At 64.8% G+C, this 53,979-nt stretch carries 51 protein-coding genes; 36 read left to right on the plus strand and 15 right to left on the minus strand.

What is annotated here, in order from left to right; genetic code table 11:
• Window positions 1–127: 127 nt before the first annotated feature.
• Both H8A92_RS17140 and H8A92_RS17145 read right to left on the minus strand, forming a co-directional pair.
• Window positions 128–1,564, minus strand: coding sequence for a glutamine synthetase family protein (locus H8A92_RS17140; RefSeq protein WP_229196872.1), 1,437 nt, complete (start codon window positions 1,562–1,564; stop codon window positions 128–130).
• Window positions 1,565–1,687: 123 nt separating this feature from the next.
• Window positions 1,688–3,046 carry an aromatic ring-hydroxylating dioxygenase subunit alpha gene (locus H8A92_RS17145; RefSeq protein WP_229196873.1) on the minus strand — a complete coding sequence of 453 codons (1,359 nt, stop codon included), beginning with the start codon at window positions 3,044–3,046 and terminating at the stop codon, window positions 1,688–1,690.
• 118 nt (window positions 3,047–3,164) lie between these two features.
• Between H8A92_RS17145 and H8A92_RS17150 the strand changes: the two genes are divergently transcribed.
• Window positions 3,165–3,950 carry an IclR family transcriptional regulator domain-containing protein gene (locus H8A92_RS17150; protein ID WP_229196874.1) on the plus strand — a complete coding sequence of 262 codons (786 nt, stop codon included), beginning with the start codon at window positions 3,165–3,167 and terminating at the stop codon, window positions 3,948–3,950.
• Between the two features lie 140 nt (window positions 3,951–4,090).
• Here H8A92_RS17150 and H8A92_RS17155 read toward each other — a convergent pair whose 3' ends face one another.
• Window positions 4,091–5,122, minus strand: coding sequence for a helix-turn-helix transcriptional regulator (locus H8A92_RS17155; RefSeq protein WP_338026547.1), 1,032 nt, complete (start codon window positions 5,120–5,122; stop codon window positions 4,091–4,093).
• Window positions 5,123–5,176: 54 nt separating this feature from the next.
• Between H8A92_RS17155 and H8A92_RS17160 the strand changes: the two genes are divergently transcribed.
• The 4 genes from H8A92_RS17160 (at window position 5,177) to boxB (ending at window position 11,162) form a co-directional block, all read left to right on the plus strand.
• On the plus strand, window positions 5,177–6,709 hold the full coding sequence (locus tag H8A92_RS17160) for a benzoate-CoA ligase family protein (RefSeq protein WP_229196875.1): 1,533 nt from the start codon (window positions 5,177–5,179) through the stop codon (window positions 6,707–6,709).
• 144 nt (window positions 6,710–6,853) lie between these two features.
• Window positions 6,854–7,663, plus strand: a complete 810-nt coding sequence (locus tag H8A92_RS17165) for an alpha/beta fold hydrolase (RefSeq protein WP_229196876.1) — start codon at window positions 6,854–6,856, stop codon at window positions 7,661–7,663.
• Window positions 7,664–7,839: 176 nt separating this feature from the next.
• The gene (boxC, locus tag H8A92_RS17170) at window positions 7,840–9,528 is read left to right on the plus strand and encodes a 2,3-epoxybenzoyl-CoA dihydrolase (protein ID WP_229196877.1); all 1,689 of its coding nucleotides are present in this window, start codon (window positions 7,840–7,842) and stop codon (window positions 9,526–9,528) included.
• A 182-nt stretch (window positions 9,529–9,710) separates the two neighbouring features.
• Window positions 9,711–11,162, plus strand: coding sequence for a benzoyl-CoA 2,3-epoxidase subunit BoxB (gene boxB / locus H8A92_RS17175; RefSeq protein WP_229196878.1), 1,452 nt, complete (start codon window positions 9,711–9,713; stop codon window positions 11,160–11,162).
• 323 nt (window positions 11,163–11,485) lie between these two features.
• On the opposite strand, the gene H8A92_RS17180 is transcribed toward boxB, so the two are convergent.
• Both H8A92_RS17180 and H8A92_RS17185 read right to left on the minus strand, forming a co-directional pair.
• Window positions 11,486–12,286 (minus strand): SDR family NAD(P)-dependent oxidoreductase, encoded by an 801-nt coding sequence (locus H8A92_RS17180; protein WP_229196879.1) that lies wholly within the window; start codon window positions 12,284–12,286, stop codon window positions 11,486–11,488.
• Between the two features lie 129 nt (window positions 12,287–12,415).
• Window positions 12,416–13,474, minus strand: a complete 1,059-nt coding sequence (locus H8A92_RS17185) for a polysaccharide deacetylase family protein (protein WP_229196880.1) — start codon at window positions 13,472–13,474, stop codon at window positions 12,416–12,418.
• A gap of 169 nt (window positions 13,475–13,643) precedes the next feature.
• Between H8A92_RS17185 and H8A92_RS17190 the strand changes: the two genes are divergently transcribed.
• The 13 genes from H8A92_RS17190 (at window position 13,644) to phoB (ending at window position 25,719) form a co-directional block, all read left to right on the plus strand.
• Window positions 13,644–15,038 carry an OmpA family protein gene (locus H8A92_RS17190; protein WP_229196881.1) on the plus strand — a complete coding sequence of 465 codons (1,395 nt, stop codon included), beginning with the start codon at window positions 13,644–13,646 and terminating at the stop codon, window positions 15,036–15,038.
• Window positions 15,039–15,040: 2 nt separating this feature from the next.
• Window positions 15,041–15,337 carry a hypothetical protein gene (locus H8A92_RS17195; protein WP_229196882.1) on the plus strand — a complete coding sequence of 99 codons (297 nt, stop codon included), beginning with the start codon at window positions 15,041–15,043 and terminating at the stop codon, window positions 15,335–15,337.
• 105 nt (window positions 15,338–15,442) lie between these two features.
• On the plus strand, window positions 15,443–16,033 hold the full coding sequence (locus tag H8A92_RS17200) for a TetR/AcrR family transcriptional regulator (protein WP_229196883.1): 591 nt from the start codon (window positions 15,443–15,445) through the stop codon (window positions 16,031–16,033).
• Window positions 16,030–16,938: a haloalkane dehalogenase gene (locus H8A92_RS17205; protein WP_229196884.1), complete on the plus strand. Its 909-nt coding sequence runs from the start codon at window positions 16,030–16,032 to the stop codon at window positions 16,936–16,938. The genes H8A92_RS17200 and H8A92_RS17205 overlap by 4 nt, the downstream gene beginning before the upstream one ends.
• A 19-nt stretch (window positions 16,939–16,957) precedes the next feature.
• The gene (locus H8A92_RS17210) at window positions 16,958–17,185 is read left to right on the plus strand and encodes a SelT/SelW/SelH family protein (protein ID WP_229196885.1); all 228 of its coding nucleotides are present in this window, start codon (window positions 16,958–16,960) and stop codon (window positions 17,183–17,185) included.
• A gap of 351 nt (window positions 17,186–17,536) precedes the next feature.
• Entirely contained in the window at window positions 17,537–18,592 is a 1,056-nt protein-coding gene (locus H8A92_RS17215; RefSeq protein ID WP_229196886.1) for a lysylphosphatidylglycerol synthase domain-containing protein, read from the plus strand.
• 84 nt (window positions 18,593–18,676) lie between these two features.
• On the plus strand, window positions 18,677–19,990 hold the full coding sequence (locus H8A92_RS17220; protein ID WP_229196887.1) for an ATP-binding protein: 1,314 nt from the start codon (window positions 18,677–18,679) through the stop codon (window positions 19,988–19,990).
• Between the two features lie 136 nt (window positions 19,991–20,126).
• A complete protein-coding gene (gene pstS / locus H8A92_RS17225; RefSeq protein WP_229196888.1) occupies window positions 20,127–21,137 on the plus strand; it encodes a phosphate ABC transporter substrate-binding protein PstS in 1,011 nt (336 codons plus the stop codon).
• 241 nt (window positions 21,138–21,378) lie between these two features.
• Complete coding sequence (pstC, locus tag H8A92_RS17230; protein ID WP_229196911.1) at window positions 21,379–22,368, plus strand: phosphate ABC transporter permease subunit PstC; 990 nt, start codon at window positions 21,379–21,381, stop codon at window positions 22,366–22,368.
• A gap of 4 nt (window positions 22,369–22,372) precedes the next feature.
• Window positions 22,373–23,218, plus strand: a complete 846-nt coding sequence (gene pstA, locus H8A92_RS17235) for a phosphate ABC transporter permease PstA (protein WP_229196889.1) — start codon at window positions 22,373–22,375, stop codon at window positions 23,216–23,218.
• Window positions 23,215–24,033 carry a phosphate ABC transporter ATP-binding protein PstB gene (gene pstB / locus H8A92_RS17240; protein ID WP_229196890.1) on the plus strand — a complete coding sequence of 273 codons (819 nt, stop codon included), beginning with the start codon at window positions 23,215–23,217 and terminating at the stop codon, window positions 24,031–24,033. Before pstA ends, pstB begins: the two co-directional genes overlap by 4 nt.
• A 130-nt stretch (window positions 24,034–24,163) precedes the next feature.
• Window positions 24,164–24,880: a phosphate signaling complex protein PhoU gene (phoU, locus tag H8A92_RS17245; RefSeq protein ID WP_050403109.1), complete on the plus strand. Its 717-nt coding sequence runs from the start codon at window positions 24,164–24,166 to the stop codon at window positions 24,878–24,880.
• A 128-nt stretch (window positions 24,881–25,008) separates the two neighbouring features.
• Window positions 25,009–25,719 carry a phosphate regulon transcriptional regulator PhoB gene (phoB, locus tag H8A92_RS17250; RefSeq protein ID WP_016844067.1) on the plus strand — a complete coding sequence of 237 codons (711 nt, stop codon included), beginning with the start codon at window positions 25,009–25,011 and terminating at the stop codon, window positions 25,717–25,719.
• Between the two features lie 384 nt (window positions 25,720–26,103).
• On the opposite strand, the gene H8A92_RS17255 is transcribed toward phoB, so the two are convergent.
• The gene (locus H8A92_RS17255) at window positions 26,104–26,616 is read right to left on the minus strand and encodes a GcrA family cell cycle regulator (RefSeq protein ID WP_163153111.1); all 513 of its coding nucleotides are present in this window, start codon (window positions 26,614–26,616) and stop codon (window positions 26,104–26,106) included.
• Between the two features lie 259 nt (window positions 26,617–26,875).
• Window positions 26,876–27,115 (minus strand): hypothetical protein, encoded by a 240-nt coding sequence (locus H8A92_RS17260; protein WP_229196891.1) that lies wholly within the window; start codon window positions 27,113–27,115, stop codon window positions 26,876–26,878.
• On the opposite strand from H8A92_RS17260, the gene H8A92_RS17265 reads away from it, so the two are divergent.
• The 3 genes from H8A92_RS17265 to H8A92_RS17275 all read left to right on the plus strand — a co-directional run bounded on the left by H8A92_RS17265 (window position 27,114) and on the right by H8A92_RS17275 (window position 30,458).
• The gene (locus tag H8A92_RS17265) at window positions 27,114–28,322 is read left to right on the plus strand and encodes an aspartate aminotransferase family protein (RefSeq protein WP_229196892.1); all 1,209 of its coding nucleotides are present in this window, start codon (window positions 27,114–27,116) and stop codon (window positions 28,320–28,322) included. The two genes, H8A92_RS17260 and H8A92_RS17265, sit on opposite strands and share 2 nt — an antisense overlap.
• On the plus strand, window positions 28,322–29,248 hold the full coding sequence (gene argF, locus H8A92_RS17270) for an ornithine carbamoyltransferase (protein WP_229196893.1): 927 nt from the start codon (window positions 28,322–28,324) through the stop codon (window positions 29,246–29,248). Before H8A92_RS17265 ends, argF begins: the two co-directional genes overlap by 1 nt.
• Before the next feature lie 208 nt (window positions 29,249–29,456).
• Window positions 29,457–30,458, plus strand: coding sequence for an Hsp33 family molecular chaperone (locus H8A92_RS17275; protein WP_229196894.1), 1,002 nt, complete (start codon window positions 29,457–29,459; stop codon window positions 30,456–30,458).
• Between the two features lie 136 nt (window positions 30,459–30,594).
• Here the strand turns inward: H8A92_RS17275 and apaG are convergent, their stop codons facing one another.
• Window positions 30,595–30,993 (minus strand): Co2+/Mg2+ efflux protein ApaG, encoded by a 399-nt coding sequence (gene apaG, locus H8A92_RS17280; protein ID WP_163153106.1) that lies wholly within the window; start codon window positions 30,991–30,993, stop codon window positions 30,595–30,597.
• 356 nt (window positions 30,994–31,349) lie between these two features.
• Between apaG and H8A92_RS17285 the strand changes: the two genes are divergently transcribed.
• The 5 genes from H8A92_RS17285 (at window position 31,350) to H8A92_RS17305 (ending at window position 38,675) form a co-directional block, all read left to right on the plus strand.
• The gene (locus H8A92_RS17285) at window positions 31,350–32,621 is read left to right on the plus strand and encodes an OpgC domain-containing protein (protein WP_229196895.1); all 1,272 of its coding nucleotides are present in this window, start codon (window positions 31,350–31,352) and stop codon (window positions 32,619–32,621) included.
• Window positions 32,618–33,391, plus strand: a complete 774-nt coding sequence (locus H8A92_RS17290) for an SGNH/GDSL hydrolase family protein (RefSeq protein ID WP_229196896.1) — start codon at window positions 32,618–32,620, stop codon at window positions 33,389–33,391. The genes H8A92_RS17285 and H8A92_RS17290 overlap by 4 nt, the downstream gene beginning before the upstream one ends.
• A 14-nt stretch (window positions 33,392–33,405) precedes the next feature.
• Window positions 33,406–34,413: an SGNH/GDSL hydrolase family protein gene (locus H8A92_RS17295; RefSeq protein WP_229196897.1), complete on the plus strand. Its 1,008-nt coding sequence runs from the start codon at window positions 33,406–33,408 to the stop codon at window positions 34,411–34,413.
• Window positions 34,414–34,664: 251 nt separating this feature from the next.
• On the plus strand, window positions 34,665–36,167 hold the full coding sequence (gene glpK, locus H8A92_RS17300) for a glycerol kinase GlpK (RefSeq protein ID WP_229196898.1): 1,503 nt from the start codon (window positions 34,665–34,667) through the stop codon (window positions 36,165–36,167).
• 63 nt (window positions 36,168–36,230) lie between these two features.
• On the plus strand, window positions 36,231–38,675 hold the full coding sequence (locus tag H8A92_RS17305; RefSeq protein WP_229196899.1) for a penicillin acylase family protein: 2,445 nt from the start codon (window positions 36,231–36,233) through the stop codon (window positions 38,673–38,675).
• Here H8A92_RS17305 and H8A92_RS17310 read toward each other — a convergent pair.
• Window positions 38,656–39,132 carry a hypothetical protein gene (locus tag H8A92_RS17310; RefSeq protein ID WP_229196900.1) on the minus strand — a complete coding sequence of 159 codons (477 nt, stop codon included), beginning with the start codon at window positions 39,130–39,132 and terminating at the stop codon, window positions 38,656–38,658. The genes H8A92_RS17305 and H8A92_RS17310 overlap by 20 nt on opposite strands.
• 150 nt (window positions 39,133–39,282) lie before the next feature.
• On the opposite strand from H8A92_RS17310, the gene H8A92_RS17315 reads away from it, so the two are divergent.
• From H8A92_RS17315 to H8A92_RS17340, 6 genes are all read left to right on the plus strand, one after another.
• A complete protein-coding gene (locus tag H8A92_RS17315; protein ID WP_229196901.1) occupies window positions 39,283–39,876 on the plus strand; it encodes a GNAT family N-acetyltransferase in 594 nt (197 codons plus the stop codon).
• A gap of 330 nt (window positions 39,877–40,206) precedes the next feature.
• Complete coding sequence (locus H8A92_RS17320) at window positions 40,207–40,833, plus strand: glutathione S-transferase family protein (RefSeq protein WP_229196902.1); 627 nt, start codon at window positions 40,207–40,209, stop codon at window positions 40,831–40,833.
• 1,059 nt (window positions 40,834–41,892) lie between these two features.
• Window positions 41,893–43,308 carry a threonine synthase gene (gene thrC / locus H8A92_RS17325; protein WP_229196903.1) on the plus strand — a complete coding sequence of 472 codons (1,416 nt, stop codon included), beginning with the start codon at window positions 41,893–41,895 and terminating at the stop codon, window positions 43,306–43,308.
• On the plus strand, window positions 43,309–44,598 hold the full coding sequence (locus H8A92_RS17330) for a M16 family metallopeptidase (RefSeq protein WP_229196904.1): 1,290 nt from the start codon (window positions 43,309–43,311) through the stop codon (window positions 44,596–44,598).
• Window positions 44,599–44,763: 165 nt separating this feature from the next.
• On the plus strand, window positions 44,764–45,351 hold the full coding sequence (locus H8A92_RS17335) for a GNAT family N-acetyltransferase (protein ID WP_029079870.1): 588 nt from the start codon (window positions 44,764–44,766) through the stop codon (window positions 45,349–45,351).
• Between the two features lie 130 nt (window positions 45,352–45,481).
• Window positions 45,482–46,135 carry a hypothetical protein gene (locus H8A92_RS17340; protein ID WP_229196905.1) on the plus strand — a complete coding sequence of 218 codons (654 nt, stop codon included), beginning with the start codon at window positions 45,482–45,484 and terminating at the stop codon, window positions 46,133–46,135.
• Between the two features lie 154 nt (window positions 46,136–46,289).
• Here H8A92_RS17340 and H8A92_RS17345 read toward each other — a convergent pair whose 3' ends face one another.
• The 5 genes from H8A92_RS17345 to H8A92_RS17365 all read right to left on the minus strand — a co-directional run bounded on the left by H8A92_RS17345 (window position 46,290) and on the right by H8A92_RS17365 (window position 48,939).
• Entirely contained in the window at window positions 46,290–46,775 is a 486-nt protein-coding gene (locus H8A92_RS17345; RefSeq protein ID WP_229182362.1) for a F0F1 ATP synthase subunit B family protein, read from the minus strand.
• A gap of 3 nt (window positions 46,776–46,778) precedes the next feature.
• On the minus strand, window positions 46,779–47,345 hold the full coding sequence (locus tag H8A92_RS17350) for a F0F1 ATP synthase subunit B (protein ID WP_229182363.1): 567 nt from the start codon (window positions 47,343–47,345) through the stop codon (window positions 46,779–46,781).
• Between the two features lie 114 nt (window positions 47,346–47,459).
• Window positions 47,460–47,690 (minus strand): F0F1 ATP synthase subunit C, encoded by a 231-nt coding sequence (locus tag H8A92_RS17355; protein ID WP_016847054.1) that lies wholly within the window; start codon window positions 47,688–47,690, stop codon window positions 47,460–47,462.
• Window positions 47,691–47,745: 55 nt separating this feature from the next.
• Complete coding sequence (locus H8A92_RS17360) at window positions 47,746–48,495, minus strand: F0F1 ATP synthase subunit A (RefSeq protein WP_163153093.1); 750 nt, start codon at window positions 48,493–48,495, stop codon at window positions 47,746–47,748.
• Window positions 48,496–48,567: 72 nt separating this feature from the next.
• A complete protein-coding gene (locus H8A92_RS17365; protein ID WP_163153092.1) occupies window positions 48,568–48,939 on the minus strand; it encodes an AtpZ/AtpI family protein in 372 nt (123 codons plus the stop codon).
• Between the two features lie 274 nt (window positions 48,940–49,213).
• On the opposite strand from H8A92_RS17365, the gene H8A92_RS17370 reads away from it, so the two are divergent.
• From H8A92_RS17370 to H8A92_RS17380, 3 genes are read left to right on the plus strand one after another with little or no spacing between them, the layout of a single operon-like run.
• Complete coding sequence (locus H8A92_RS17370) at window positions 49,214–49,837, plus strand: 2-hydroxychromene-2-carboxylate isomerase (RefSeq protein WP_229196906.1); 624 nt, start codon at window positions 49,214–49,216, stop codon at window positions 49,835–49,837.
• Between the two features lie 32 nt (window positions 49,838–49,869).
• Complete coding sequence (locus H8A92_RS17375) at window positions 49,870–50,379, plus strand: hypothetical protein (RefSeq protein WP_229196907.1); 510 nt, start codon at window positions 49,870–49,872, stop codon at window positions 50,377–50,379.
• 54 nt (window positions 50,380–50,433) lie between these two features.
• Window positions 50,434–50,907 carry a secondary thiamine-phosphate synthase enzyme YjbQ gene (locus H8A92_RS17380; RefSeq protein WP_229196908.1) on the plus strand — a complete coding sequence of 158 codons (474 nt, stop codon included), beginning with the start codon at window positions 50,434–50,436 and terminating at the stop codon, window positions 50,905–50,907.
• Window positions 50,908–50,987: 80 nt separating this feature from the next.
• On the opposite strand, the gene H8A92_RS17385 is transcribed toward H8A92_RS17380, so the two are convergent.
• Window positions 50,988–52,652 (minus strand): MFS transporter, encoded by a 1,665-nt coding sequence (locus tag H8A92_RS17385; RefSeq protein ID WP_229196909.1) that lies wholly within the window; start codon window positions 52,650–52,652, stop codon window positions 50,988–50,990.
• Between the two features lie 315 nt (window positions 52,653–52,967).
• On the opposite strand from H8A92_RS17385, the gene H8A92_RS17390 reads away from it, so the two are divergent.
• On the plus strand, window positions 52,968–53,642 hold the full coding sequence (locus H8A92_RS17390) for a response regulator (protein WP_229196910.1): 675 nt from the start codon (window positions 52,968–52,970) through the stop codon (window positions 53,640–53,642).
• The last annotated feature ends 337 nt before the right edge of the window (window positions 53,643–53,979 follow it).

Below are 53,979 nucleotides of genomic sequence, written 5' to 3' on the forward strand. Positions count from 1 at the left end.
GTCCCGGCCTTCGCCGGGACCCATAACCCAAATGCTGCTTGTTGCGCGATGTTGGAACGACGTTCCCGTTCACAATATCCGCCGCGGCGTATGGGTCCCGGCCTTCGCCGGGACGACGAAAAGGCAATCAAAACATCTCGAAATATTCGCGGTGCTCCCAGTCCGACACCTCGGCCTGGAAGCGCTCGATCTCCGCGTTCTTGATGAAGACGTAGTAGTCGACGAACTCGGCCCCCAGCGCCTGACGGAAGAACGGGTCGTCGTTGAGCGCGAACACCGCTTCGCGCAGCGATTTCGGCAGCAGCGCGGCCTTGGTCTCGTAGGGCGTGTCGGCGGACGGGCCGGGATCGAGCTTGCGATCGACGCCGTCGAGGCCGGAGAGAATTTGCGAAGCCATGTAGAGATAGGGATTGGCGGCGGGCTCGCCGATCCGGTTCTCCAGCCGCGTCGCCGGATCGCCCGCGCCGCCGAGCACCCGGATCATCACGCCGCGGTTGTCGCGGCCCCAGATCGCGCGATCCGGCGCCAGCGAATAGGAACGGTAGCGTTTGTAGCCGTTGATGGTCGGCGTCGTGAACACGGTCGAGGCCCGCGCGTGCTCGATCAGGCCGGCGAGCCAGGCGCGTCCGAGCGGGCTCAACGGCTCGCCAGTCTCCTTCGCCATGAACACGTTCTCGCCGCCCGTGCGCGACACCAGCGACTGATGCAGGTGCCAGCCCGAGGCGAAGATGTTCGGCAGTTTCGGCCGGCACATGAAGGTCGCGTGATAGCTGTGGCGGCGCGCGATCTGCTTCACCGCCGAACGGAACAGCACCATGATGTCGGCCGGCGCAAGCCCTGTGGTCGGTGCGAAGGTGAACTCGCACTGGCTCGGGCCGAACTCGACCTCGACCGTGCGCAAGGGCAGGCCGAGCGCGATGATGTCGCGGCGGATGATCTCGAGCGCCGGCTCCATCTGGTCGTAGCGCTGTTCGGTGAGGTACTGATAGCCGTGCGACAGCAGGCTGACCGACGGCGGCCGTCCGGGCTGGCCGGCATCCTCCGGCGCCATGTGCGCGTCGTCGAGCTTGAACAGATGGAATTCGACCTCGAGGCCGGCGACGAAATCGTAGCCGCGGCTGCCGAGTTGATCGAGCACCTTGCGATAGAGGTTGCGGGTCGCGAACGGCACGGGTCGGCCGTCGCTGAAATAGAGATCGCAGAGCAGCCAGCCGGTGTTCGGCGCCCAAGGCAGCACGCGGAACGTGGTGGGGTCGGCGACCATCAGCACGTCGGCCGCGCCCTCCATCTCCTTCATGCCGAAGCCGCCGCCTGATGTGAACACCGGAAACACCGTCTTGTGCGAGGTGTCCTTGGCGAGCATCGTGGTGGTGATCGAGCAGCCGCCCTCCAGCGAGCGCACGGCCTCGCTCGCGATCAGCGTCTTGCCGCGCAGGATGCCGTGCTGGTCAGGGAAGGAGAGACGGATGACTTCGAGGTTCTTCTCCTCGACGATGCGGCGGAGGCGGTTCGCGGCCTCCTTCTGCTCGTCAGACCACAGACCGTGACGCTCGACGAAACTCAAGGTGTCACCTCTCCAAAGGCGTCATTGCGAGCGAAGCGAAGCAATCCATCGAGCCGCATGTGCGGATGTATGGATTGCTTCGTTGCTTCGCTCCTCGCAATGACGGCAGGTGTTGAGTACATACTACTCCGCCGCCGTCAGATGATGCACCTTGCCGGCGATCTCGCGCGGCACGGGAGCAGCCCAGGGTGCGCCGCGGCGGCGCTTGACGTCGACCTCCATCCAGTAGAGCTCCCAGCCCAGCGTCGGCCCGATGCCGTCCATCGTGGCCGGGCCCTGGATGCTGCGCGCGGAGGCTTCGTCGAGGAACAGCATCGGCTTTTCGCCACTGCCGACCTTCTCGATCTCCTGCCGCAGCAGACGGCGATACTGCACGATCGCCTTGTCGCTCTGGCCGAGATGCTCGTTGGTGCGGTCCTGGATCGCCCCCATCGATTCCACCGCCCACTGGTCGTGGACGTTGATATCGGTGCCCATGCCGGTATAGGTCTCGGTCGCCTGCTCGTGCGGATCGAAGCCGTAATCGTTGCTGCGGTTCTTGCGCGACTTGTAGTCCGGCAGCGTATAGAGCTCGAGCCGCTGGTCGCGCATCTTCTGCTTGTCGACCGGTGCGGCGTAGCTGGTGAAGATCGCGTACCAGTAGCAGTTCTCGTCATCGACCGGCACGTGCCACTGCGTGATCGTCATCTCGGTCGACATCGGAATCACGAAGCCGTGCGGGAACAGCTGGTTGGTGACGCGCACATGGGTGCGCTCATCGTCGAGCTCGCGCAGCGCGATCAGCCGCAGGCCGTATTCGGTGTGCTCGACATTGATGATCGGGCGATCATATTCGCGCAGGATCTTGGTCATCGGCATGTCGCTGCCGGCGGAGGCACCGCGGAATTGCTTGCCGTAGGCAGCTGACGTGTCCTCATCCTCGAAGAAGCGATGCAGGAAGGAGGCGTGCGCCGGATCGATGCCGACTTCGAGCGCCTGCAGCCAGTTGCAGTTCATGTGACCCTTGAACGCGAACGTGTGGCTGCCGGGAGCGACGAAGCAGTCGAGCTCCGGAAATGCCGGCGGGGTGCCTTCGCCGAGATAAGCCCAAAGGATGCCGCTCTTCTCGACGACGGGATAAGAGCGCTGCTTGATGCCCTTGCACAGCTGCGAACCGGCAGGCTCCGCCGGCGTCTCGATGCACTGGCCTGATGTGTCGAATAGCCAGCCATGGAAGGCACAGCGCAGCCCGCCATTTTCGAGCCGGCCGAAGGCGAGGTCGGCGCCGCGATGCGCGCAGTGGCGATCGATCAGGCCGTAGCTGCCGTCCTCGCCGCGAAACAGCACCAGGTTTTCGCCGAGCAGCCGCACCGGCCGCACCGGGCGCGGCCCTTCCAGTTCGTCGACCAGCGCCGCCGGCTGCCAGTACATCCGCATCAGTCTGCCGCAGGGGTCCTTGCGGCTGGTGCGGGTGATCAGATCGTTCGCTTCCTGGCTCATCATGGCGGCGTCTCCCGAATTTGGATTTGTTCGCCTATTGAACGAATGTGCGAATTATGCCATGTTTAGATTGGACAGCAAGCGCAATTTTCGAACCGTTCAAACCGCAAATCCCATGCCCATGCCCAAGCTTAAGCGGACCGACCAGGACGAGCGCGCCACCGATTTCGTCGAGGCGCTCGATCGCGGCCTGCGCCTGTTGCAGGTGTTCGGCACCGTTACCGGCCCTGCGACCTTGAGCGATCTGGCGCGCGCCGCCGATCTGCCGCGCGCCACCGCGCGCCGCATCCTGTTCACGCTGGCGCATGGCGGTTTCGTTGCGACCGACGGCAAGCTGTTCACGCTGACCCCGCATGTGCTGACGCTCGCGGGCTCGTTCCTGCAATCCAACCAGGTGGTGACGGTGCTGCAGCCGGTGCTCGATCGCATCGCGACCGCGGCACAGGAGATCGCCTCGCTCGCGCTGCTCGACGGCGACGATGTCGTGTTCGTCGCGCGTTCGAGTCCGACGCGGGTGTTCTCCGCAGGCCTCGACATCGGCTACCGGCTGCCGGCGTTCTGCACCTCGGTCGGCCGCGCGATGCTCGGCCGGCTCGATGATGCCGAGCTCGCGGTGCGGCTCAAGGCGATGCGCCGCGAGCCGGTGACGCTGCAAACCGTCACCGATCCGAAGAAACTGCTCGCCACCATCATCGCCGATCGCGCGCAGGGCTACTCACTGGTCGACCGCGAGGCCGAGCCGCATTTCCGCTCGATCTCGGTGCCGGTGCACCGCTACGACGGCACCATCGTCGCCGCCATCAACATGGGCGCGCATGTCGATCGCGTGCCGATGCAGGAATTGATCGATCGTTTCCTGCCGCTACTGCGCGAAGGGGCCGAGGATGTGAAGAGCAGGCTCTTGTAATTTCGTCATTGCGAGGAGCTCGCGACAAAATTGCAAAGCAATTTTGCGCTGAAGCGACGAAGCAATCCATGCATCGGCACACGCGGAAGGATGGATTGCTTCGCTTCGCTCGCAATGACGGGGTGGTCTGTGCTATAAGACTACAGCGCCACGCTGCGCAGCCCGAAGCTGCGCGCCTCGTTCTGCAGCACCGGCCGCACCGAGTCGATCAACCGCGCGGCGGCAGCATCGACCGAGAGCCCGGCGGTGTCGACCACCGCGGATGCGCGGGCGTAAAGCGGTTCGCGGCTGACCAGGATGTTGCGCAATTCCGCCATCGCCGAGCGGTCGTCGGCCATCGGGCGCAGGTCGCCCTGGCGGCGGACACGGGCCATGTGCTCTTCCGGCTCGGCCTTCAGCCAGATCGTGTAGAACGACGACAGGATCAAATCGAAGGTCAGCGCCTCGGAGACGATGCCGCCGCCGGTCGCCAGCACCATCAATTCCTTGCGCGCCAGAAGCTGCGTCAGCGCGGCCTGCTCCATGCGGCGAAAGCCTTCCTGGCCGTACAGCGCGATGATCTCGGCAACCGAGAGGCCGTTCTGCGCCTCGATCTCCTTGTTGAGCTCGACGAAGCTCCAGCCGATCTTCTTCGCCAGCATGCGGCCGAGCGTGGTCTTGCCGGCGCCGCGGAGGCCGATCAGCGCAATGCCGGAGAACGAGGCGCGGCGTGGCGCCAGCGGGCTGCTGCCGGCGAGCATGTCCTTGGCCTGTGCGATCTGGTTCGGCGAAGCTTTCCGCAGGAGATCGCGGATCACGGCCCAGTCCGGCACGGGCTCGTTCGAGGGGATCAGGTCTTCGAGGTGCGCGCCCATCGCGCCTGCGACACGGCGCAGCAGCACGATCGAGACATTGCCTTTGCCGCTCTCGAGCTGGGCGATGTAGCGTTCGGAAATGCCGGAGACCTTGGCGAGCACCTTGCGCGACATGCCGCGCAGGGCGCGCATGGTGCGCACACGCTGGCCGAGCTGTTCGAGGAAGTCGGTCTCCGGATCGTTGGCTGCGGTCATGATCCCCGTGCGACGCGCGGTCCTGACTGAATCAGGTCCGATGGTCTGGGAAACATAGTGCCGATAAGGATTGACAGCAAGCCAGCCTAGTGGCTTTGTATGAATTATAATTCTTAAATTCACAGGAGAGGGAAGCGTGGCGCGTCTGGGTCCCAAGCAAGGTCCGGGGAGCGGGGCATGACTTACAACGCAGTCTCCTGGCTGCTCGACCGCAACGTCGATCAAGGCCGCGGCGGCAAGGTCGTGTTCGACGATACCGTGTCGCAAATCACCTATGGCCAGTTGCAGCAGCAGACCCGGCGCGTCGGCAACATGCTGCGCCGTCTCGGCGTCCGCCGCGAGGAGCGGGTCGCCATGATCATGCTGGACACGGTCGATTTCCCGATCGTGTTCCTCGGCGCGATCCGCGCCGGCGTGGTGCCGGTGCCGCTCAACACGCTGCTGACCGCGGAGCAATACGCCTACATCCTCGGTGATTGCCGCGCGCGGGTGCTGTTCGTCTCCGAGGCGCTGCTGCCGGTGGTGAAGGACATCATCGCGCGCATGCCCGACCTCGAGCATGTCGTGATCTCCGGCAAGAACGCGCACGGCCACAAGAGGCTGTCCGACGAGATCGCGCGCGAGAGCGACGTGTTCGCGACCGCGCCGACGCATGCCGACGAGCCGGCGTTCTGGCTCTATTCGTCGGGCTCGACCGGCATGCCGAAGGGCGTGCGCCATCTGCATTCCAATCTCGCCGCGACGGCGGAGACCTATGCTAGCCAGGTGCTCGGCATCCGCGAGGATGATGTCGGCCTGTCGGCGGCAAAGCTGTTCTTCGCCTATGGGCTCGGCAATGCGCTGACCTTCCCGATGTCGGTCGGCGCCACCACGATTCTGAATTCGGAACGTCCGACGCCGGCGGTGATGTTCGCGCTGATGAACAAATATCATCCCAGCATCTTCTTCGGCGTGCCGACGCTGTTCGCAGCGATGCTGAACGACGAGGCGACGAAGGCGCAGTCCGGCGGCAATCGCCTGCGGGTCTGCACCTCGGCCGGCGAGGCGCTGCCGGAATCGGTCGGCAATGCCTGGCGCGCGCGGTTCGGCGTCGACATCCTCGACGGCGTCGGCTCGACCGAGCTGCTGCACATCTTCCTGTCGAACGCGCCCGGCGACATCAAATACGGCTCGTCCGGCCGTCCGGTGCCCGGCTACAAGGTGCGGCTGGTCAACGAGGCCGGTGCCGAGGTCGCGGACGGCGAGGTCGGTGAACTGCTGGTCGATGCGCCCTCGGCCGGCGAGAGCTACTGGAATCAGCGCGCCAAGAGCCGCGCCACCTTCGAGGGCGCCTGGACCCGCACCGGCGACAAGTACACGCGCGATGCCGACGGCCGCTACACCTTCTGCGGCCGCGCCGACGACATGTTCAAGGTTTCCGGCATCTGGGTGTCGCCGTTCGAGGTCGAGAGCGCGCTGATCACGCATCCCGCGGTGCTCGAAGCCGCCGTCGTGCCGGAGGCCGATCCGGAAGGACTGCTCAAGCCGAAGGCCTATGTGGTGCTGCGCCCCGAGAGCTCGGCCGAAGGTTTGCACGAGGCGTTGAAGGAGCACGTCAAGCAGAAGATCGGCCCGTGGAAATATCCGCGCTGGATCGACGTGGTCGACAATCTGCCGAAGACGGCGACCGGCAAGATCCAGCGGTTCAAATTGCGTGACGGCTCGCAATAGCGCCGTCGTCCCGGCGAAAGCCGGGACCCATACGCCGCGGCCTTTGTTCTAAGAGATACTGTTCGACGGCTTTTGCGCAACAACTGAAGCCTGTGGGTATGGGTCCCGGCTTTCGCCGGGACGACGAGTGAGGACGGTGCGACCATGACGAACTTGAATCCCACAGGCTTCCTCGCCATCGACGGCGCCGATCTCGAATACCGCATGATCGGGCCGTCGCCCGAGACGGCGCCGACGCTCGTGATGCTGCATGAAGGCCTCGGCTGCGCCGGGCTGTGGGGCGATTTCCCCGAGAAGCTGCAGGCCGCGACCGGCGCCGGCGTGTTCGCCTATTCGCGCGCGGGCTATGGCGCCTCGTCGCCGGCAAAACTGCCGCGGCCGGTCGACTACATGCATCGCGAGGCGCTCGACGTGCTGCCGAAGCTGCTCGACCGGATCGGCTTCCGCCGCGGTCTTTTGGTCGGTCATTCCGACGGCGCGTCGATCGCGGCGATCTATGCCGGCGCGCATCAGGATCATCGCCTGCAAGGTCTCGCGCTGCTCGCGCCGCATTTCATCGTCGAGGACATCTCGGTGCAGTCGATCGCCGAGATCAAGACGGCGTATGAGACCACCAATCTCAGGGAGAAGCTGGCGCGCTGGCACAAGGATGTCGACAACGCCTTCCGCGGCTGGAACGACGCCTGGCTCGATCCGGCATTCCGCGACTGGGATATCTCTGACTATCTAGCCTATATCCGCGTGCCCGTGCTGATCGTGCAGGGCGCCGACGATCAATACGGCACGATGCGCCAGGTCGAGATCGCCCAGGACGAATGCTACTGCCCGGTCGACGTCGCCGCGATCGCCGGCGCCGGCCACTCGCCGCACCGCGAGGCATCAGCGGTGACGCTGGAGGCAGTCACCGAATTCGCGAGGGCAGCGCTGCGCGACGACCCGGCGCTGGCCGCCTGACATTTCCTGCCGGTACCAGGTCATTGGCCCGGCAAGCGATTTTCCCGAACATGAAGCAAAGTGCATGTTTTTGCATTTTGAACTGGACCAGATCGAAAACATGCATTATTGTGCATGAATACGTCGACGACGAACCTTCAAGCGAACAACAGCAAGACAACAGATAAGGGTGGCCCATGGCTGGTGACGATCGCGTCCTTGCAGGCGGGGCGAAGTACATCGACTTCCAGACCGATCCGTCGCGCTACCGGCACTGGAAGATCGACATCGCGGGTGACGTCGCGACGCTGACCATGGACGTCGACGAGAACGCCGGCCTGTTCGAGGGCTATCAGCTCAAGCTCAATTCCTACGACCTCGGCGTCGACATCGAGCTGGCGGACGCCGTGCAGCGGCTGCGCTTCGAGCATCCCGAGGTGAAGGTCGTGGTGATGCGCTCGGGCAAGAACCGGGTGTTCTGCGCCGGCGCCAACATCCGCATGCTCGCGGGCTCGACCCACGCCCACAAGGTGAACTTCTGCAAGTTCACCAACGAGACCCGCAACGGCCTGGAGGATTCCAGCGAGAATTCCGGCCAGAGCTTCATCACCGTCGTCAACGGCACCGCGGCCGGCGGCGGCTATGAGCTGGCGCTCGCGACCGATCACATCATGATGGCCGATGACGGCGCCGCCGCCGTCGCGCTGCCGGAAGTGCCGCTGCTTGCGGTGCTGCCGGGCACCGGTGGACTCACCCGCGTCGTAGACAAGCGCAAGGTGCGTCGCGACCATGCCGATTTCTTCTGCACCATCGAGGAAGGCATCAAGGGCAAGCGCGCCGTCTCCTGGCGCCTGGTCGACGAGATCGCGCCGAACTCCAAGCTCGAAGGCAAGCTTGCCGAGCGGGTCAAGGAATTCGCCGCCAAGTCGAAGCGCAACGGCGAAGGCAAGGGCATCGCGCTGACGCCGCTCGTGCGTACCATCGACGACAGTGCGATCCGCTACGGCTTCGTCAGCGTCGACATCGACCGCGCCGCGCGTATCGCCACCATCTCGATCAAGGCGCCGGAAACCACGGCGCCGGCCGACATCGACGGCATGATCGGGGAGGGCGCTGCGTTCTGGCCGCTCCAAGTTGCGCGAGAGCTCGACGATGCGATCCTGCATCTGCGCATCAACGAGCTCGAGATCGCGATGCTGGTGTTCAAGAGCCACGGCGACCGCGCCAATGTCGTGTCCTATGACGCGTTCCTGGAGGCCAACAAGGCGTACTGGCTGGTCAACGAGGTCAGGCATTACTGGAAGCGCGTGCTCAAGCGCATCGACGTCACCTCGCGCACGCTGGTGACGCTGGTCGAGCCCGGCTCCTGCTTCGTCGGCACGCTGGCCGAACTCGTGTTCGCCGCCGACCGCTCCTACATGCTGATCGGCCAGAAGCAGGGCGACAACCGCCCGCCGCCGGCGATCGAGCTGACCGCGATGAATTTCGGGCCCTATCCGATGAGCCACGGCCTGACCCGGCTGCAGTCGCGCTTCCAGGCCGACCCGTCGGATCTCGAGCGCGCGCACGCCTCGATCGGCAAGGCGCTCGACGCCGAGGAGGCCGAGGAGCTCGGTCTCGTCACCTTCGCGCTCGACGACATCGACTGGGACGACGAGGTCCGCGTGTTCTTCGAGGAACGCACCTCGTTCTCGCCGGACGGCCTCACCGGCATGGAAGCCAATCTGCGCTTCGTCGGTCCCGAGACCATGGAATCGAAGATCTTCTCGCGCCTCACCGCGTGGCAGAACTGGATCTTCCAGCGGCCCAATGCGGTCGGTGAGGACGGCGCGTTGCGCCGCTACGGCACCGGCCAGAAGGCGCAATTCGATATGACGAGGGTTTAAGTTTGACACCACCGTCATCCTGAGGTGCGAGCCTTGCGGCGCAATTGCGCCGCTGGGCGAGCCTCGAAGGATGATTGGAGGCAAGAACGCCGAACAGCATCCTTCGAGACGCGCTACGCGCTCCTCAGGATGACGGTTGAGCAACACGCGATAGGCACGAAACGACACCAAGGAGCGCGGCCATGAACATGAACATCATGAACGTCGATTACTCGACCAAGATTCCAAACAACGTGAATCTCGCCGAGGACCGCCAGGTGCTCAAGGCCCTGGAAGGCTGGCATCCCGGTTACATGGACTGGTGGAAGGACATGGGGCCGGACGGCTTCCAGGAATCGCTGGTCTATCTGCGCACCGCCTATTCGGTCGATCCGCGCGGTTGGGCCAAGTTCGACTACGTGCGGATGCCGGAATATCGCTGGGGCATCTTGCTCGCACCGCAGGAAGAGAACCGTGTCATTCCGTTCGGCGAGGATTACGGCAAGCCGGCTTGGCAGGAAGTCCCCGGCGAGCATCGCGCGATGCTGCGCCGCCTGATCGTGATCCAGGGCGACACCGAGCCCGCCTCGGTCGAGCAGCAGCGCCATCTCGGCAAGACCGCGCCGTCGCTCTACGACATGCGCAATTTGTTCCAGGTCAATGTCGAGGAAGGCCGCCACCTCTGGGCGATGGTCTACCTCCTGCAGAAATATTTCGGCCGCGACGGCCGCGAGGAGGCCGATGATTTGTTGCGCCGCCGCTCGGGTGACGCGGATTCTCCGCGCATGCTCGGCGCGTTCAACGAGGCGACGCCGGACTGGCTGTCGTTCTTCATGTTCACCTACTTCACCGACCGCGACGGCAAGATGCAGCTGCACTCGCTGGCGCAGTCGGGCTTCGATCCGCTGTCGCGCACCTGCCGCTTCATGCTGACCGAGGAAGCGCACCACATGTTCGTCGGCGAAACCGGCATCACCCGCGTCGTGCAGCGCACCTGCGATGCGATGAACGAAGCCGGCATCACCGATCCGAACGACGTCGCCAGGGTCCGTGCGCTCGGCGTGATCGACCTGCCGACCATCCAGAAGAAGCTGAACCTGCACTACTCGCTGTCGCTCGATTTGTTCGGCTCCGAAGTGTCGACCAATGCGGCCAACGCCTTCAACGCCGGCATCAAGGGCCGCTACAAGGAGACCACGATCGACGACGACCACCAGCTCAAGAATTCGACCTATCCGGTCATGAAGATGGTGGACGGCCAGATCAAGCTGGTCGACGAGCCGGCGCTGACCGCGCTCAACATGCGGCTGCGCGACGACTACACGCAGGACTGCGTCAAGGGCATGCTGCGCTGGAACAAGGTGATCTCGACCGCCGGCATCGACTACAAGCTCGCGGTGCCGAACACCGCCTTCCACCGCCAGATCGGCGAGTTCAAGGACATCCATGCGACGCCCGACGGCCTCCTGATCGACGATGCCACCTGGGCCAAGCGCAAGAACGACTGGCTGCCGTCGACCGCGGACGGCGACTTCATCGCCTCGCTGATGAAGCCGGTCACCGAACCCGGCGAGTTCGCCTCCTGGATCTCGGCGCCGAAGGTCGGCATCGACAACAAGCCTGGCGACTTCGAATATGTGAGGATCGAGTCGTAGCGGCGCTACGGATTGCTTCGCGAACTCGTTGCTCCGACGCCGACGTAAGGAAGCCACCGGCGGAGGGGTTCCCTCCCCCTTTGCGGGGGAGGGTTAGGGAGAGGGGTGCCGCTTGCTCCGCTCCTAGTTGATCGTGGCCAATGCGACGCAAGCGCGTCGTCGGTTCGATTGGTAAAGCGTCGCTTCAACTCTTGCAGTGCAGCCCGGGGCTCACCCCTCTCCCCAGCCCTCCCCCGCAAGGGGGGAGGGAGCCTGACTTGTGTGCTCACCTCACGTTGCGACGACGCGATCCGTTGCCGCCATGCTTGTGGCCAACGCGCTTCCTATCCCGCGATCTCCAGTCCCGCGGTCGCATAGACCACGCCGCCGTCGACCGCGATGGTGTTGCCGACGACATAGTCGCCGGCGCGAGAGGCGAGGTAGATCGCGGTGCCCGCCATGTCCTCGTCGCTGCCGACCCGCCGCGACGGCACGCGCTGCGCGACTTCATCGGCGTGGTCGCGCGCCGCCCGGTTCATGTCGGACTTGAAGGCGCCCGGCGCGATCGCGGTGACGTTGATGTTGTCCTTGATCAGCCGCGTCGCCATGCGTCGCGTCAGATGGATCACCGCGGCCTTGCTCGCGGCATAGGAATAGGTCTCCATCGGGTTGACGAAGATGCCGTCGATCGAGGCGATGTTGATCACCTTGCCAGGTCTGTCGTGCGTCGCCGCCGCGCGCAGCGGCTTGGCCAGCGCCTTGGTCAGGAAGAAGATCGACTTGACGTTGAGGTCCATCACCTTGTCCCAGCCGCTCTCCGGGAATTCGTCGAAGTCTGCACCCCATGCCGCGCCGGCATTGTTGACGAGGATATCGAGCTTCGGCTCGCGCTTGATGATTTCACCGGCGAGCTTGTCGCAGCCTTCGACGGTCGAGATGTCGATCGGCAGCGCGATGCATTCGCCGTCATAGGCGGCGGTCAGCTCCTGGGCGGTGGCCTCGCAGGGACCTGCCTTGCGCGCGGTGATGTAGACCTTCGCGGCGCCCTGCGCGAGGAAACCGGCCGCGATCATCTTGCCGATGCCGCGCGATCCCCCGGTCACCAGTGCGACGCGGCCTTTCAGTGAGAACAGATCCTTGAACATGCGCTCCTCCATTGCGTTGCCGGTGGTTCTGAGCGCGACCGGGGATCGAGTCAAGGAAGCTGAATACCTTCTCCCACAAGGGGAGGAGGGCAGCAGAGTTACGCGCTCACAAGGAAGAAGGTTAGGCGATCACGCCGCGTCGATGCGGCGGAAGCCGTTCCACACCGCGGTGGCGGCGCCGGAGGTCAGGACCGGCAGCAGGCGGGCGTCCTGGTAATTGCCGTTCAGCGAGACCCGCTGCAACGCCGTCAGATGGTCGGCGCTTTCGGCAAACAGCATGCCCGGCCGCGTCGTCACTGCGGTCCGAAAGCCGATCGATTTGGCGAGGGCGAATTCGCGCGGCCCGGCGGCGATCCGGTCGCCATAGGGGTAGGCGAGATGCAGCGCCGGCCGTTGCAGCGCGTCCTCGATCCGCGCCCGGCTGGTCGCGAGCTCGAACGAGGCGATGGTCTCGGTCTGCCTGGCGAGATTGCAATGGGTGATGGTGTGCGCGCCGATGGTGACCAGCGGATCGTCGGCAAAGCCGCGCAACTCGTCCCAGGACATGCAGAGCTCGCGCGCGATGCCGCCCTCGTCGACGCCGTGGTGGACGCACAGCTCGGAGATTGCGGCCTGCATCTCCTGCTCACCAGGCAGCGAACGCAGCCAGTCGTGCATGCGGCCGAATGCGGCCCGCTTGGCTTGCGGCGTCGCGGTGTCGATCCGCGTGATGACGCCGTCGATCGGCACCTCGATGGCGGACGCTGTCGCGATCACCCGCTCCAGCGCGATCCACCACAGTTTGCCGCAGCCCTCGGCGAAATCGCTCGCGACAAAGACGGTGAACGGCGCGCCGAACTCGCGCATGACCGGCAGCGCGAAATCGCGGTTGTCGCGATACCCGTCGTCGCAGGTGAAGCAGGCGAAGCGCCGCGCGAAATTCCGTTCGATGAGGCGGCGATGCGCCTCGTCCATGCTGATGACGTCGACGTCGAGCGCGCGCAGATGCGTCAGCGTCGCGCGCAGGAAGTCCGGCGTGACCTCGAGATGATGGTTGGGCTGGAACACGTCGGCGCGCCGCGGGCGGACGTGGTGCAGCATGAAGATGGTGCCGACGCCGGCGAAGATCGGCCGCAGCAGATGGTGCGCGCCGGAAAAATACAGCGCCTCCAGCCCGGCACGGATCACGGTGTTGCGGAGTTGTTTCATGAGGGCGCGGGGCGGCCGATTTGCATTCCGCCGCAAACTTAGCGAAAGACCACTGAAGAAACTGTTATCCCCGATCCGACATGGGGCCCCGCCATGGTGCCTGATTTGGGGTTTGACAGTCAGCCAAGGGTTTGTTTTCTCTCTGCTTCCCGACCCCGCAGGATGCTGAATGCACGGACTTTTCAAGTGGAGTAGCAAGTGGTGGCCTGGGGTGATTCCGCTGGTCGTCCTGTGGGGTATCGCGGCCTGGACCTCAACGGCCACGGTCGAAGCGGACCTTGCCGCGCGCTCCAATGCCGCATTGAAGGACACCGTCCTCGACAAGCGCCGCATCGGTGTCGACGGCCGCGACGTCACCTTTGCGGCCAACGCCTTCTCCGAAGACGGCCGGCTCAGCGCGGTGGCGTCGGTCGAGGCCGTGCCGGGCGTGCGGCTCGTCAACGACGAGACCCGCCTCGTTCCGGAGGCCAAGCCGTTTGTCTGGTCTGCCGAACGCGACGTGGTGCGGGTCACGCTTGGCGGCAATGCGCCATTGCCGTCGAGCAAGAGCAAGCTGGCCGAGGCCGCGAAGGCCAGCCTCGGTGGTGTCGAGGTGGTGGATCAGATGGCGCTCGCCCGCGGCGCGCCGTCGCGGTTCGACACGGCGGCGCTGTTGCTGCTCGACCAGATCGGCAAGCTGAAGGAAGGCAAGATCACGCTGACCGACAACAAGGTCAATCTCGCGGGCATGGCGCGCGAGCTCGGCGGACGCGAAGCGGTCGCGGCGGCGCTGAAGAACCTCCCGGAGGGCTATTCGATCGCCGCCAACGATATCAAGGCGCCGCCTTACGTGTTTCAGGCCTACAAGGACCCGGTCGCAGTGACGCTGACGCTGACTGGCTACGTGCCCGATAACAACGTGCATGCCGCGCTGGTCGCAGCCGCCGGCCGCAAGTTCTTCAGCGAGAAGGTGGTCGACAATCTCAAGGCCAGCCTCGGCGCGCCGTCAGGATTTGCTGCGGCGGTGGTGCCGGCGCTCGGTGCGCTGTCGCGGTTGTCGACCGGCACGCTCGTGGTATCGGATCGCGAGGTGAAGCTGTCGGGCGATGCGCTCTATGATGCCGCGGCAGGCCAGATCCGCGACGGGCTCGGCAAGGACTTTCCGCAAGGCTGGCAGTTCAAGGCCGAGGTCACGGTGAAGCCGGCGGCGGCGCCGGTCGATCTCACCGTGTGCCAACAGCTGTTCTCCGAGATCCTCTCCAAGGGCAAGATCCGCTTCGAGTCCGGCAAGGCCGACATCGTTGCGGATTCCGCCGGCCTGCTCGACCGTCTGATCGAGACCGCGATGCGCTGTCCCAACGCGACGATCGAGGTCGCCGGCCATACCGACAGCGACGGTGAGGAAGCGGCGAACCAGGCATTGTCGGAGCGGCGCGCGCAGGCCGTGGTCGATTATCTCGTGCGCGCCGGTCTGCCGGCCAACCGCTTCACGCCGATCGGGTATGGCAGCACGCAGCCGCTGGCCGGCAACGAGAATGAAGACGGCAAGGCGCAGAACCGCCGCATCGAATTCGTGGTGAAGTAGCGATGACCGTGCTCGCGACATTCTTCTGGGGTTGGCTGCTCGGCGCAGCCCTGCTTGGCTTCGGCATGGGCTGGATCGCGGTGGTCCATCGGGCACAGGCCGTCTCGAAGGTGTGGATGATCTGGCTGGCCGTGCTCGCCGCCGCGCTGGTGGCGGCGTCGTTCGCGCGGATCGTGCCCGGCCGCTTCGGCTATTGGCTCGATCTCTTCCTATGCATGTTCGCGCTCTATCTCGTCGGCTGCGCGATCGGCTCCTGGCTGCGCGACTGGGTGGTTTCGCGCAGCAAGCCGGTGGGCTGACCCCAAACCCTTGATCCAGAGGACTTAAGCGATTTCGCCGGTCGCCGGCGGCGTCGCATCGATATTGCTTGACATCAATACGTACGTACGTATTAAATGTTGCCCATGCCCAAACCCTCCCTCCGCGATGCCATCCTCGACGCCGGCCTGAAGGAAATGTTCCGGACCGGCTATCACGGCACCAGTGTGCGCGACGTCACCGCGGCCGCCGGCGCGCCGCAGGGCTCGTTCACCAACCACTTCCGCTCCAAGGAGCTGTTCGCCTCCGAGGTGCTCGATCGCTACTTCCTCTATGTGCGCGGCCTCGTCGCCGAAGCGCTCGGCGACACGACGCTGGCGCCGCGCGAAAGGCTGAGGCGCTATCTCGATCTCATTACCGGGAAGCTTGCGCATGACGGCTTCACCCGCGGCTGCCTGATCGGCGATTTCAGCCTCGAGGCGTCGGGCTCGAGCGAGATGCTGCGCGAGCAGCTCGACGAGATCTTCCGGGAATGGCGCGCGCCGTTTGCGGCCTGCATCGCCGAAGCGCAGGCCAAGCGCGAGATCGCGTCCGGCTTCGATCCCGACGAGCTTGCCGATTTCCTGCTCGCATCCTGGCAGGGCGCGATGCTGCGCATGAAGGTCGAACGCAGCGCCGCTGCGCTCGAGCGTTTCAAGACGATCGCATTCCAAACCGTGTTCAAGGAGTTGCCATGACCATATCCGCCGACATCAGCCTGCATCATCGCGCCGTGCTTGGGTCCACGATGGCCTATCGCGAGCTTGGGCGCCGCGACGCGCCGCATGTGCTGTTCCTGCACGGCAATCCGACGTCATCGTACATCTGGCGCAACATCATGCCGCTGGTGGCGCCGGTCGGGCACTGCGTCGCGCCCGACCTGATCGGCTACGGCCAGTCCGGCAAGCCCGACATCGCCTACCGCTTCTTCGACCATGCGGACTATCTCGACGCGCTGATCGATGAGCTCGGCATCAGCTCGGCCTATCTCGTCGCGCAGGATTGGGGCACGGCGCTCGCGTTCCATCTCGCGGCACGCCGTCCGCAACTCGTGCGCGGGCTCGCCTTCATGGAATTCATCCGGCCGATGCGGGATTGGTCCGACTTCCACCAGCACGAGGCTGCGCGGGAGACGTTCCGCAAATTCCGCACGCCGGGAGTAGGCGAAGCAATGGTCCTCGACAACAATGCGTTCGTCGAGCGCGTGCTGCCCGGCTCGATCCTGCGCACGCTCAGCGAGGAGGAGATGGAAGCCTACCGCGCGCCGTTTGCGACGCGCGACAGCCGCAAGCCGACATTGATGCTGCCGCGCGAGCTGCCGATCGCAGGCGAACCTGCCGATGTCGATCGGGCGCTCACTGAGGCGCATGCGGCGCTTGCGGCATCGACCTATCCGAAACTGCTGTTTGCGGGGTCGCCTGGAGCATTGGTATCGCCGGCCTTCGCCGCTGACTTCGCGGCGAAGTTGCAGCACTGCGCGGTCATCCAGCTCGGCGCCGGCGCGCACTATCTGCAGGAAGATCATCCGGAGGCGATCGGGCGCTCGGTTGCCGGCTGGATCGCCGGCGTCGAGGCCGCGAGCGCGCAACATCTCGCAGCATGAACGGATGGGAGAGCACGCCATGAGCGACCTTTCGATCACCTATTGCCGCCCCTGCGGTTACGAGAAGCGCGCCAGGGAGGCCGCAGCGCTGCTGCGCGAGCGCCTCGGGCTCGATGCGGAGCTGGTGCCCGGCAAGGGCGGCGTCTTCGAGGTCAAGCTTGACGGCAAAGTGATCGCCCGCCGCGTCAAGGGGCATTTCCCCGATGCGGCGGAGATCGCCGCCGCGGCGGCAGCGGCGCAGGCATAACGATACGCGGGCTTACCAAATCGCCGTCGCATGACCCATGCGGCGGCGGTTTGCACTGCACGGGCGTCGCGCGTTATGCCTGCTCCCCGTAGTTTTCCGGATGGTCTTGCGCACCGATCGGCGGGCTAACTGCCGCACGTGCATGTCAAGCCTTGTCGAACGCGGCGGGAAACGCGCATATTTGTGCATCCGCTGTCATGAATCATCCCTAATATCTTGAAGATGCGCGTTTTATTGTCGTTTGACGAATTCCACTCCGGCTTAAAACGCGCTACACGGGGCGGGGCACAGCGAAGCGCCGGCGGAGTTCGCCCGGGAGCCGTCGTCGCGGGATCGCAATTCGAGGTCTAGATGCTGGAAGCAATAGGCAGGGCGATGGCGTTTCTGCGCCAGAAGCAAATCCTGCATCGGCTGGGTGTTGTCATCAGCATCGCCGTCATCGGCATCGCCTGCTACGTCCTCTATCACATGCTGCGCGGCATCGACACCAATGAGGTGCTCGAGGCCATCAAGAGCACCGAGCCGCGGCAAATCGCGCTGGCGGGACTGTTCGTCGCAGCCGGCTACTTCACGCTGACCTTCTACGATCTGTTCGCGGTGCGCGCGATCGGCCAAGCCCACGTGCCCTACCGCATCAATGCGCTCGCGGCGTTCACGTCCTATTCGATCGGCCACAATGTCGGCGCCAGCGTCTTCACCGGCGGCGCGGTGCGCTACCGGATCTATTCGGCCTGGGGATTGAACGCGATCGACGTCGCCAAGATCTGCTTTCTCGCCGGTCTCACCTTCTGGCTTGGCAATGCCGCGGTGCTCGGGCTCGGCATCGCCTATCACCCCGAGGCCGCCGCCAACATCGACCAGCTGCCGCCCTGGCTCAACCGCACGCTGGCCTTCGCGATCATCATCGCGCTGGTCGCCTATGTGGTCTGGGTCTGGACCCAGCCGCGGGTGGTCGGCCGCGGCCCCTGGACAGTGACCCTGCCGGGCGGTCCGCTGACCCTGCTGCAGATCGCGATCGGCATCGTCGACCTCGGCTTCTGCGCGCTGGCGATGTACGTGCTGGTGCCGGACGAGCCCAATCTCGGCTTCGTCGTGGTCGCGGTCATTTTCGTGTCGGCGACCCTGCTCGGCTTCGCCAGCCATTCCCCCGGCGGGCTCGGGGTGTTCGACGCCGCCATGCTGGTCGGCCTCTGGCAGATGGACCGCGAGGATCTACTCGGCGGTATGCTGTTGTTCCGCCTGCTCTACTATATTGCGCCGTTCGTCATATCTGTAATCTTGCTGACGTTTCGGGAGGTTATCGTCGGCGCCCGACTCAAACGGCTGCCGCAGGCTGATTCGGGTTCCCGCGCAGAGCCGCATCATGAGGCGGTTCTGGTCCGCAAGCGCGGTGACTCCGGCGTCTGATGAAGCGGCCCGATGCCTCCCGAGGGACGGTCGCTATGACCGCGCCTGGGCGAGACATGAACCGACGGGAAGAAAGCCGCCGCGATGGCAATTGACGATTCTCCGCCTTCCATATTCTCGCCCTGGCCTGACCGGCTGCGCCATTCCGCGCTGATCCTGCTTGCCGCAGCGCTGGCCTTGAGCGTGGTGGTCGCGCTCGGCGAATTGTCGCTGGTGCGCGCCTGCGCGGTGTTCGTCTGCATCGCGGCCGCGGCCCTGGTGCCATGGCGGCTGCATGATGCCGGCACCTCGCGCGAGGATGTTCGCCACGGCAATCCGGTCGAGGCTACCGCGGTCAGCGCCGTCGTCGCCGGCATGCCGGATCCGGCCGTGCTGCTCGATCGCGCCGGCCGCGTCATCCATCTCAACGCCGCCGCCTCCCAACTCGCGCCGGCGTTGCGCAAGAACGAGCTGGCGCAATTTGCCCTGCGTTCGCCGGAGATTATCACCGCATTGCGCGAGGCGATCGCGACCACCGAGCCGCGCCGCGCCACCTACAGCGATCACGTTCCGGTCGATCGCTGGATGGAACTGGTGATCACGCCGGTGCCGGTGCCGACCCAGTTCGGCGGCACCGAGAAGTGCATGCTGATGACCTTCCACGATCTGACGCCGCTGCGCCGGGTCGAGGAGATGCGCGCCGATTTCGTCGCCAATGCCAGCCACGAGCTGCGCACGCCGCTCGCCGCGCTGTCCGGCTTCATCGACACGCTGCAGGGGCCGGCACGGGAGGACGCGCGGGCCCGCGAGCGCTTCCTCGGCATCATGCACACCCAGGCCACCCGCATGGCGCGGCTGATCGACGACCTGCTGTCGCTGTCGCGGGTCGAGCTGTCGGCCCATGTGCGGCCCGAGGCGTCGATCGACATCGTGCCGATCATCCGCCAGGTGGCCGACGGGCTCGAGGCGCTGGCCAGCGAGCGCCAGGTCGAGATCGATGTCGACCTGCCTCAGGCCCCGGTCATGATCGCCGGCGACCGCGAGGAACTACTCCGCCTGTTCGAGAACCTGATCGAGAACGCCCTCAAATACGGTGCCTCGGGCGGCCGCGTCATAGTGTCGCTCAATCAGACCGTTTCGGGCGCATCGGGCGAGGGGGCCCCCGAAATCCGTGTCCTGGTACGGGATTTCGGCCCCGGCATCGCCCCGGAGCATCTGCCGCGGCTGACCGAACGGTTCTACCGGGTGGACGTCGGCGACAGCCGAAACCAGGGCGGAACGGGCCTCGGATTATCGCTGGTGAAACATATTCTTAACCGTCATCGCGGGCGTCTTGTGATCGAAAGCGTGCCGAACAATGGCGCCACTTTTACCGCCTGTTTTCCCCGGCCGAAGACCCCGCTGCCGACCCAAAGCTAAGCGTTTTCAGCCACTTATAGCTGTCATCCAAGTGTCATCCAACCTTCGTAAAAGCAGCACCGACCGCTCCTAGATGGACCGGCGTGAGCGCGATCGGGCGCATTCGGCGCTTCGCTCACAAGATGGAGACCACCCCATGAATTTCATCAAAGCAATCGTCGCTGCCGGCCTGGTGGCCGCGTCGACGTCGGCCTTCGCTGCCGATATTACCGGCGCGGGCGCAACGTTTCCGTTCCCGATCTATTCGAAGTGGGCTGACGCCTACAAGAAGGACACCGGCAATGGCCTGAACTATCAGTCGATCGGTTCGGGCGCCGGCATCAAGCAGATCCAGGCCAAGACCGTGACCTTCGGTGCGACCGACGCGCCGCTCAAGGCCGAGCAGCTCGAGAAGGACGGCCTCGTCCAGTGGCCGATGGTGATGGGCGCGATCGTTCCGGTCGTGAACGTCGAAGGCATCAAGCCGGGCGATCTCGTGCTCTCCGGCGAAGTGCTCGGCGACATCTATCTCGGCAAGATCACCAAGTGGAATGACGCCGCGATCGCCAAGCTCAATCCGAAGCTGACCCTGCCGGCCGATGCGATCACCGTCGTCCGCCGCTCGGATGGTTCGGGCACCACCTTCAACTTCACCGACTACCTCTCCAAGTCGAACGCCGACTGGAAGTCCAAGGTCGGTTCCGGCACCGCGGTCGAGTGGCCGGTCGGCGTCGGCGCCAAGGGCAACGAAGGCGTTGCCGGCAACATCAGCCAGACCAAGAACGCGATCGGCTATGTCGAATACGCCTACGCCAAGCAGAACAAGCTGACCTACACCGCGCTGGTCAACAAGGCCGGCAAGACCGTGCAGCCGACCATTGCCGCCTTCCAGGCTGCTGCGTCGAATGCCGACTGGTCCAAGGCCCCCGGCTACTACGTGATCCTGACCGACCAGCCGGGCGAAGCCTCCTGGCCGATCACCGCGGCGACCTTCATCCTGATGCACAAGGACTCGACCGACAAGGCGGCCTCGCAGGAAGCGCTCAAGTTCTTCAAGTACGCCTTCGAGAAGGGTGGCAAGGCGGCCGAAGAGCTCGACTACATCCCGATGCCGGACTCGGTCGTCAAGCTGATCGAGAAGACCTGGTCCTCGGACATCAAGAGCTAAGTCCATCGCTTCGAATAAGGCCTGTGCCGCCTCCCAAGGGCGGCACAGGTTGAGCGACCAGGACCGGGCCCCATCACCGCGGCAAGAAACGCGGCAAGATACGTGGATGGAGCCCGGGGTTCGCGCCCCCGGGAGGCGCAACCGGAACGACGTCCGGCCTCATGCGTCGATGAAGATCGCTTCGGGGGCGTAGCGGTTGGTGCAGCTTTTAAATAAAAAAGAGGAAATTGGCGTGGCAGACATGGCTGTTCAGAGCGATGTGATGGAAGCCGCCGGACCATACGATCGCGCCAAGGCCCTCAGCGCCTTCAAGCTGGGTGACCTCACCTTCTATTGGATCACCCGCATCTCGGCGATTTCGGTTCTGTTGATCCTCGGCGGCATCATCCTGTCGCTGATCGTCGGCGCCTGGCCGGCGATGAAGGAGTACGGCTTCGCCTTCCTCTGGACACAGCGCTGGGCGCCCTCGGCCGATCCGCCGGTGCTCGGCGCGCTCGGCCCGATCTACGGCACGCTGATCACCTCGATCATCGCGATGATGATCGCCATTCCGGTCGGCATCGGCATCGCCGTGTTCCTCACCGAGCTCTGCCCGCAAATGCTGCGCCGCCCGATCGGCATCGCCATCGAGCTGCTCGCCGGCATCCCCTCCATCATCTACGGCATGTGGGGCTTCTTCGTGCTGGGCCCGTTCCTGGCCAATACCTTCCAGCCCTTCATGATCCGGATCTTCGAGGGCGTTCCGGTGCTGGGCGCGGTGTTCGCCGGCCCGCCATCCTATCTCAGCCTGTTCAACGCGGCGCTGATCCTTGCCATCATGGTGCTGCCCTTCATCACCGCGATCTCGGTCGACGTGTTCAAGACCGTGCCGCCGGTGCTCAAGGAAGCCGCCTACGGCATGGGCTGCACCACCTGGGAAGTCGTCCGCAGCGTCGTGATCCCCTACACAAGGGTCGGTGTGATCGGCGGCATCATGCTGGCGCTCGGCCGCGCGCTCGGCGAGACCATGGCGGTGACCTTCATCATCGGCAACTCGTTCCGCATTTCGTCGTCGATCTTCGCGCCGGGCACCACGATCTCGGCGGCGATCGCTAGCGAATTCGCCGAGAGCGACGGCCTGCACCAGTCCGGCCTGATCCTGCTCGGCCTGTTGCTGTTCGTGCTGACCTTCTTCGTGCTTGCCGGCGCGCGGCTGATGCTGATGCGGCTTGAAAGGAAGGCGGGGAAATAACGCCATGAACCCGATCTACAAATCCCGCCGCCGCAGCGACATCATCATCCGCGCACTTTGCGTCGGGGCGGCGCTGTTCGGCGTCACCTGGCTGGCGCTGATCCTGATCACGCTGCTCTATAACGGCCTTGCCGGCCTCAGCGTGCAGCTGTTCACCCAGAACACGCCGCCGCCCGGCTCGACCGACGGCGGCCTGCTCAACGCCATCGTCGGCTCGCTCATCATGACCGTGATCGGCGTCGGCATCGGCGCGCCGCTCGGCCTGTTCGCCGGTACCTACCTTGCCGAATACGGCAAGCACGACAAGCTCACCTCGGTGATCCGCTTCATCAACGACATCCTGCTCAGCGCGCCGTCGATCATCATCGGCCTGTTCATCTATGGCGCGGTGGTGGTGCCGATGCGCGGCTTCTCGGCGATCGCAGGCAGCCTCGCACTCGCCGTGATCGTGATCCCGGTCGTGCTGCGCACCACCGAGGACATGCTGCTCCTGGTGCCCAATCCGCTGCGCGAGGCGGCCTCCGCGCTCGGCCTGCCGCGCTCGCTGGTGATCAAGCGGATCGCTTATCGTGCTGCGCGTAGCGGCTTGATCACCGGCGTGCTGCTGGCGACCGCCCGTGTTGCCGGCGAAACCGCGCCGCTGCTGTTCACCGCGCTGTCGAACCAGTTTTTCAGCTGGGACTTGACCAAGACGATGGCCAACCTGCCGGTGACCATCAACAATTTCGTGCAGAGCCCCTACGCCTACTGGAAAGAGCTGGCGTGGAGCGGCGCACTGCTCATCACATTCACCGTGCTCGCGTTGAATATCGGCGCGCGTATCCTTGGTGCCGAAAGGGCCGCAAAATGACCGAGCTTTCCGTCTCAACGACTGCCGCGGGCCACGTTCCCCAGGTTCCGCTTCCCGAAGCGCCGCCGAAAGTCACGGTGCGCAACCTCAACTTCTATTACGGCGAGCATCATGCGCTGAAGAATATCAACCTGACGCTCGGCACCAACCGCGTCACGGCGTTCATCGGCCCGTCCGGCTGCGGCAAGTCGACCCTGCTGCGCGTCTTCAACCGGATGTATGACCTCTATCCGGGCCAGCGCGCGGTCGGCCAGCTGATGCTGGACCAGACCAACATTCTCGATCCCAAGCTCGACCTGAATCTGCTCCGCGCGCGGGTCGGCATGGTATTCCAGAAACCGACGCCGTTCCCGATGACGATCTACGAGAACATTGCCTTCGGCATCCGCCTCTACGAGAAGATCTCGAAGTCCGAGATGGACGACCGGGTCGAAAAGGCGCTGCGCGGCGGCGCGCTGTGGAACGAGGTCAAGGACAAGCTGAACGCTTCCGGCCTGTCGCTCTCCGGCGGCCAGCAGCAGCGCCTGTGCATCGCGCGCACCGTGGCGGTGCGCCCCGAGGTGATCCTGTTCGACGAGCCGTGCTCGGCGCTCGATCCGATCTCGACCGCCAAGGTCGAGGAGCTGATCCAGGAGCTCTCCGAGGACTACACGATCGCGATCGTCACCCACAACATGCAGCAGGCGGCGCGCGTCTCCGACAAGACCGCCTTCATGTATCTCGGCGAGTTGATCGAATTCGACGACACCAACAAGATCTTCACGTCGCCGAGCGATCGACGCACCCAGGATTACATCACCGGCCGGTTCGGTTGACCGGCACATGATCCGGAAACGCCGAAACCGGTTTTCCCGCGACAAACGCGAAGCGATTGCGCAGCGATCATGCTAAAATTCAGGACACGAAATCATGATCCCCGGGATCATGATTGAGGGGAGACAAGCGATGGCTTCTGAACATACCGCCAAGGCATTCGACAGCGACCTGCAGGAATTGACCCGCCTGGTCGCCGAGATGGGCGGCCTCGTCGAGCGGATGATTACCGAGTCGGTCGACGCGCTGATCCGGCGCGACGTCGCGCTCGGCAAGCGCGTGGTCGCCGCCGACATCGAGATCGACAATCTGCAGCGCGTCATCGAAGAGCGCGCGGTGCTGACGATCGCCCGCCGCCAGCCGATGGCGATCGACCTGCGTGAAATCGTCAGCGCAATGCGCGTCGCGACCGACCTCGAGCGGATCGGCGACCTCGCCAAGAACATGGGCAAGCGCGTCGCGGCGCTGGAGAGCGATTTCCAGCCGCTGAAGCTGATCCGCGGCCTGGAGCACATGACCGACCTCGTGCTGTCGCAGGTCAAGTCGGTGCTCGACGCCTATGCCGCGCACGATCTGCCGGCGGCGATGAACGTCTGGAAGGGCGACGAGGAAGTCGATGCGATCTGCACCTCGCTGTTTCGCGAGCTGCTCACCTACATGATGGAGGATCCGCGCAACATCTCGTTCTGCATCCATCTGATGTTCTGCGCCAAGAATATCGAGCGGATCGGCGATCACGCCACCAATATCGCCGAGACCGTGTTCTACATGATCGAAGGCCAGCAGATCACCGACAAGCGCCCGAAGGGCGACATGACCAACTTTGCCACCACGGTGCCGGGCACCTGACATGGTCCGCGCGTGCGGAAATGGATTGTCTTCGCGACAAATCGTTTCCGCGGGGATTATGCCGACGGAAGTAAGCGTTTCGGTTTGCGTCTGGGCAACGGATCACCACAGAGAAAGAACTTAGACCGATGAGCGCACGCATTCTGGTAGTCGAAGACGAGGAAGCGCTGACGACGCTGTTGCGCTACAACCTCGATGCGGAAGGCTACGATGTCGAGACGGTGGGGCGCGGCGACGATGCCGACACCCGCCTGAAGGAGCGCGTTCCCGACCTCGTGGTACTCGACTGGATGCTGCCGGGCCTGTCCGGCATCGAGCTGTGTCGCCGCCTGCGGGCGCGGCCCGAGACCAAGCAGCTTCCGATCATCATGCTGACCGCGCGCGGCGAAGAGAGCGAGCGCGTGCGTGGGCTTGCCACCGGCGCCGACGATTACATCGTCAAGCCGTTCTCGGTGCCGGAACTGCTGGCGCGGGTGAAGGGCCTGTTGCGCCGCGCGAGCCCGGAACGGCTTGCGACCGTGCTGACCTATGGCGACATCGAGCTCGACCGCGAGAAGCGCCGCGTGGCGCGCTCGGGCCGTCCGATCGATCTCGGGCCGACCGAGTATCGCCTGCTCGAATTCTTCCTCGAGCATCCCGGCCGCGTGTTCAGCCGCGAGCAGCTGCTCGACAGCGTCTGGGGCCGCGACATCTATATCGATGAACGCACCGTCGACGTGCATATCGGCCGGCTGCGCAAGCTGCTCAATCCGGGCCGCGAGCAGGATCCGATCCGCACCGTGCGCGGCGCCGGCTATGCGCTCGACGACCGGTTTGCGAAAGCCGAGCCGCAGCCGTAACGGCGCGTGTCGCGAGCACACGCCACAACGCCGCAAGCGGTGACGTGAATTGGTTCGTTATCGCGTGAGGTGAGCACACTGTCTGGCTCCCTCCCCCCTTGCGGGGGAGGGTGGGGAGAGGGGTAAGCCCCGGGCTGTAACGGAAAACGTGTAGCGACATCCTCTCAACCGAACCGACGGCGCTTGCGCTCTGCTCGCATTCTTCGCAACCGTCAGCGGAGCAAGCGGCACCCCTCTCCCCAACCCTCCCCCGCAAGGGGGGAGGGAGCCCAACACGCGTGCTCACCTCACGTCGCGCTACGGTCGGATGGTTACTTGCCGACAAAAAAATCCCCGCTTGCGCGGGGATTTGTTTTTGTAGTCCAGGCTAGTTTTCCCGAGTGCTTACTTGATCTGTGGCTTCGCCGACGGCCTGCGACGGTCGCCAGCGGGCTGGTAGGCGACGCGCGAGTGATGCGCGCAATAGGGCAGGCCGCCGAGTGCCTTGCCGCCGCAGAAGAAGAATTCCGGGCTCGATGGATCGCCGACCGGCCAGTGGCAGGTGGCCTCGTTGAGCTCGAGCAGCGAGAGCCGCTGGCTCATCGGCACCACGTTGTCGTAGGAGATCGGATCGGCCTCCATCTCGACCTCGAAGGCGTGCGCGAGCGCGGTGTTGCCGCGCGAGACCGGGCGCGCCACCCGCATCATGTGCTGGGCGGGACGGGCCTTGCGCTGCCGCGGGGCGGCTGTCGAGGGGGCCTTGGCGCGGCCGGAGAGGCCGAGCCGGTGCACTTTGCCGATCACGGCGTTTCGCGTCACATTGCCAAGTTCCGCTGCGATCTGGCTGGCCGAAAGGCCAGACTCCCAGAGCTTCTTCAGCTGCTCGACGCGATCGTCGGACCAGGTCAATACAGTCATCACATTCTTCCTTTCGCGGAGCGCCGGCCAGGCATTGGAGCGGCGCTGCGAGCCAATCTGGACAAATATCCCTGCGGCCAGAATCCCTTAGCCCTCGCCGGGCGCGGTGTTGCGCCCGAACGTTTACGTGAGACACGAAGGCTACTTAGAGGGTCCAGTACTGCCGCACGAGATGTCGTACCCGACAGGCCAAACGCTACAATATGGCGTGACTCTGGCGCAAGAGTCCGCGGCCGTGCGTCCACATGTTCCCACAAAGTTAAGCATTGCAATGAGGCTTTTCCACCGCACCGGAATGCTCCGGATTGCGCTGGTTTCGCATTGCAGGAAGGCCGGCAAAGGCGGGCTCCCGGCGATTGACACCGACCAGCCGCCGCATAGAATGCCCCTCACGTGCCGCCCGCAAAGGCGGCACGTTTTGTTTTCCGAAGCTGGCCGTTGCTGCGCTGGCGTCAAGGCGCGCGGCAATCGTCGGTTCAAAACCGTCAGTGAACGCCATGACCAACAGCGCCTCGTCGCATCTGCTCCCCGTCTTCGCCAGGGTCGATCTCGGCTTTGAGCGCGGTGAGGGCGCCTGGCTGATCGCAACCAACGGCGACCGCTATCTCGATTTCACCTCTGGTGTCGCGGTGAACGCGCTCGGGCATGCGCATCCGCATCTGGTCAAGGCGCTGCAGGAACAGGCGACCAAGCTCTGGCACATGTCGAACCTGTTCAAGAGCCCGGACGGCGAGGTGCTCGCCGCGCGGCTCTGCGAGCAGAGCTTTGCGGACTTCGTGTTCTTCTGCAATTCCGGCGCGGAAGCGATGGAGGGCGTGATCAAGCTGGTCCGCCACTATCACTTCTCCAAGGGCCATGGCGAGCGCTACCGCATCATCACCTTCGATGGCGCCTTCCACGGCCGCACGCTGGGCACGCTGGCTGCGACCGGCTCGGCGAAATATCTCGAGGGCTTCGGCCCGCCGATGGACGGCTTCGACCAGGTGCCGCATGGCGACATCGAGGCGGTGAAGAAGGCGATCGGCCCGCACACCGCCGGCATCCTGATCGAGCCCGTGCAGGGCGAGGGCGGCGTGCGCTCGGCGCCGCAGGCGTTCTTCAAGGCGTTGCGCGCGCTCTGCGACGAGCATGGCCTGTTGCTGGCGTTCGACGAGGTGCAGACCGGCATGGGCCGCACCGGCGAACTGTTCGCCTACAAGCGCACCGGCGTCACGCCGGACGTGATGTCGCTGGCGAAAGCGCTCGGCGGCGGTTTCCCGATTGGCGCGGTGCTGGCGACCGCGCAGGCGGCGGCCGGCATGGCGCCGGGTTCGCACGGCTCGACCTTCGGCGGCAATCCGCTCGCGGTCGCAGCCGCCAATGCCGTGCTCGACGTCATGCTGAAGCCCGGCTTCTTCGACCATGTGCAGAAGATGTCGCTGCTGCTCAAGCAGAAGCTTGCTTCCGTGATCGACCGCTATCCCGGCGTGCTGTCGGAGGTGCGCGGCGAGGGCCTGTTGATCGGCGTCAAGGCCGTGGTGCCGTCGGGCGACCTGATCGCCGCGCTGCGCAACGAGAAGCTGCTCACCGTCGGCGCCGGCGACAATGTGGTGCGGTTCCTGGCGCCCCTGATCGTGACCGAGGCCGAGATCGACCAGTCGATCACCTCGCTCGAGCGCGCTTGCGCAACGCTTTCAGCGGGACAGCCGAAGAAGGCGGCGGGGTGATGAGCAAGCCGGTCCGTCACTTCCTCGACATCGACGAGCTGCCGCTCGCCGAGCTACGCAACATGCTCTCCGCCGGAGCCGCCATGAAGGCGAAGCTGAAGGCGCATGAGAAGGGCAGGAAGCCGCTCGAAGGCAAGACGCTGGCGATGATCTTCGAGCGCCCGTCGACCCGCACAAGGGTGTCGTTCGACGTCGGCATGCGCCAGCTCGGCGGTGAATCCATCATGCTGACCGGCGCAGAGATGCAGCTCGGCCGCGGTGAGACCATCGCCGACACAGCGCGCGTGCTGTCGCGCTATGTCGATGCGATCATGATCCGCATCCTCAACCATGACGCGCTGCTCGAGCTCGCGGCTCATGCCACCGTTCCCGTCATCAACGGCCTGACCCGGCGCTCGCATCCCTGCCAGGTGATGGCCGATCTCATGACCTACGAGGAAAATCGCGGCTCGATCGAGGGCAAGACGGTGGCCTGGACCGGCGACGACAACAACGTGCTGGCCTCCTGGGCGCACGCGGCCGAACGGTTCAAGTTCCAGCTCAATGTCGCGACCCCGCCGGAGCTTTCGCCGAAGAAGCCGATGCGCGACTGGATCAAGGCGACCGGCGCGCCGATCCAACTCGGCACCGATCCGGAAGCCGCCGTGCGCGGCGCCGACTGCGTCGTCACCGACACCTGGGTGTCGATGGGCGACAAGGAGGGTGAGCACCGTCACAACGTGCTGCGGCCCTATCAGGTCAATGCCAAGCTGATGTCGCTCGCCAAGCCTGACGCCCTGTTCATGCACTGCCTGCCCGCTCATCGCGGCGAGGAGGTCACCGACGAGGTGATCGACGGGCCGCAATCCGTGGTGTTCGACGAGGCGGAAAACCGCCTGCATGCGCAGAAGGGCATTCTGGCCTGGTGCTTCGACACGGTCGCCTAGTCGTAGATCAGTAAACGTCGTCGTCCCGGGCAAGCGAAGCGCGACCCGGGACCGATAACCACCGTTGTAGATTTGCGAAAGCTGGGGCCCCAGCTTGGCGCAGCAACTCACATCGGTGGTTATGGGTCCCTGCTTTCGCAGGGACGACAGAGATATCCGCCTTAGTGAACCCCTTTATTTCACGGTCCGAGACCCCAGATAGAGCGCCATGGTTTCACAATCCCCCGACATCAAAATCACGACCGAGACGCCCACTCGCGCGCCGTCAGCGGTTCCTGTTGACGATGCCGTGCTGGCCTTCGAGGTCGGCGCGCTGGACTTGCGTGGCCGGCTGACGCGGCTCGGCCCCGCGCTCGACGAGATCCTGCACAAGCACGATTATCCGCCGGCGGTTGGCAAGCTGCTCGGTGAGGCCATCGTGCTGACCACGCTGCTCGGCTCGTCCGTCAAGTTCGAGGGCCGCTTCATCCTGCAGACCCGGACCGAAGGCCCGGTCTCGCTGCTGATCGTCGATTTCCAGGCGCCCGACCGGCTCCGTGCGTATGCGCGCTACGACGCGGCGCTGCTCAAGCCGGGACAGACCTCGGGCGAGCTGCTCGGCAAGGGCCATCTTGCGATGACCATTGATCAGGGCTCGAACACCAGCCGCTACCAGGGGCTGGTCGCGCTCGACGGCGGCGGCCTCGAAGAGGCAGCCCACGAATATTTCCTGCGCTCGGAGCAGATTCCGACGCGGGTGCGGCTTGCGGTCGGCGAGGAGATGCGCGGCGGCGAAGGCGGCAAGCTGCACTGGCGCGCCGGCGGCATCCTGCTGCAATTCCTGCCCAAGGCCCCGGAGCGCGCCAAGCAGGCCGATCTGCATCCCGGCGATGCGCCGGAGGGCACGGCGACGCACAGCGTGCCGGATGACGACGCCTGGGTCGAGGGCCAGTCGCTGATCTCGACCGTCGAGGATGTCGAGCTGATCGATCCGGATCTGTCCGGCGAGCGGCTGCTGTATCGCCTGTTCCATGAGCGCGGCGTGCGCGTCTTCAACCCGCAATCGCTGCGCGCGCAGTGCTCCTGCTCGCGCGATGCGGTGTCCTCGATGCTGAAGAGTTTTGCGCCGAACGATCGTGCCGAGATGGTCAAGGACGGCAAGGTCGTCGTGACCTGCGAGTTCTGCTCGTCGGTCTACGAGTTCACGCCGCAGGAAGCCGGCGTCGAGTAGGCGCGTTCGTCGTCACACACACACAACGCGTCTGTTTCTGGATACGGATAGGCCGCGGCGTACTGTCATGCCCCGCCGGAGATTGTCATCGGGCTCGCCGAAGGCGAGACCCGGTGGCGGGGCATGATAACGGGGGCTAATTCAACACCCGCTTGCCATCCGGGCTCGGGCTGTCGAGCGAGAAGGTCGGCACGTCGATCTCAAAACGCTCGCCAGCTTCGGTCACCATCTGGTAGCTGCCGGTCATGAAGCCGGATGCGGTCGGCAGCGGCACGCCGCTCGTGTATTCGAAGCGTTCGCCGGGCGCGAGCACCGGCTGCTCGCCGACCACGCCTTCGCCGCGCACCTCCTGGCGGCGGCCGGTGGCGTCGGTGATGATCCAGTGCCGCGTGCGCAGCTGCACCGTTTCCGGGCCCGAATTGACGATTACGATCTTGTAGGACCAGAAATATTCGCGCCGGTCGACCGACGAGCGATCCGGCATGAAGTTCGGCTCGACGGTGACTTCGATCTGGCGGGTAACGGCGCGGTACATACGGCTCAATCCGATAATCTCGGCACGTGATCTGTTCTGACCGGATCACGCACAAACAGGGCGCCATCATAGCCAATTGGTCAGCCGGAACCAATCGCCTGCCGGGCCGTGAAAAGCCGGACTTGGGCAGCCGGGCTTGGACCGCCGGGCTTGGACCGCCGGGCTTGGGCAGCCGGATTTGGAAAGCGGGACTCGGAAAGCCGGATTTGGAGCCGTCCGTTCATCGCGGTTTCAACATAGTTCCGCTCTAAAGCGCGGCCGCATGTCGCCGCACTCTGCGCTTTGTCGGCAAGTCGTACGCGAATAGTATCTTTTCAGCTGGGCATGCGGGGCGTCCGCGGCCGACACGGTGTTTGATGAGCTCGATTGCCGATCCCATAGCCGGTGCGCCGGTGGCTGACGCCAAGGCCGAGGCCAAGAGCGACACCAGGAGCGAGGCCAGGGCGAAGGCTGCCGCGCCCGCGATCACGCTGCCGGCGACCGGTGAGCGCGAGCTCAGGCTCGACCTGTTCCGCGGGCTCGCGCTGTGGCTGATCTTCATCGATCATCTGCCGACCAATCTCCTGACCTGGCTCACGATCCGCAATTACGGCTTCTCCGACGCCACCGAGATATTCATCTTCATCTCCGGCTACACCGCGGCCTTCGTCTATGGCCGCGCGATGCTGGAGGGCGGCTTCGTGATCGCGACTGCGCGCATCCTGCGCCGGGTATGGCAGATCTATGTTGCGCATGTCTTCCTGTTCACGATCTTCCTCGCCGAGATCTCCTACGTCGCGACCTCGTTCGAGAACCCGCTCTACAGCGAGGAAATGGGGATCATGGACTTCCTCAAGCAGCCCGACGTCACCATCGTCCAGGCGCTGCTGCTGCGCTTCCGGCCCGTCAACATGGACGTGCTGCCGCTCTATATCGTCCTGATGCTGTTCCTGCCGCTGATCCTGTGGCTGATGAAATGGAAGCCCGACGTGACGCTTGGCCTGTCGGTCGTGCTCTATGCGCTGACCTGGCAGTTCGACCTTTATCTGTCGGCCTATCCGAACGGCTTCTGGGCGTTCAATCCGTTCGCCTGGCAATTGCTGTTTGTGTTCGGCGCCTGGTGCGCGCTCGGCGGCGCGCGGCGGATGTCGCGCATCCTGTCGTCGAACATCACGATGTGGATCTGCATCGTCTATCTGGTCGCCGCGTTCTTCGTGACGCTGACCTGGTACGTGCCGCAGCTCGGCCACATCATGCCGAAGCTCATCGAGCAATGGATGTATCCGATCAACAAGACCGACCTTGACGTGTTGCGGTTCGCGCATTTCCTCGCGCTCGCAGCCCTCACCGTGCGCTTCCTGCCCCGGGATTGGCCGGGCTTGAAATCGCCCTGGCTGCGACCATTGATCCTGTGTGGCCAGCATTCGCTTGAGATATTCTGTCTCGGGGTATTCCTCGCCTTTGCCGGTCACTTCGTGCTTGCCGAAGTCTCCGGCGGTGCCGCACTGCACGCCTTGATCAGCGTCTGCGGCATCCTGATCATGTGCGGGATGGCGTGGATTATTTCGTGGTACAAGCACTCCGCCGACAAAGGCGCCTCGAAAAAAGGTGCCGCCGGCAACGCCGATATGGCGGGAGGGGGAGCATGAAGTCCGCGCGGACGATGCTGGGCCTGATGCTGCTGGCCGCCTGTTTGGCGGCCGCGCCCGTGCGCGCCGGCGACACTCCTGATCCTGCACCGCCGGCGCCGCCCTGCGACGTGCCCGCCTATCTGCTGGCGAGCGAAAGCTCGCTGCCGAAGGTCACCGATGCGGTGAAGGCCAATCAGCCGCTCAACGTGCTGGTGGTGGGCAGCCGCTCCTCGACCATCCTCGGCAACGAGGCGAGTGCCTATCCGGCCATGATGCAAACGGCACTGAAGGAGGCATTTCCGGCGGCGACCATCGATCTATCCGTAGAATTACAGGGAAAAGGCACCGCGGAGGAGACCGCGGGAACCCTCGTTAAGCTTGTCGAAGCAAAAAAGCCTACTTTGGTTATCTGGCAGACCGGGACGGTCGATGCTATGCGAGCGGTCGATCCCGACGATTTCCGTACCGCCATCAACGACGGCGTTGTTGCGTTGCGGGGCGCCGGGACTGACGTGGTGCTGGTCAATCTGCAATACAGCCCGCGTACGGAGACGATGATCTCTGCACCGCCATATCTCGACAATATGAAGGTGGTGGCGCAGCAGCACGACGTTCCGCTGTTCGACCGGTTCGCGATCATGAAGCAGTGGAGCGACGCCGGATATTTTGATCTGTTCAGCACCTCGCATGGTGTCGATCTGGCCAAGAAGGTTCACGCCTGTCTCGGCCGGGCCCTTGCGAAATTCGTGATCGATGCGGCCCATCTGGGCCCGGTGCAGCAGAATTAGAGGAAGCAGAGTTGATGCGTTTTGTCTTCCCTTTTCGCTCCTCGGTAGCGCGAGGCCTGTGCGCCGTGGCGGCGCTGGCGTTGCTCGCGCCGCTCTCGGTTGTGCCGTTGTGCGCGCAGACCGGCCAGGCCGACCAGCATGCCGCGCTGTCATCGGGTGCAAAGACTGAAGCAGTCAGGCCTGATGCGGCCAAGCCTGCGGTGATCGCCGCCGACACGTCCGATCAGCAACCGGGCGTTGCCACCAGGGCGCTCGACAAGGTGAAGCAGGTCGCGAAATCCGCGAGCGACATCTTCCACCGCGTGCCCTGTCATCAGCCGACCGGCGTGCCGAACACCACCGGCTCGCTGCCGCATGTCGCGGCCAAGCTCGCGGCCGGCAAGCCGGTTATCATCATCGCGTTCGGCTCGTCCTCGACCCAGGGCTATGGTTCGTCGGCGCCGGAATTCACCTATCCCAACCGGCTCGCCGGACAGTTGCGCCGGCAATATCCCTCCGCCGACATCACCGTGCTCAACCGCGGCAAGGGCGGTGAAGACGCGCCGGAGATGATGCGGCGGTTGCAGACCGAAGTGATCGACGTGCATCCCGACATGGTGATCTGGCAGGTCGGCACCAACGCGGTGCTGCGCAACCTCGATCCCACCGAGACCGCCAAGCAGGTCGAGGACGGCGTCGCGCGCATCCAGGCTGACGGTGCGGACGTCGTGCTGGTCGATCCGCAATATTCGCCGCGCGTCACCGAGCGCCCCGAAAGCGCGCGCGGCATGGTCAAGCTGCTCGGCCGCATCGCCGCGTTGCGCCATGTCGGCATCTTCCCGCGCTTCGAGGTGATGCGCGACTGGCACGAGAAGCAGGCGATCCCGATCGACGATTTCGTCATCGCCGACGGCCTGCACATGAACGACTGGGGCTATGCCTGCTTCGCCCAGCTGCTCGGCGACGACATCATCCGCTCGGTCGGCGCGATCAAGATCGGCGTCAACGTCCCCGCCGACGTCAGGACCTACCGGCCGATGTGATCGGACGGTCTTCTCTCAATCCGTCACCCTGAGGAGGCCGCGTAGCGGCCGTCTCGAAGGGGCGACGGCCCGACTGGGGCCGTGCATCCTTCGAGGCTCGCCCAGCGGCGCAATTGCGCCGCAAGGCTCGCACCTGAGGATGACGGGTCTGCTACCGTCGTGGATCATCCCGGCACACCCACCAGCAATCTTGACCTCACCGCGGTAATCCGCTCCCTTGGCGCCTCTACCAAGTCTCAAGGGAAACGCTCATGTCTTTCGTGCTGGCCATCGATCAGGGCACCACATCGTCACGCGCCATGGTGTTTCGCAGCGACATCTCCATCGCCGCGGTCGCGCAGCAGGAGTTTCCGCAGCATTTCCCGGCCTCCGGCTGGGTCGAGCACGAGCCGGAGGACATCTGGACCTCGACCGTGATGGTGTGCCGCGAGGCGTTGGAGAAGGCCGGGCTGAAGGCCAAGGACATCGCCGCGATCGGCATCACCAACCAGCGCGAGACCACCGTGGTGTGGGACCGCGCCACCGGCCAGGCCGTGCACCGCGCCATCGTCTGGCAGGACCGCCGCACCGCCGATATCTGCGCCAGGCTCAAGGCAGAAGGCCATGAGCCGGCGATCTCGGCGAAAACCGGCCTGATCATCGATCCCTATTTCTCCGGGACGAAAGTTGCCTGGATACTCGATCACGTGCCGGGCGCGCGCGAACGCGCCGAGCGCGGCGAGCTGTTGTTCGGCACCGTCGACTGCTATTTGTTGTGGCGGCTCACCGGCGGCCGAATGCACGCCACCGACGCCACCAACGCCTCACGCACGCTGCTGTTCAACATCCACACCGGTGCGTGGGACGACGACCTCATCAACCTCCTGCGCGTGCCGCGCTCGATGCTCCCCGAGGTGAGGGATTCCTCCGCCCGGTTCGGCGAGAGCACGGCTGATCTTTTCGGCGGCCCGATCGCGATATCAGGCATCGCCGGCGACCAGCAGGCCGCGACCATCGGCCAGGCCTGCTTCGAGCCCGGCATGATGAAGTCGACCTACGGCACCGGCTGCTTCGCGCTGCTCAACACCGGCACCACGCCAGTGGCCTCGAAGAACAAGCTGCTCACCACCATCGCCTATCAGCTCGGCGGCGAGCGAACCTACGCGCTCGAGGGCTCGATCTTCGTTGCCGGCAGCGCGGTGCAGTGGCTGCGCGACGGGCTCGGCATCATCAAGCATGCCGCCGAGACCGGGCCGCTTGCCGACAAATCCGACAGCATGCAGAGCGTCTATCTGGTGCCGGCCTTCGTCGGCATGGGCGCGCCGTACTGGAATCCGCGCGTGCGCGGCGCGCTGTTCGGGCTGACCCGCAACACCGGCCCAGCCGAGCTCGCGCATGCGACGCTGGAGAGCGTCTGCTACCAGACCTTCGATCTGTGGGCCGCGATGCGCACCGACTGGCCGGAGGCGAACGCCGCCAACACCGTGCTGCGCGTCGACGGCGGCATGACCGCATCCGACTGGACCATGCAGCGGCTCGCCGATCTGCTCAACGCGCCGGTCGATCGCCCGATGATCCAGGAGACGACCGCGCTCGGCGCGGCCTATCTCGCCGGTCTCGAGGCCGGGGTCTATCCGGAGCCCGCCAAGTTCGCCGACAATTGGCGGCTCGAGCACCGCTTCCGGCCGGCAATGAGCGAAGCAACGCGCGACCGCAAGCTCGCCGGCTGGGCCCGCGCCGTGAAGGGCGTGCTGGCGAGCGACGAAGGAGAGTAGCGCCGGGAGAAAAATTCCGGCTCAAGTCTCGCAACCAAAAATAACAACCATCGGAGAACAACAATGAACACGGATCTCAACCGCGTCACCAGGCTGCTCACCGCAGCACTCTGTGCAGCAACGCTGGCCGCGCCCGCCGCCGCGCGCGAGAAGCCGAGCCCGCTCGTCGCAGCGCGTGAGGTCAAGACCGACGTCGCCGGGCTGAAGGCGCCGGGCCAGATCCTGGTCGACGTCTGGGGCATCCCGCACATCTATGCCGGCAACGAGCAGGATCTGTTCTTCCTGCAAGGCTTCAACGCCGCGCGCGACCGGCTCTGGCAGATCGATCTCTGGCGCAAGCGTGGCCTTGGCCTCCTGGCAAAGGACTTCGGCCCCGCTTATGCCGAGCAGGACAAGGCGCTGCGGCTGTTCCTCTATCGCGGCGACATGAATGCGGAATGGGCCGCCTATGGTCCGAAGGCGAAAACCTATGCCGAGGCGTTCGTCGCCGGCGTCAATGCCTATGTCGCCGACGTCAACGCGGGCAAGCGGCCGCTGCCGATCGAGTTCAGGATCGCCGGCACAAAGCCGGACCTGTGGTCGGCGGATGACGTGGTGCGCGTCCGCAGCCACGGCCTGACGCGCAATGTCGCCTCCGAGGTGAAGCGGTCGCTGGTCGCCTGCGCCGCAGGCCTCGATGCCGATCGCTTCCGCGTCAAGCTGGAGCCGGAATGGACCACGAAGATTCCTGAAGGCCTCGATCCGTGCAGCGTGCCGAAGGGCGTGCTCGCGGCCTACGACCTCGCCACGCGCCCGGTCAAGTTCGCCGCGCCAAAAGACCAGAGGGCGGCGCTGGCGCACGATCCCGACACATTCCTCGCCGAGGCCGATCAGCAGCGCGACACCATCGGCTCCAACAACTGGGTGATCGCGGCATCGCGCACCGCGACTGGACGTCCGATCCTCGCCAACGATCCGCATCGCGAGCATTCGGTGCCGTCGCTGCGCTACATCGTCGGCCTCAACGCGCCCGGCATGTCCGTGATCGGCGCCGGCGAGCCGGCGCTGCCGGGCATCTCGATCGGCCATAACGACACCATCGCGTTCGGTCTCACCATCTTCAACGTCGACCAGGAAGACCTCTACGTCTACGAGCTCAACCCGGACAATCCGAACCAGTACCGCTACGGCACGGGCTGGGAGGACATGCGCATCGTGCACGAAAAGGAAGCGGTGAAGGGCGAAGCCGAGCGCGACCTCGAGCTGAAGTTCACCCGCCACGGCCCGGTGATCCTTGTCGACGCCGACAAGAAGCATGCGTTTGCCGTGCGCTCGATCTGGTTCGAGCCCGGCACCTCGGCCTATTTCGGCTCCTCCGACTACATGACCGCGAAGTCGTGGGCCGGGTTCCTCGGCGCGATGCGGCGCTGGGGCGCGCCATCGGAGAACCAGGTCTATGCCGACACATCGGGCAATATCGGCTGGGTCGCCGCCGGCAAGACGCCGCGCCGCACCAGCTTCGACGGGCTGATGCCGGTGCCCGGCGACGGCCGCTACGAGTGGCAGGGTTTTCTGTCGCTCGACGAGTTGCCGAAGCTGTATCAGCCGAAGCAGGGCTTCATCGCCACCGCCAACCAGATGAACCTGCCGGCGGATTATCCGGTCAATGAGCGCCGGGTCGGCTTCGAATGGTCCGACAGCGCGCGCTGGCAGCGCATCGTCGAGGTGCTGCAAGCCAACAGCAAGGTGACGCTGGCGGACGCGATGGCGTTGCAGAACGACGACACCGGCATGATCGCGCGCCGTCTCGTCGCGCTGCTGAAGCCGCTCACGTCAGGCGATGCCAACGTCAGGAAGGGCCTTGATCTCCTGAAGGTGTGGGACGCGCGCGATACGGAGGACAGCGCGGCAGCCGCCGTCTACGAGGTCTGGATTGCAAACCATCTCGGTCCGGTCTTGCTCAAGACCACCGCGCCGAAGGCGGCCGAGCTGATCGCGCCGGAGGCCTCCAGCATTTCCGCCATCGTCGGCTATCTCGAAAAGCCCGACGCGTCGCTCGGCAGCGATCCCGCAGGCGCGCGCGACCGCGTGTTGCGCGACAGCCTCGGTGCGGCCGTCGCCGACGTCACCGACAAGCTCGGGGGCGATGCGTCCATGTGGCGCTGGGGCCGGTTGCATGTCGCGAAGTTCGATCACGCGCTGATGCCGCTCGCCGACAAGGCGACAGCCATGCAGATGACGGTCGGCCCGCTCGCCTACGGCGGCGCCGCCAACGTACCGCGCGCCGCCACCTATCGCCGCTCCGACTATCATCTGCTCTCCGGTGCCTCGTTCCGCATGGTGCTCGATGTCGGCAATTGGGACGCGAGCCGCACCATCAACACACCAGGCCAATCCGGCGATCCCTTCAGCGGCCATTACCGCGACCTCGCGCCGTTGTGGGCGACGGGCCAGTATGTGCCGTTGCTCTACAGCCGCGGCGCCGTGGAAGCCGCGACTGCGGAGGCAATCACGCTAACGCCGCGGTGAGGAGCCACAACACCACTGTCGTCCCGGGCAAGCGAAGCGCGACCCGGGACCCATAACCACCGCAGCTAGTTGGCTTGCAGCGCTGGGGCCACAGCTGTCGCGATGACAGGACCCTGTGGTTATGGGTCCCTGCTTTCGCAGGGACGACACTGAATGTATGGAAGCGCCTTGGCCCTACCCCGTTCTGCTTCTCCTGCAGCTCCAACATCGCACGCAGCGTGTCGTCGCTGAGCTTGCCGTGCGGTGACGGCGTCCGCCGCTCGACGGTCTCGACCGGTCGCGCGTGCTCCGGAATGACCGGAGCGCTACGTACCGGCGCGCCGTCCTCGATGTCGGCGGCCTCATCAGCCGCACTCGCACCATAGGCGTAACCCACGCCGCGCCGGCGCCGCGTGGGCTTCGGCTTCGGTGGCGGCGGCGCATAGATGATCGGCGGCAGCGTGTGATGGCGCGACACGGTCGTTGCTCCGGCGGTCTCTCCACATGGAGCCGTTGATTCGCCAAAGCACCCACTGACAAATCGGTAACATTGTTGCCCGGCGTTGCATTGCATCTGCCGCGACATCCGAATATCTCCGGCCGACAACCCAGAAACAAAGGTCGCGCGATGCTGCTGCCCGATGGTTATTCCGACATCCCGCGAGGCAAGATCGCCGCCGTCGTCACACATCTGGAAATGACTGCACGTCCGCCGCGGCGCGACGATCCGCCGGGCGCGTGGCGCCTGCGGAAGGTCGATCCACCCGCGCTCGATTGGTATCGCGATCTCTACCGCCGCGTCGGCGAAGAGTGGCTGTGGTTCACTCGCACCGGGCTCGAAGACGCTGATCTTGCGTCACGGATCCACGGCCCCGGCGTCGAGCTTTACGGGCTCGTTGTCGACGGCAATGACGAAGGCCTGCTCGAGCTCGATTTCGGCGTGCCCGGCGAATGCCAGCTGCTCTATTTCGGCGTCACCGCAAAATTCATCGGCACCGGCGCGGCGCGCTTCCTGATGAACCGCGCGCAGGAGATCGCCTGGTCGCGCGACATCGGCCGCTTCTGGGTGCACACCTGCACCTTCGATCATCCCTCCGCCGTCGCATTCTACCAGCGCTCCGGCTTCCGCCCGTTCCTGCGCCAGATCGAGGTGGCGGATGATCCGAGGCTCAATGGCAAACTGCCGCGCGATGCGGCGAGGCATGTGCCGGTGATTGGGTAGCTGCGGCCACAGACTACGTTGTCGTCCCGGGCAAGCGTAAGCGCGACCCGGGACCCATAACCACCGAAGTGAGTTGGCTTGCAGCGCTGGGGCGCCAGCCTCTGCCGCAACGGAAGCCGGTGGTTATGGGTCCCTGCTTCCGCAAGGACGACACTGAATATGTGGCTTAATTGCTCGCGATGCTTCATCGGAATGTCTCAGCGTGTTGCAAAGCCGCGCGGTCCATCTACGATGATGCAAAGCGCAACCTTTGACCCCGGCGTGGCCGCAACCCCGAAAGCCTTGCTCTCGCCGGTAGTGGCTGCCGCGGCACGACCTTCGAGATGACAGATGTTTTTGATCGGCCAGTACGACTCGCCCTTTGTCCGCCGCACCGCGATCGCGCTGCGGCTCTATGGATTGCCGTTTGAGCACAAGCCGTGGTCGACCTTCGGCGATGCGGAGAAGGTTGCGGCCTACAATCCGGTGCAGCGGGTGCCGACACTGGTGCTTGACGACGGCGAGGCGCTGATCGAGAGCGGGGCGATCCTGGATTATCTCGACGAGCTGGTCGGGCCGGAGCGGGCGATGCTGGCGCGCTCCGGCGTCGAGCGGCGTCGGCATCTGCGCATCATGGCACTGGCGACCGGGCTTGCCGACAAGGCGGTGAGCCTTGTCTATGAGCGCGTGCTGCGCAAGGAGCAGTTGAAGCTGTGGGTCGAGCGCTGCGAGGGGCAGATCTCCCGTGTGCTCGCGGTGCTGGAGCAGGAGCGCGCAGCGGTGCAGACGCCTTACTGGTTGGGCGATCGCATCGGTCATGCCGACATCGCGGTGGCCTGCGCGTTGCGCTTCACCGGCGAGGCACATCCGCATCTGTTCGATGCGCGCTATCCGGCGCTGCAAGCCCACGCCGCGCGCTGCGAGGCGCTGCCTCCGTTCCAGGAGATTGTACAGCCGCTGGCGCCGCCGAAGGGGTAGGGATCAAGGTCTCGCGTTACGTGAGGTGAGCACATCTCCCAGGCTCCCTCTCCCCTTGCGGGAGAGGGCGGGGAGAGGGGTGGCCCCGGGCGCGATGATCGATGAGCGCATTGCCTTCGCAAGTTCGTTGTTGGTTGACGAGACGAATACGGAGAGAGCACGCCGTGTGGCACCCCTCTCCCCAACCCTCCCCCGCAAGGGGGGAGGGAGCCCCGCCTCCGAAGCCTCCCTCACGCGCGCGCGTGCCACTGAGTTGCCCGACGGCGCAAGGCCCCGCAGCAAAAATATTTCGCTTTATCCGAAGTGCAGCCCGGTGTATGAATTCCCCGTCTCGCCCGATCAAGGGGCGTTTCGCGATCGTCACGAACGCGGGTCGAGATGCGGTGGACGCTGATTGCGCAGTCGACGAATGCGCATGATGCGGACGGCGAAATCGTGCAGGCCTGACGCCCTAGTGGTAGGTGTCTTTTCCGATTGCGCAATGCGCGTTGCGAAGACGGTGACAACAAAGCCCAGTCTCGCCGGGGAGAGCACGTATAAGCCGTAAGCCATCGCGCAGGGAAAGCCGGATTGCTCCGGTTACACCTGTGGTCCTACCCCCGAGCTTTCTACCCTTTTGCTCGGGGCCCATGGGTGCGATCGGCACCCGGCTTTCCCTGCGCCCTCTGCAAGAGAGGGCGGAACGAAATCCAAAAGCTCGGGCGAAACATGTCGCGAGAACGCGAAGCTGTGTCCCCATCCTCATTGTCGTCCTGGCGAAAGCCAGGACCCACTACCCGGAATCTCCATTATTGCGCGACGCTGGGGCCAGTATCCCGTTCATCACCGAATCCGGTGGTTATGGGTCCTGGCTTTCGCCAGGACGACGGCGGTGTACGTGGCGACGGTGATGGCCATTCGCTGGCAGCACCACCCCGCGTGACCTCGCGGCGCGTGCTACGGGCTACCCATTGCCGGTCCGATCTTCTATGGTGAACCCGTTCGGGTCGCATGCGGCGAACTCGATAATTCCATGATATCAAAGGCTTAAGGCTCGGATCGAAGCCTTTGGAGGGCGGTTTGACGCGGTATATTTCGACCAGGGGTGAGGCCCCGGTGCTTGGCTTCTGCGATGTGATGCTGACCGGGCTTGCCCGTGACGGCGGGCTCTATGTGCCCGAGACCTGGCCGCAGCTTTCGCAAGAGACCATCGCCGGCTTCTTCGGCCGTCCCTATTGGGAGGTCGCGGTCGAGATCATCCGCCCCTTCGCCGCCGGCGAGATTTCCGACGCCGAGCTCGGCCGCATGGCGAACGAGGCGTATGCCACGTTCCGGCATCCCGCGGTGGTGCCGCTCGACCAGGCCGGGCCGAACCAGTTCCTGCTCGAGCTGTTCCACGGTCCGACCTTGGCGTTCAAGGACGTCGCGATGCAGCTGATCTCGCGGCTGATGGATCACGTGCTGGCCAAGCGCGCGCAGCGGACCACCATCGTGGTCGCGACCTCCGGCGATACCGGCGGCGCCGCGGTCGAGGCGTTTGCCAATCTCGACAATGTCGACCTCGTGGTGCTGTTCCCGAACGGCCGCATCTCCGAGGTGCAGCGCCGCATGATGACGACGACCGGCGCTGCCAACGTCCACGCGCTGGCGATCGAGGGCACGTTCGACGATTGCCAGGCGCTGGTGAAGGAGATGTTCAACAACCATCGCTTTCGCGACCGGGTGGCGCTGTCGGGCGTCAACTCGATCAACTGGGCGCGCATCGTGGCGCAGGTGGTCTATTACTTCACGTCGGCGGTCGCGCTCGGTTCTCCGCAGCGGACGGTCGACTTCACGGTGCCGACCGGAAACTTCGGCGACATCTTCGCGGGCTATGTGGCGAAGCGCATGGGGCTGCCGATCCGCTGGCTGCGCATCGCCGCCAACGTCAACGACATCCTGCCGCGCACGCTGAAGACCGGCAATTACGAGGTGCGCGAGGTGCACGCCACGGCGTCGCCGTCGATGGACATTCAGGTGTCCTCGAATTTCGAGCGGCTGCTGTTCGAGGCGTCTGGCCGCGACGCCGACCAGGTCCGTCGCCTGATGGCCTCGCTGAAGCAGTCCGGGCGCTTCGTGCTCCCGGATGCGACGCTGGCCGCCGTGCGCCGCGATTTTGACGCCGGCCGCGCCGATGAGACCGAAACCGCGGCTGCGATCCGCGCCGCCTGGCGCGAGGCCGGCGATCTGGTCGATCCCCATACCGCGGTGGCGCTCGCGGTCGCCGACCGCGATACCTCGGATTCCAAGATCCCGAACATCGTGCTGTCGACCGCACATGCGGCCAAATTCCCCGACGCGGTCGAGGCCGCCTGCGGGGTGCGTCCGCAGCTGCCGGCCTGGCTCGGCGGGTTGATGACCAAGTCCGAGCACATGACGGTCATGAAGAATGATTCTGCCGAGGTCGAGCGCTTCGTGCTGTCGGTCAGCCGTGCTGCCAAGCAGGGAGTTGCCTGAATGAGCGTTGAAATCACCAAGCTGCCGAGCGGCCTGACCGTCGTCACCGACACCATGCCGCATCTGGAGACCGCGGCGCTTGGGGTCTGGGCCGGGGTCGGCGGGCGCGACGAGAAGCCGAACGAGCACGGCATCTCGCATCTGCTGGAACACATGGCGTTCAAGGGCACCGCGCGGCGCTCCTCGCGCGAGATCGTCGAGGAGATCGAGGCGGTTGGCGGCGATCTCAATGCCGGCACCTCGACCGAGACCACGGCCTATTATGCGCGGGTGATGAAGGCCGACGTGCCGCTGGCGCTCGACGTGCTGTCCGACATCCTCGCCAATCCGTCCTTCGTGCCGGATGAGCTCGAGCGCGAGAAGAGCGTCATCGTGCAGGAGATCGGCGCGGCGCAGGATACGCCCGACGACGTCGTGTTCGAGCATCTCAACGAGCTCTGCTATCCGGACCAGCCGATGGGCCGCTCGCTGCTCGGCACCGCCAAGACGCTGAAGGCATTCAACCGCGACATGCTGCGCGGCTATCTCTCGACGCATTACCGCGCCCCCGACATGGTGGTCGCCGCCGCCGGCGCGGTCGATCACAAGCGCGTCGTCGAGGACGTCGCACAGAAATTTTCCAGCTTCGACGCCACGCCGGCGCCGAAGCCGCAGGCTGCGATGTTCGGCAAGGGCGGCTCGAAGGTGGTGCATCGCGATCTCGAGCAGGCGCATCTGACGCTGGCGCTCGAAGGCGTGCCGCAGAACGACCTGTCGCTGTTCTCGTTGCAGGTGTTCACCAACACGCTCGGCGGCGGGATGTCGTCGCGGCTGTTCCAGGAGGTGCGTGAGAAGCGCGGGCTGTGCTACTCGATCTACACCTTCCATGCGCCCTACACCGACACCGGCTTCTTCGGGCTCTACACCGGGACCGATCCCGCCGACGCGCCGGAAATGATGGAAGTCATCGTCGACGTCATCAATGATGCGGTCGAAACCCTGACCGAGGCCGAGGTCGCCCGCGCCAAGGCGCAGATGAAGGCCGGGCTGCTGATGGCGCTCGAAAGCTGTTCATCCCGGGCCGAACAGTTGGCGCGTCATGTGCTAGCCTATGGCCGGCCGCAGACCGTGGAAGAGCTGGTGGCACGGATCGACGCGGTCAGCGTCGAATCGAGCCGCAACGCCGCCCGCGCCCTGCTGTCGCGCAGCCGGCCCGCCGTCGTTGCCCTCGGCAGCGGAAGGGGTCTGGACACGGCGGTGTCTTTTGCGGAAGGATTGACGAACTCGAAGGCAAAGACGCTGCTGCATTAGAAGTTACCTCTCCCCGCCTGCGGGGAGAGGTCGGATTGCGAAGCAATCCGGGTGAGGGGGTACAGGTCCCCGACAATCGGCTCGCTCGTGGAAGCAGCCCCTCACCCCGACCCTCTCCCCGCAAGGGCGGGGCGAGGGGGAAAGTGAGCGGGGGAGTGTTGGGCCATGGCCCTGTTTCGTTTGCCGTCTAGTGGACCGGCTGCACTGATGCCGCGTGGTCACGGGCTGTTGCTGCGGGCGCCGCAAATGTCGGATTTCCCGCAATGGGCCCAGTTGCGCGAATTCAGCCGCGCCTATCTCACGCCATGGGAGCCGATCTGGCCCTCCGACGACCTGACCCGCGCCGGCTTCCGCCGCCGGTTGCGCCGCTACACCGAGGATATCGCCGCCGACCGGTCCTATCCGTTCATCATTTTCCGCGAATCGGACGGGGTGATGATCGGCGGGATCACGCTCGCCAATGTCCGCCGCGGCATCGTGCAGGCCGGCACGATCGGCTATTGGGTCGGTCTGCCGCACGCCCATCGCGGCTACATGACGACAGCGCTGCGGGTGCTGCTGCCCTCGCTGTTCGGCGAGCTCAATCTGCACCGCATCGAGGCCGCCTGCATTCCGTCCAACGCGTCGTCGATCCGGGTGCTGGAGAAGTGCGGCTTCACCCGCGAGGGCCTGGCGCGGCGCTATCTCTGCATCAACGGGATCTGGCAGGACCATTTGCTGTTCGGCCTGCTGCACGAGGATTTCCGCGGCTGATTCCTGAGCCTTTCGGCCGATGGCAGGCCGCGTTCCATGCCTTCTCAAGATGCCTTGGGTTCGCCGCCATTGGCTTGCTATAACGCCCGCGAAACGGGGAACCCGGATTTGGAGAGTTTAGGGATATCGCATGGGTGACAGGGTGATCAGGTTCGCGCTCGCAGCGGCGGTGTCGATCGGGCTCGGGGCCGCCCTGATGCCGTCGGCGGCTTCGGCGCAGTCGCTCAGCGACCGCTTCAAGAGCCTGTTCGGCGGGGGCTCGTCCGACTCGGCGAAGCCGGCGACACCCGCGGCGCCGCAGCAGCTCAACGATGCCGATGCCGAGCTGACCTGTCCGCCGGTGCAGATCCGCTCCGGCGCCTCCACCTATTCCGTGGCCGCGACCGGCAAGGAAGCGGTCGGCAATGACGTCAAGTTCCTGGCCTCGATCACCCGCACCGCGCGGCAATGCAACCTGAACAGCGGCATGATCACCGCCAAGATCGGGATCCAGGGGCGGATCATCGTCGGTCCCCAGGGCGCGCCGCCGTCGATCCAGGTGCCGCTCCGCGTCGCCGTGGTGCAGGGCGGCGTTGGCGAGAAGACGATCGCGACCAAGGCCTACACGACGACCGTGCAGATGGATGAGAGCGGCAGCGTGCCGTTCAGCCTGGTCGCCGAGGATTTGGTCTATCCGGCGCCATCGGCCGCCGACAACGACAGCTACATCTTCTATATCGGCTTCGACCCGCAGGCCCTGAAGCCGGAGCCCAAGCCGCGCGCCGCCCCCCACAAGAAGAAGTAGGGCTGGAGCGTTTTCGAGCGAAGCAGGTTACCGGTTTGCGTGAAGAATACGCGTCAAAGCAAAACCAGCCGCATCACGCGAACGGATTTGGACATATAAAAAGGCCGGCGCGATCAGCTCGCGCCGGCCTTTTCTGGAAGGAGTTGAGATCGCGTCAGTTCAGCTTGGAGCGGACTTCGGCGATGCCCTTGCCGACGAGGTCGTCGGCAACCGAGCCCTTGACCGACTGCGACAGGATGGTCGAGGCGGCGGTCACGGCGGCGTTGGCCGCGGCGGCGCGCACATCGGCCACGGCCTGGGCTTCGGCCTGGGCGATCTTGCTCTCGGCGGTCTTGGTCCGCCGGGCGACAAAATCTTCCATCTTGGTCTTGGCTTCGGCCGCGATCCGTTCGGCTTCGGCCTTGGCGCCGGAGATGATCTCCTGAGCCTCGCGCTCCGCGCTGGCGCGGCGTGCCTTGTACTCGCCGAGCAGCTTGTTGGCCTCGTCCTTCAGACGGCGGGCGTCCTCGAGCTCGGCCTTGATGCGCTCGGCACGGTGGTCGAGCGCCGTCAGCAGGGTGCGGTGGACGCCGAGGTAACCGAACACGACCATCAGAACGACGAAGGCGATCGCAACCCAGGTTTCCGGTTCGTAAAACATCGTCTATCCCTTCAGCGAAGCGTCGACGGCGCTGTTGACCGCATTCGCGTCCGGCGTGACGCCGGCAAGTTGCTGGACGATGGCGCCGGCCGCATCCGCCGCGATGCCGCGGACGTTGCTCATGGCGTTGGTCCGGGTCGTTGCGATCTGCTTCTCGGCGTCGGCGAGCTTGGCCGCCAGCTTGTCTTCCAGGGCCTTGCGCTCGGCTTCCGAGGCCGCGTTCAGCTTCTCGCGGGTCTCGTTGCCGATCGCCTGCGCGTTGGAGCGCGCATTCGCCAGCTCGGTTTCATAGGCCTTCAGCGCCGCGTCGGACTCGTCCTTCAGCTTCTGCGCCTCGGCCAGATCGCCCTCGATCTTGTTCTGGCGTGCATCGATCGTCCCGCCGACACGCGGCAGAGCGATACGCGACACGATCAGATAGAGCGCGACAAATGCAATCGCCAGCGACACCAGCTGCGAGGCGTAGTTGGACGAATCGAACGGCGGAAAGGCTCCGCCGTGATGTCCGCCTTCTGCCTCGGTGTGGGCGCCGGCTTTCTGGCCTTTTGCCTCGCCATGACTCTCAGCCATGGTGTTCTCCTGTTGCTGTCATGCGCGCCGCCCTTGGAACGATCCTCGGGCGGCGCGAAGTGGTTACCGCGAGAGCGGAACCGGGTTGCCGCCAAAGCGGAACCGGGGTGCCGCTCAGAGCGGAACGAACAGCAGGAGCAGCGCGATCAGCAGCGAGAAGATGCCGAGCGCTTCGGTCACGGCGAAGCCGAAGATCAGGTTGCCGAACTGGCCCTGAGCGGCCGAAGGGTTACGCACCGCAGCGGCGAGGTAGTTGCCGAAGATGATGCCCACGCCGACGCCCGCGCCGCCCATGCCGATGCACGCGATGCCCGCGCCGATAAGTTTTGCTGCTGCCGGTTCCATTTGTAGCTCCTTGAGAAAGATAGACAGATTGGTGGGTGGAGATTCCCCGGACCGCTTAGTGTCCCGGATGAATGGCGTCGTTGAGGTAGATGCAGGTCAGGATCGCGAACACGTAGGCCTGCAGGAACGCGACCAGCAGTTCGAGCGCGTACAGCGCGACCGTAAGCGCGAGCGGCAGCACGCCGCCGACCCAGCCGAGCGCGCCCAGCGAGAAGCCGAGCATCGCCACGAAGCCCGCGAACACCTTCAGCGCGATATGGCCGGCCAGCATGTTGGCGAACAGACGAACGCTGTGCGAGACCGGCCGGAGGAAGAACGACAGGATCTCGATGAACATGACCAGCGGCAGGATGTAGATCGGAACGCCGGAGGGGACGAAGATCTTGAAGAATTTCAGGCCGTTCTTGTAGAGGCCGTAGATCAGGACGGTGAAGAACACCAACAGCGCAAGGGCTGCGGTGACGATCAGATGGGTCGCGATCGTGAAGGTGTAGGGGACGACGCCGACCAGGTTCGAGACGCAGATGAACATGAAGAGCGAGAAGATCAGCGGGAAGAACTTCATGCCTTCCGCGCCGGCGTTGCCGCGAATCGTGCTGGCGATGAATTCGTAGGAGAGTTCGGCGACCGACTGCAGCCGTCCGGGGACCAGATCCCGGCCGCTCGCCAGCATCAGCAGCGCAATCAAGAGCACCGCGATGAACATGAAGAGCGACGAATTGGTGAAGGCGATCGTGTGATTGCCGATGTGGCCCAGCGTGAAGAGGGGCTCGATATTGAATTGGTGGATCGGGTCGATTTTCATCCGCGCGGCTCTTGGTCCACCGGCCATCGTGCCGGTAATCGAATTTCAAATGTCGTGACTTCCCGCCAGCGCTCAGCGCTTGCCCGAGGCCACGCCCGCGGACCTCACCACGTTGACCACGCCGGCGACGAAGCCGAGCAGCGTTAACACGATGAAGCCGAATGGCGACGTCGACAGCAAACGGTCGAACCCCCAGCCAATCGCCGCTCCGACGGCAACGCCCGCGATCAGCTCCGAGGAAAGACGAAAACCGAGCGCCATCGCCGAAGCTCTGGCCGCACTGTCCCCGCTTTCATTACCGGATTGATCAGTCTTGCTCCTGCGGCTGTCGCGAATTTCTGACAACCGATGATCGAGACTTCCGAGCCTTGCGGAAAGCGCAGCTTCGTCAGGAGGCGATTGATCGCGACTTCCATCTGCGCCGTGGTTGGTGTTCTCAGCCATGCTGCAAACACTAACCGATGCCGCGGATGATGGAAATTGCGCCCGTCCCCGTCAAAAGCCGCGCGGACCATACTTACCGCGTCTAATCAAGTCAAGATTGCGTCGTAACCAGTTATTGCTTTGATTCTGCTGGTTTTATTTGGAGATATTCAAGGTCAGAGTGACGCAGTGTTCGCAGTGCAACAGCTTGCGTGGCATTGAGCGATGTTGCGTGGCTTTTCCGGCTCTGCTGGGATCACCGAAAGTCCATCCTCTCATACAGTCAAGGTTCCGCATGCCGCGCCAGATCGACTACTACTTCTCGCTGCAATCACCTTGGGCCTATATCGGCCACAAGCCCTTCGTCCGGCTCGTAAGCGCTTACGATCTCAAGGTAAATTACCGGCCCGTGCTGCTGGTCGATCTGTTCTCGGAGACTGGTGGATTGCCGCTCACCAAGCGCCATCCGGTGCGGCAGCGCTACCGGTTGATCGAGTTGCAGCGCTGGCGCGACAAGCGCGGGCTGAATTTTCATCTGCAGCCGGCCAACTGGCCGTTCAACGGTCGCCTCGCCGATGGCGTGGTGATCGCGGCGCTCGAGGCGGGGCTCGATCCCGAGCCGTTTTTGCAGCGCGCCTATCCCGCGGTGTGGGAGCTTGAGCTCAACCTTGCCGATCCCGCGACGCTGGTGAAGCTTGCCGATGATGCCGGTCTGCCGGGCCGGCAGCTGGTGGAGCGCTCAGGCTCGGATGCGATCAGCGCGGCCTATGAGCAGAATCGCCAGGATGCATTGGACGCCGACGTGTTCGGCTCGCCCGGATACGTGCTCGATGGCGAGGTCTTCTGGGGCCAGGACCGGATCGAATTGCTCGAGGACGCGTTGAAGTCAGGCCGCAAGCCCTATAGCTCTGTGGTCTAGGGGCTGGAAGCAAAGTTGAGGCGGAGCAAGCCATGCCCATCGCGATGTCCCTGTCGAAATTGTCGATCGCAGTTGCTGCCGTTCTGATCTCAAGCGGCGCTGCAACCGCGCAAGCTGCGCCCGACACCGAGAACGGCCGCTACGCATTGTCTCCGGCCGGCGACGGTTTTCTGCGGCTCGATACGCGCACCGGCGCGGTGTCGACCTGCACCAATTCGAGCGCCGGCTGGGCCTGTTACATGGTGCCCGACGAGCGGGCGGCGCTGGATGCCGAGATCGGGCGCCTGCAAACCGACAATGAAAAGCTGAAGGGCGAGCTCGCCGCACGCGCCCCGTCGGCCAAGACCGATGAGGCGTTGCCGAAATCGGATCAGCTGAAGAAGCCTGAGCCGAAGGTCGCCGAGGGCGAGCGCAAGATCGAGATCCCGCTGCCGAGCGACCGCGACATGGACCGCATGATGTCGTTCGTCGAGCGAGCCTGGCGGCGGCTGATCGAGATGGCCAACCGCGTGCAGCGCGACGTCAATGGCGGCAAGATTTGAGGCGGCTGCACAATGTCGTCCCGACCTTCGCCGGGACGACGGTCTAGAGGGAAGATGAGTCTATCGAAGCAAGTATCGCGCTCGGCGCCGTCCTCCGTCGCGGCGACCAGCATCGTCTCGTCGCGCCTGACGGTCGAAACCCAGGGCGCGGGCTTCACCGACGTCACGCGCGAGGTCGCAAAATTCCTGCGCGAGGTGCGCGCCGGCGAGGGCGCGGTCACGCTGTTCATCCGTCACACCTCGGCCTCGTTGACGATCCAGGAGAATGCCGATCCGACGGTGCTGGTCGATTTGATGACGGCGCTTGATCGCGCCGCGCCCGAAGACGGCGGCTGGCGTCACGACACCGAAGGTCCCGACGACATGCCGGCGCATATCAAGACCATGCTGACGGCGACCTCGCTGCAGGTCCCCGTGCTCGATGGGGAGATGGCGCTCGGCACCTGGCAGGGCATCTATCTGATCGAGCATCGCGCTCGTCCGCACCGGCGCGAAATCGTGCTGCAATTCATCGGCGCCACGCGGTGACGCGTTCGATCTAGCTTCCAAAACGACACCGGCCGCGGATCGCTCCGCGGCCGATGCATTTTGATTGAAGCGTCGACCGGTCAGGTCTTGGTGATGTCGACGTCCTTGGTTTCCGGAATGAACAGCGCGCCGACCACGACGGTGATTGCCGCGAAGATCACCGGATACCAGAGACCGGAGTAGATATCGCCGGTCGAGGCGGTGATCGCGAACGCGGTGGCCGGGAGCAGGCCGCCGAACCAGCCGTTGCCGATATGGTAGGGCAGCGACATCGAGGTGTAGCGGATGCGGGTCGGGAACAGTTCGACCAGCATGGCGGCGATCGGGCCGTAGACCATGGTGACGTAGATCACCAGGATGAACAGCAGTCCGATGATCGCAGCCACCTGCGGACGGAAGACGTCGAACGGATTCGACATCTTCACGATGCCGGCGTCACCCGGCTTCGGATAGCCCGCCGCCTGCACCGCTGCGAGGATCGCGGGGTTCGACGTCTTGGCGTCCGTGTACGGCAGCTCCTTGTCGTTGACCGTGATCTTCACCGGCGAGCCGGCCGGGCCAGGAATGGTGGAGTATTTCACCGACGACTGGGCGAGGAAGGCGCGGGCGGTGTCGCAAGGCGCCGTAAAGACGCGGGTGCCGACCGGGTTGAACAGGTCGCCGCAACCGGCGGGATCCGCAACGACCTGCACCTTGACCGTCTCATAGGCCTTTTCCAGCGCCGGGTTGGCGTTGGTCGTGATCATCTTGAAGATCGGGAACAAGGTGAGTGCGCCGATCAGGCAGCCCGCGAGGATGATCGGCTTGCGGCCGATCTTGTCCGACAGTGCGCCGAAGACCAGGAAGAAGCCGGTCCCGAGCAGCAGCGACCAGGCGATCAGCAGGTTGGCGGTGTAGCCGTCGACCTTCAGGATCGATTGCAGGAAGAACAGCGCATAGAACTGGCCCGTGTACCAGATCACCGCCTGGCCCATGGTCAGGCCGAGCAGAGCGAGGATCACGATCTTGGCGTTGCTCCAGGTCCCGAAGGCTTCGGTCAGCGGCGCCTTGGAGGTCTTGCCTTCCTCCTTCATGCGCTGGAACACCGGCGATTCGTTCAGCCGCAGGCGGATCCAGACCGAGATGCCGAGCAGCAGCACGGACACCAGGAACGGAATACGCCAGCCCCAATCCGCGAAGTCCTTTTCACCGGTGAAGCTTCGCGTGAACAGGATCACCAGCAGCGACAGGAACAGTCCGAGCGTTGCCGTGGTCTGGATGAACGAGGTGTAGTAGCCCCGCTTGCCCTGCGGCGCGTGCTCGGCGACGTAGGTCGCGGCACCGCCATATTCGCCGCCGAGCGCGAGGCCCTGCAACAGGCGGAGCGAGATCAGGATGATCGGCGCCGCGATCCCGATGGTCTTGGCGCTGGGCAACAAGCCGACGATGAAGGTCGACAGACCCATGATCAGGATGGTGACGAGGAAGGTGTATTTGCGGCCGACGATATCGCCGACCCGGCCGAACACGATCGCGCCGAATGGGCGCACCAGGAAGCCCGCAGCGAAGGCCAGCAGCGCGAAGATGTCCCGGGTGGCAGGCGGATAGTCGGAGAAGAACTGCGCGCCGATGATGCCGGCCAGTGAACCGTAGAGATAGAAGTCGTACCACTCGAAGACGGTGCCCAGCGACGACGCCAGGATGACGAAACGCTCATCCTTCGTCATGCCGGCGGGCCGCGCCGAAGTTGCAGTCATAGTGGACATCTGGATTGCTCCCCCCGAATTATTGCTGCCATGCTCGCCCCCGGCTGGCGGGTTAGACCCGAATGGGCCCTAGGCTTAATTTGAGGGTAACATCGCAGTGAAACCCGTCCCAATAAGACTTTTGGCTTTTGCACGCTTGAACTTATCTTCAGAGCCAAGAGTTGGATGGAACGACCCTGCGTGCGTCTATTGCGGCGCACAAGCTCGGCGGGTTAACTGCGTTGGCATCTGGTATTATCGAGCCCTTGCGTGATACTGCCGCGCGGGCGACAACCGAACGGCGCGGGTTTGCCAAAACCCGCTTGTGGGACTGAGATGACTGCTGCTGCCAATACTCATCTTGTCATCGCCGACGACCATCCGCTGTTCCGCGATGCGTTGCGCCAGGCGGTGTCCAGCGTCGTGAGTTCGGCCACGATCAGCGAGGCCGGATCGTTCGGGGATCTGACCGCGCTCCTGGAACGGGACTCCGATGTCGACCTGATCCTGCTCGACCTGAGCATGCCGGGGATCAGCGGCTTTTCCGGACTGATCTATCTGCGCGCGCAATATCCGGCGATCCCGGTGGTCATCGTCTCCGCCAGTGACGATGCCGGAACCATCCGCCGCTCGCTCGACTTCGGCGCCTCCGGTTTCATCCCCAAGCGTTTCGGCGTCGAGACGTTGCGGGATGCCATCATGAAGGTGATGGAGGGCGACGTCTGGGTTCCGCCGGACACCGATCTGTCGGCGGCCGGCGATCCCGACATGACCCGGCTGCGCGACCGTCTGGTGACGCTGACCCCGCAGCAGGTGCGGGTGCTGATGATGCTGTCCGAGGGGCTGCTCAACAAGCAGATCGCCTACGAGCTTGGCGTCTCCGAGGCGACCATCAAGGCCCACGTCTCCGCCATCCTGCAGAAGCTCGGCGTCGAAAGCCGCACCCAGGCCGTGATCGCCGCCGCCAAGATCGCCGGCGGCCAGTGGCGCCAGGGCACGCCGTCGAGCTGACGGCCATCGCCGCGTCTTTCGTTCCGTCACCCTGAGGAGCGCGCTCTTGCGCGCGCCTCGAAGGGGCGACGGCCACCAGCGGGGCCGTGCATCCTTCGAGGCTCGCTCCGCTCGCACCTCAGGATGACGGAGCTAACCTGGACGGTTCTGATTGACTTTGATCGCGCGCCTTCGCAGCTACTCCGCCGCCACCATCTGCTGCGTCCGCCACTGTCCGAGCAGCGCGCGCAGCGACGCCGGTTTGACCGGCTTGTTGAGGACGGCGATGTTTTCCTCGCGCGCGGCGGCGCGAACCGCCGGGCTGCGGTCGGCGGTGATCAGGATCGCCGGGATGCCG

Source organism: Bradyrhizobium acaciae, assembly GCF_020889785.1.
Taxonomy (GTDB): Bacteria; Pseudomonadota; Alphaproteobacteria; order Rhizobiales; family Xanthobacteraceae; genus Bradyrhizobium; species Bradyrhizobium acaciae.

Bases quoted from the DNA above. Each gene is read 5' to 3' on its own strand.
- glpK (WP_229196898.1), top strand. From the start codon at position 34,665: ATGTCTTTCGTGCTGGCCATCGATCAGGGCACCACATCGTCACGCGCC.
- boxB (WP_229196878.1), top strand. From the start codon at position 9,711: ATGAACATGAACATCATGAACGTCGATTACTCGACCAAGATTCCAAAC.
- H8A92_RS17360 (WP_163153093.1), bottom strand. From the start codon at position 48,495: ATGAAAATCGACCCGATCCACCAATTCAATATCGAGCCCCTCTTCACG.
- H8A92_RS17375 (WP_229196907.1), top strand. From the start codon at position 49,870: ATGCCCATCGCGATGTCCCTGTCGAAATTGTCGATCGCAGTTGCTGCC.
- H8A92_RS17350 (WP_229182363.1), bottom strand. From the start codon at position 47,345: ATGGCTGAGAGTCATGGCGAGGCAAAAGGCCAGAAAGCCGGCGCCCAC.
- H8A92_RS17295 (WP_229196897.1), top strand. From the start codon at position 33,406: ATGCGTTTTGTCTTCCCTTTTCGCTCCTCGGTAGCGCGAGGCCTGTGC.
- H8A92_RS17195 (WP_229196882.1), top strand. From the start codon at position 15,041: ATGACCGTGCTCGCGACATTCTTCTGGGGTTGGCTGCTCGGCGCAGCC.
- apaG (WP_163153106.1), bottom strand. From the start codon at position 30,993: ATGTACCGCGCCGTTACCCGCCAGATCGAAGTCACCGTCGAGCCGAAC.
- pstC (WP_229196911.1), top strand. From the start codon at position 21,379: ATGGCTGTTCAGAGCGATGTGATGGAAGCCGCCGGACCATACGATCGC.
- H8A92_RS17150 (WP_229196874.1), top strand. From the start codon at position 3,165: ATGCCCAAGCTTAAGCGGACCGACCAGGACGAGCGCGCCACCGATTTC.
- H8A92_RS17285 (WP_229196895.1), top strand. From the start codon at position 31,350: ATGAGCTCGATTGCCGATCCCATAGCCGGTGCGCCGGTGGCTGACGCC.
- H8A92_RS17180 (WP_229196879.1), bottom strand. From the start codon at position 12,286: ATGTTCAAGGATCTGTTCTCACTGAAAGGCCGCGTCGCACTGGTGACC.
- H8A92_RS17355 (WP_016847054.1), bottom strand. From the start codon at position 47,690: ATGGAACCGGCAGCAGCAAAACTTATCGGCGCGGGCATCGCGTGCATC.
- phoB (WP_016844067.1), top strand. From the start codon at position 25,009: ATGAGCGCACGCATTCTGGTAGTCGAAGACGAGGAAGCGCTGACGACG.
- H8A92_RS17340 (WP_229196905.1), top strand. From the start codon at position 45,482: ATGGGTGACAGGGTGATCAGGTTCGCGCTCGCAGCGGCGGTGTCGATC.
- H8A92_RS17320 (WP_229196902.1), top strand. From the start codon at position 40,207: ATGTTTTTGATCGGCCAGTACGACTCGCCCTTTGTCCGCCGCACCGCG.
- pstS (WP_229196888.1), top strand. From the start codon at position 20,127: ATGAATTTCATCAAAGCAATCGTCGCTGCCGGCCTGGTGGCCGCGTCG.
- H8A92_RS17210 (WP_229196885.1), top strand. From the start codon at position 16,958: ATGAGCGACCTTTCGATCACCTATTGCCGCCCCTGCGGTTACGAGAAG.
- H8A92_RS17160 (WP_229196875.1), top strand. From the start codon at position 5,177: ATGACTTACAACGCAGTCTCCTGGCTGCTCGACCGCAACGTCGATCAA.
- H8A92_RS17185 (WP_229196880.1), bottom strand. From the start codon at position 13,474: ATGAAACAACTCCGCAACACCGTGATCCGTGCCGGGCTGGAGGCGCTG.
- H8A92_RS17330 (WP_229196904.1), top strand. From the start codon at position 43,309: ATGAGCGTTGAAATCACCAAGCTGCCGAGCGGCCTGACCGTCGTCACC.
- H8A92_RS17265 (WP_229196892.1), top strand. From the start codon at position 27,114: ATGACCAACAGCGCCTCGTCGCATCTGCTCCCCGTCTTCGCCAGGGTC.
- H8A92_RS17345 (WP_229182362.1), bottom strand. From the start codon at position 46,775: ATGTTTTACGAACCGGAAACCTGGGTTGCGATCGCCTTCGTCGTTCTG.
- H8A92_RS17260 (WP_229196891.1), bottom strand. From the start codon at position 27,115: ATGGCGTTCACTGACGGTTTTGAACCGACGATTGCCGCGCGCCTTGAC.
- H8A92_RS17145 (WP_229196873.1), bottom strand. From the start codon at position 3,046: ATGATGAGCCAGGAAGCGAACGATCTGATCACCCGCACCAGCCGCAAG.
- boxC (WP_229196877.1), top strand. From the start codon at position 7,840: ATGGCTGGTGACGATCGCGTCCTTGCAGGCGGGGCGAAGTACATCGAC.
- pstA (WP_229196889.1), top strand. From the start codon at position 22,373: ATGAACCCGATCTACAAATCCCGCCGCCGCAGCGACATCATCATCCGC.
- H8A92_RS17255 (WP_163153111.1), bottom strand. From the start codon at position 26,616: ATGACTGTATTGACCTGGTCCGACGATCGCGTCGAGCAGCTGAAGAAG.
- H8A92_RS17205 (WP_229196884.1), top strand. From the start codon at position 16,030: ATGACCATATCCGCCGACATCAGCCTGCATCATCGCGCCGTGCTTGGG.
- H8A92_RS17190 (WP_229196881.1), top strand. From the start codon at position 13,644: ATGCACGGACTTTTCAAGTGGAGTAGCAAGTGGTGGCCTGGGGTGATT.
- H8A92_RS17385 (WP_229196909.1), bottom strand. From the start codon at position 52,652: ATGTCCACTATGACTGCAACTTCGGCGCGGCCCGCCGGCATGACGAAG.
- pstB (WP_229196890.1), top strand. From the start codon at position 23,215: ATGACCGAGCTTTCCGTCTCAACGACTGCCGCGGGCCACGTTCCCCAG.
- phoU (WP_050403109.1), top strand. From the start codon at position 24,164: ATGGCTTCTGAACATACCGCCAAGGCATTCGACAGCGACCTGCAGGAA.
- H8A92_RS17305 (WP_229196899.1), top strand. From the start codon at position 36,231: ATGAACACGGATCTCAACCGCGTCACCAGGCTGCTCACCGCAGCACTC.
- H8A92_RS17220 (WP_229196887.1), top strand. From the start codon at position 18,677: ATGGCAATTGACGATTCTCCGCCTTCCATATTCTCGCCCTGGCCTGAC.
- H8A92_RS17275 (WP_229196894.1), top strand. From the start codon at position 29,457: ATGGTTTCACAATCCCCCGACATCAAAATCACGACCGAGACGCCCACT.
- H8A92_RS17290 (WP_229196896.1), top strand. From the start codon at position 32,618: ATGAAGTCCGCGCGGACGATGCTGGGCCTGATGCTGCTGGCCGCCTGT.
- H8A92_RS17390 (WP_229196910.1), top strand. From the start codon at position 52,968: ATGACTGCTGCTGCCAATACTCATCTTGTCATCGCCGACGACCATCCG.
- H8A92_RS17370 (WP_229196906.1), top strand. From the start codon at position 49,214: ATGCCGCGCCAGATCGACTACTACTTCTCGCTGCAATCACCTTGGGCC.
- argF (WP_229196893.1), top strand. From the start codon at position 28,322: ATGAGCAAGCCGGTCCGTCACTTCCTCGACATCGACGAGCTGCCGCTC.
- H8A92_RS17380 (WP_229196908.1), top strand. From the start codon at position 50,434: ATGAGTCTATCGAAGCAAGTATCGCGCTCGGCGCCGTCCTCCGTCGCG.
- H8A92_RS17215 (WP_229196886.1), top strand. From the start codon at position 17,537: ATGCTGGAAGCAATAGGCAGGGCGATGGCGTTTCTGCGCCAGAAGCAA.
- H8A92_RS17200 (WP_229196883.1), top strand. From the start codon at position 15,443: ATGCCCAAACCCTCCCTCCGCGATGCCATCCTCGACGCCGGCCTGAAG.
- H8A92_RS17335 (WP_029079870.1), top strand. From the start codon at position 44,764: ATGGCCCTGTTTCGTTTGCCGTCTAGTGGACCGGCTGCACTGATGCCG.
- H8A92_RS17165 (WP_229196876.1), top strand. From the start codon at position 6,854: ATGACGAACTTGAATCCCACAGGCTTCCTCGCCATCGACGGCGCCGAT.
- H8A92_RS17315 (WP_229196901.1), top strand. From the start codon at position 39,283: ATGCTGCTGCCCGATGGTTATTCCGACATCCCGCGAGGCAAGATCGCC.
- H8A92_RS17365 (WP_163153092.1), bottom strand. From the start codon at position 48,939: ATGGCTGAGAACACCAACCACGGCGCAGATGGAAGTCGCGATCAATCG.